This is a genomic window from Verrucomicrobium sp. BvORR106, from assembly GCF_000739655.1.
GTDB lineage: Bacteria > Verrucomicrobiota > Verrucomicrobiia > Verrucomicrobiales > Verrucomicrobiaceae > Verrucomicrobium.
On record NZ_BATR01000181.1, the window covers coordinates 57,672 to 115,342 of the forward strand.

Here is a 57,671-nt window from a genome sequence, read left to right on the forward strand (position 1 = left end):
CTTATGTCATCGGAATCAGAATCCCAGTTCAGGGGGCTCGTAGACGTCAGATGGATCTCATCTCCATCACTGATCCCGTCCATGTCCGTGTCGTATTTGAAGGGATTACTCCCCGCTACCGACTCTTCATTATTCGTGGCTCCGTCCCCATCAGCGTCAGCGCCGGCGATATTCATGTCCGCCAACGTCGTTACGACACTCGTAGTAGGATCCGTCCAAGTGTCGTTCTGACTGTCGGAATCTGTGTCACTCCAATTTCCCAACACCACGAAAGTTGGCCCCAATATAGTCAACAATCCGGCTCCTAGCAACAGGATCCGACCTATACGGCTTCGGCGCATTTTGTACAGCGTCGTAGATGCCACATGCGCGTGGCTTCGCGAGGGGTTCATTCTTTTTATTATTTGTCTTTAGCTATCATTACAAATTTTCCAACCTCCACTGCAAGATCATTTTCGCCATGGAACATCTACTTAGATCCACAAGCAGACTAGCCCATTGACCAGTCTCTGCGCTTGACCTTCCACACCATTCCCAAGATTAAGATCAGATCACCACTCTCTACAACGCGAGTCGCATTGATGCGAAAATCTGCTTCGCATGGCTCTGTTTTCAAATTCAGTCACGATTGGATTTTCATGGAAATCCGATCACAGACTCATGGATTGATCGGTATTTTGAGACATTAGGAGATCTAAAAAAGACAAGTTCCCATGTAGCCTCCATCTATCATGATCAGCGCATCGGAGGACTCGCACTTAGCGACTTAATCATGTTATGAGATGTTCTTCCATTTTGACATAGCTCAACTCGCAACGCCACTTCTACCCGAGCTTCGATTTTCGGCATGGTGCAGGCAGCTGCAATTGCGCCTATGCAACGCCCGCATTCAAAATCAAATGCGCCGCGTAAACGCGGCACTTCGACTCCGTGACGGGAGCTCTGCCCCGGAAAAATGTTCTATTCCGATCATCGCGCTACCCTGATGCGGCCATTCCCTCTTCCCGTCAGCATCCGGTCTTGGCATTGCCCACCCTGTCCTTCAGGAATAGGCCATGCGCTTCCCCTTCAACTTTTCCCTCCGAGCCCTTTTTCCACGGGCAGGGTGGGCATTCCTTGCCGGATTGGCGTTGCACGCCACGGCGACGTCTGCCTCGGCCATTCTGGTGGCCTATGACTCGTTTGACTACACAGTCGGCTCCAGTCTGGCCACTCTGAATGGCGGGGCGGGCTTCTCCTCGGCCTGGAGCATTCAGCAGACGACAACGGGAGGCGATGGCACGGTGCTGGTGTCTACCAGCGGTATCACCTCAACGCCGAGCCACCCGACCACCAGCACGGCGGGCAATGGCATCTATGGGGTGAGATCATTTGACCGGATCAGCAGCGGCACGGTCTACTTCAGTTTTCTCGTGGACAACGTCAATGATGGATCCCGGTTCATCGCCATCTCCCTCATGGATGGGAGCTCAGAGAAAGCTTACCTTGGGCAGTCTGGAGCCGGCTCCTTGTGGGGGGCGTTTGGCGCGCTGAATCTCAACTCCACGACTGCGTCCCGGCCGACAGTTTCTGGAATGACGCAACTCGTCCTGAAGGTGGAGTTTGACCAGAGCGGCATCAATGACCGCGCCACGTTGTTCGTGAATCCGGACCTGTTTGGCGCAGAGCCCACGTCAGGATATTTCACATCAACCGGAGACTACTTTGCCAACGGCTTCAACGGCATCCGCATGGGCTCTGGATTTGCCAATGGCAGCCAGACCACGACGGTTGCAAGTTTTGATGAAGTGCGGATTGCGACGGATTGGGTGAGTCTGGCGCAGACGCCGGAGCCGGGTCGCATGTTATTGGTGGTATGCGGGCTCGCGGGAGTGGTCATGAGGCGGAGGCGGAGGCGGAAGTGACCAGCAAGAGACAGACCGCCGCAACTCCTTCGGAGCAGCATTTCCTCATCCCGTAACCCAAAGTAGACTCGCTGGAAGCTTGACAAACATCTACCCCCTAACCCTTCGCTAATTCTTCACACACCTGAAACCCGTGTGATCCGCGCTGCTGTCGGGGTCATTGAACATCCTCGATCCAGGCCGGTAGCCGGTGCAGTAAAGAGGGCTGCACAGGAAGGATCCGCCTTTGATCACCTTCTTGGGGAGATCTGGCTCATTGGGATCATACCCTGCGGTAGGACCAGGAGGGTTGAGCTTCGGGCTGTTGCGGAAGTAGTCCGGGTGGAACCAGTCAGCGACGAATTCCCAGACGTTCCCGGCCATGTCGTAGAGGCCAAATTCATTGGGCGGGAAACTCTTCACCGGAGCGGTTCCTTTGAAGCCATCCACGGCACGATCCTCCACGGGGAAGGAGCCCGTCCAGGTGTTGGCCATCTTCACCCGCTGCTCGCCATTTTCACCCCAGGTGAAGGTGTTCCGCTTGGTCGGCCCCACTCCACCACGCGCCGCATACTCCCACTCAGCCTCGGTGGGCAGACGTTTGCCCGCCCACTTGGCGTAGGCCTCGGCATCCTTCCATGACACACAGACCACTGGGTGGTTCATACGTTCCTTGATGCTGGAGTTGGGCCCCTCTGGATGCCTCCAGTCGGCCCCGTGAATATAGCGCCACCATTCCAGGAAATTATCGAGATTGGGCGGAGCCACAGCAGGCGGGGTGAAAACCACCGCTCCTGGCTTAAGTTGATCCGCCTTGATCATGGGCCGCAACCGTTCCGGGAAGTCCTCCACCTTTGGGACTCGCTCAGCCGTGGTGACGTACCCCGTGGCTTTCACAAATTCCTCGAACTGGGCGTTGGTCACCTCATGCGCATCCATCCAGAAGCCGTCCACGGCGATCTCATGCACGGGGCTTTCCTCCCGCCGCACGTTGTCTCCCATGAGCGCTTCGCCCCCAGGGATCCAGACCATGCCTGCCGGAGTTTCCCCAGGCGGAGTCTTGGAGGTGTTGCGCGGCCCTGTCGGCGGCTTGGAGGAGGGTGAACAATGGGTTCCCAGGGGCAGAACGCTCAATGAAAGGAGACCAAGGATGCAGCGGGACAGAGACAGGGGAACGACAGCCATGAACAAGTAATGTCAGTGTGGGGGGTCTGGGCAGCAGCAATATCTTGCCGCCCTTGGGAACGAGGCACATCAGGGATTCTGTCGCTCGTCTTTGGGCTTTGTGCCCGTCGCCTCCACCGGGGGCGGCGGTGGTGGCAGGTCCCAGGCGGTCACCCACTCATCCTTCTGCAGGGTGAACCCCATCGCCAGCAGCCGCTTTTCCATATCAGGGAGGTGGGCCGCCCCATAGAAGATGGCGAGATGCTGCTTCCCTGCCTTGATCTGTTGCTGCAAGACGCGAAGCGCCACCTTGTTCCGCTCTGAGACGATCACGGTGCCGTCGCCAGACTCCATGCCGGTCATGACCGTCTCCACACTGTCGAACGTGCGACCAAAAAGACGCTTGAGCTCCGTGGCGCTGTCCTTGCGGCAGAGGATCTCCAGAATCTTGAGCAAGCCCGGCTGATTGGCATTCAACTGCGGCTGGTTCATCTGCACCTGCACGGCCTTGAGCCAGAGGGCAATGAATCCCTCATTACGCTGGTTCTGCATGGCGGCGAACTCCGCCAGACTCATGTCTGCATGGACGAAATTGGCCGCGTGGTAGTCGATGACATCGAGCTGTCCCGCGAGGGCCAGGGTGTTCTGAATGGTGGCATGCAGATTATGAAGCCAGGAGAGCTTGCCTGCTGCGGCCTCTTCTTCGGCCTCATAAGCGTCCTCCTCAGGCGTGAGCCCAGTTTTGCCCTTCATGTAGGCCTCCAGGTCAGCGACACGCTCCTCAACACTGCGGGCAGTGGAGGCCGACTTGGGGGTGGGATCTTTCTTTTCCTCAGGTGTTGGCGCGGCTTTTGGAGGTGCGGCCACCTCGGCCTCAGGCTTCTTTGTCAGATTCTGCGGCTTCTGCCGGGCCTTTTCCGCAGCCAGCTCACGACGCTCTCTCTGGCTGATGGGACCTCCCACCATCTCATAGAGAACGACCTCGTACCCCTTGAACGCCTCATTGAGCTTCTTGAAGTAGGCTTCGTCCGCCACATGGATGGCCCCAATCAGGTCCACCACCACGCCTTCTTTGTTCCGATAGGAAGCGATGCCCGTCTGCAAGCGAGCTCCGGCATCGTCTTCCACGAAACGGACGAAGTCCGTCCCAACTGGCTCCGGGACCGCCGGTTTCACCTGGGCTGCGGGTGGCGCCCCGGCCGCAGGAGCCGACTTCGCCGCAGGTTCTGCCGTCAGCAGCGCCGGAAGCAAGGGGATGGCGGCAGCAGCAACCGCAAAGAGGCGTCGGGGGATCATGGCAGACATGCTAGCATGAGACCCGACGCCTTCGCAAAACTTCAAAATTCAAACCTCAAACTTCGCCCCCACGGGCGGAGGTCACTGAGTCGGCATCTTCTTGCGGTTCACGAAGTAGGCCCAAGCGATGAATGCCGCCCCAATCAGAATCATGAACGTGGAATAGAACTGCCCCTTGGTGATGCCCATGATGAGGCTGGAGTCTGGCTCCCGGAAGTTCTCACAAACGATGCGGGCCACCGCGTAGAGGATGAAGAAGATGCCGGTCAGCACGCCGAAGGGAAGATTCTTCACCCGGGTGCGGATCAGGAACAGCACCGTGAAGAGGAAAGCACCTTCTGCGAAACCTTCATACAACTGGGATGGGTGGACCGGATGCAGGGCGGCTTCCAGCTTTTGCATCCCATCGGGCACCTGCTTCACCAGGGCGATGATGTCCGGGCTGTGCTGGGGAAACACGTCTCCCGGAGCCTGGATGCCCCAGTCGGAGGGGCGGATGTCCATCTGATGAAGCTCGGTGGGGAATTTCATGGCCCAGGCCACGTCCGTGGGCCGACCGTAGAGCTCGCCGTTGATGAAGTTCGCGATGCGGCCGAACAGGATACCCAGCGGAGCACCGACCACGAGGTTGTCCCCCAGGCCGGTCCAGGAGATCTTGTGTCGCCACGACCAGTAGAGGGTGAACAAAGCCAGTCCCGCAATGCCACCATGGCTGGCCATGCCGCCGTCCCACAGCTTGAAAATGATCAGGGGGTTGCGGATGAACTCGCCGAAATTGTAGAGCAGCATGTACCCCAGACGCCCCCCCAGCACGACGCCGAACAGCGCCGCATAGGTGATGAAGTCCCCCACCTGCTCCGCCTTCAGCTTCCCATACCCCCGGCGGACCAGCCGCACCATCACCAGGTAGCAGCAGTAGAACCCCAGCACGTACGCCAGCCCGTACCAATGGATGGCCAGGCTCTTGCTGAAGCGGATGACTTCTGGATTAAGATCGTGAAGGTAGTAGGCGAGCGTCGCGGGCATTCGGAAAGCGGTTGAAACAAACGCCGGGCCGGGTGCAGCCCGGCTTAGGCGGTCAGACACCCATTAGTCACCCAGCCGGGGAAGGCAAGCTACATCGCAGGCACGGCCGCCAGCTCCTCCGGGGATGGGGCGGCCTCGGTGGGAGCGGTGAGCAGGTCATAGAGGGTGAGCATACCCACCAGCTTCTGATCCGCATCACACACCACGGCCTTGCTCGCCCCCGTGCGAATCATGAGCTCAAACACTTCCGGCAGCGGCATGTGAGTGGCGATCACCATGGCCCGCTTGATCGGCAGATCCTTCACGAGCGTGCCCGGATCCATGGCATTGTGCTTCAGCCATTCGTAGCAGTCGGCCCGGCGCAACAGCCCACGCACCCGTCCCTCCGCATCCAGCACCGGATAGGTGCTGTGCCGCTCCCGGTGAAAGAGGTCCAACGCTTTGTCCAGGCGATCATCCTCATTCAGGGAGGCCAGCTGACGCACCATCAGATCCCCGGCCGTGCCGCTGCGTGCCCGCTGGGGCAGCTTGGCCATGACGTGCTCAATCTCCTGCGCACTGTCATAGGTCTCTGCCGTGCGGCGGAAGAGCGTGCTGAGGGAGCCGATCGAACTGACCAGCTTCTGGAAGGTGCGTTCATCAATGGCCACCAGCGTGCTCGGTTCCTTGGCCGTCGCCGTGTAGCGCCAGATGTGATCTTCCAACAAGGCCCGCTCGCCAAAGTGATCACCCGCCACCGCAGACTTCACGACCTCGCCATTCTCATCGGTGATGTCCACCCTCCCATTCTTCACCGCGTAAAAGGAGAAGGCCGGTTCTCCCCGATGGAACAAGGGGTCCCCGGTCTCCAGGTGCATTTCCTCCATGGGCGAGGAGTACTGCGGAGTGAGAAGGTTGATATCGCGCGGGAAGAAGAGGTCAAAGGTCCACTCCGACATCACCCTGAGCTTGCGATCCAGCCCTGGGAGTTTCATCAGATAGATGGTCCGCCACATGAACCAGGCAATGATTCCGGAGAAGTGCCAGCCGAAAATCTCCGCCACCGCCTTCTGGTGACCAATGGAAGCCAGTTCCCCCAGCCCAGTAAAAGCGAACGGGGTGAGCGCCCGCCCTTGCAGGCTGGCCACGATGTTGTCCCCTACCAAAAGGCCCTGACGATAGGCAAACTGTGCCGTCTCCGGGCACTTGCCGCCGCCGGCTTTGGGGAAGGAGGCGCAATCTCCCGCTGCCCACACATGCGTTTTCCCCTTCACCTGGCCGGTGGCCTCCACCACGACATGGCCTTTTTCCAGAGGCAGGTCCCCCGTTGCCCCGAGGGCCAGAATCTGCGGGTGAGGGGCATTCCCCACGGTGCAGACCACCGTGTAGGCATCTATCTTCCTCCCATCGTCCAAGATGACCGTGCGCGCCGTGGCCGCCTTCACCCGGGCTTTGAAGAGGATCTTCACCCCCATGTTCTGGAGCTGGGTGCCGGTGTAGTCCGCCAGCTTCGCCGAGAGCATGGGCAACACTTTCTCCCCGCTGTGCACCAGCGTGACACTGTAGTCCTCTGGCGTTACCTGCTCATAAAACCGGCACATGGAGCGCAGCAGGTCGATCATCTGTCCGGCCGTCTCCACCCCAGAATATCCGCCACCCACCACAATAAAGCTCAGCAGTCGGCGGCGTACTGCGGCATCCGAGATCAAGTTGGCCTCCTCCATCCGGCTGATGATGGTCGCCCGCAGCTTCATGGCATCACCACAGTTCCGCACCAGATAAGCGTGCTCGCTCATCCCGGGGATGCGAGACAGATCCACCTCCGCCCCCAGGGAAAAGACAATGTGGTCAAACGTGAACTCCACCGTGCCGGCGGTGACGCCACCGTCCAAGGTGAGCCGTTTTCCCGCCAGATTCACGGATTTCACCAGGCCACGGAAGACATCGGCTCCCTTGCAGATGAGGCGGATGGGGTTCACCACGTGCCGGGGGGCCAGCGAGCCACCCACCACCTCAGGCAGCATCGGCTGGAAGACCATGTGGTTCTCCCGTGCGATGACTCCCACGGTTTTACCCGTCCCCTTTAGCTTTTTGACGAGCCGCTGGGCGCAGTACACCCCCGCGAAGCCGCCGCCAAGAATCAGAACGTCATAGTGCCGTGGGGTAGGAGAACTCATGCGCAGAACACGATAGCAAGAAAGGGGGCAAGGCGAGTGATGTTTTTGTCGCGTTGGGATGCGGCGGTGCCTTCCCCCCGCTCCTTAACATACGGGTGCCGGGGACGGCTCACGCTGCCACAACCATGCCAATCACTCCCGCCACGGCGATGACCGCGCCGAGGACGCCGCGCCATCCAGGACGATCCTGCTCTAACCAATAAGAAAGGGGCATCACCAACAACGGGGTCGTGGCAGTGATGGACAGCACCACTCCGCTGCGCAACTCACCCAGCGCCCACTGAAAACAACTGACTCCACCAATGGGGCCGCAGCTGGCGGCGGCAAAAAGCCAGAGCCACACGGTCCATTTTCTAACCTTGTTTGCACCTCGAATAAATTTTTGTTCATCTTCCCCTTTTCGCGCACCTAGCCAAGTGGGTAGTTTCATCGAGAAGTACCAGGTCAGCATGGCAAAGCCCATCCCGGGCAGCACCCGTAGAAAAGCCTGCCCAATGCCGGTGATGACCAAACCTTCATGCACGGCTTCTGCTTGTGCCAAGCGACTTAACGCAGCCCCAAAACCCTGCCCGCATCCCGCCAACAAAGCCGACAATACGCCCCAACGCACGGCTGAAGCATGCCCCGCACCGCGCAATGCTGGAGGCAATCTGAGCCCCGCGCTCAAGGCCACGGCCACTCCACATAAAATAACCACTCCCATCAAGGCCTGTTGCCGCGTCAGAAAAGTACCAACCAGCCAAATATCCCCTATGGTTCCGAACAACGGGGCACTGCACAAATACAGGAGCAGGGTAAGGCGAGCCCCCAGTCTCGGATAGGCAAGAAAAAGCGCGACATCACCCACCCCAAATCCTACAACGCCACTGTAGAACAATCGTTGCGCCGTACCCGTAGTGAGATCCACCGGACCTGTCCAACCCGCCAAACATCCCAATGCCAAGGTCGCCAGCAACAGCCTCAGGGCGTTGGCTTTCAGCGGCCCCAGACCCACTGCGGCCCGCTGCCCGCATATGCCTGAACCGGCAAACAAGAAGGCGGTAAGGATGGCGGGGAGCATGTGCCCATGCGTTAGCAGTGACGCGGGCACAAGCAAGCTGCATCACCCCTCCCCTCTCATGGGCAGAAAGGCCCTGCCATTTTCTCCGACCGGACCTCGCTCGGCCTAATCCAGTTTTTCCGTCCACTACTCCACCACCCTAATGCATGATAGGTTTGATCCACCCAGTTTTTCCGTGAACGATGGTTTCGTGCTCCAGTCATAATTTCATGAAGTCATCTGCTGAACCTCTTGTTTGGATTCGAGGCAAGGTGGTGCCGCAAAGCGAAGCTCGCGTGTCGCCACAGGATCAAGGGTTCTCAGTGGGTGACGGCGTGTTTGAAACCCTAAAGGCCTATAAGGGAAAACCTTTTTCCCTGATGCGTCATTGGAATAGGCTGGTGAATTCCTGCCAAAAAATATACGTCCAATCTCCTGTTTTCATCGCATTTAAAGACATGATCGAGCAAACCATCGCTGCCAACCATCTGGAGGATACGGATGCACGTGTGCGTGTGACCGTGACCGCAGGTGAAGGGTCGATGGGAGCGCCGCGAGGCTCAGTGGAGCCCACGGTGATCTGCACTGCCACACCTGCGGTGGAACGTGCGGTAGCCGAGCGTGTCGCCATCGTCCCCTGGACCCGCAACGAACGCGGAGCACTGGCCGGGGTGAAATCCACCTCATACGGCGAGAATGTTATCGCCCTGAACCACGCCCGCGCCCACGGAGCGGGCGAACCCATTTTTGCGAACACGGCTGGTCATCTTTGCGAAGGGGCCACGACGAATGTTTTTCTCGTTCGCCAGGGCAGCTTGCACACGCCACCACTGAGCTCTGGGTGCCTCCCCGGCATCACCCGTGAACTGGTGCTGGAGCTCTGCCGGGAGCACCACATCCCCGTGTTTGAAGACAACCTTCCCGTCTCCGCCCTGCGCGAGGCAGACGAAGCATTTTTGACGTCATCCATCCGCGAAATCCATACCATTTCGCATGTGGACGACATTCCCCTTTCCCTATGCCCTGGCCCAAAAAGCCTCCAATTGAGGGGCTTGTTCAGGAAGCTCATCAGCGCTCACACTGACCCGTGAAACGCTCGTTCCAAAAACAGGCCCATCTGCCAAACCAAGGCATTGTGGAGAACCCCAGTAAAACAACCAAGAACCCCTAACCCACCAACTAACTATGGCCAAAGATCCAAACAACCGTAACATCACCCGGATTGAAAACACCGGTGGTGAAGGCAAGCGCCCCGTGCGCGGCTTCGAAGTCCGCATCTATCGTCGCGGACAACGCTTCAACCAGTTCTTCTCTGACTCCGCCCATGGCGGCAAGAAGGGCGCCCTGGAGCAGGCTCGCACCGTTCGCGACAAGATGGAGAAGAAACTCAAGCCCTATACCCGTCGTGAGCTCGCGGAAAAAATCTCCGCCCGCAACACCTCCGGCTACCGTGGCGTCCGCCTCCGCAAGACCATCGTGACCAAAGACGACAAGAAGTATGTCTATGAGCACGTGGAGGCTTCCTGGAGCCCGGAACCCGGCAAAGTGGTGAAAAAGTCCTTCTCCGTCGCCAAGCTCGGCCTCGACAAGGCCTGGGAACTTGCCGTCGAATGCCGTAAAAAGGCAGTCTCCAAGATCAAAGGCTAACCTGCTGCGGGCCAGCGCCTGCGTGCTGGCCTGCCGTGAGTGATCCAGCCGCGATCTGATCGCTGGGATTCCCTCCAAACGCCCTGTGCAAGGGCACCCCCATTGGGGGGAATCCCGCATTCAAACAGAAATCTCTCCAGGCACCTGTCCTGAAGCAAACCCCATCCTCCTCCGCCGCCATCGAGCGACGTCTGGAATGGGGTTTTTCATTTTTGGGAGCCCCCCAACACATCGCTCGGCTTCAGCCCGGCCAGATATAGCGCCTACACCTCCTGAAGCCTCTCCTGAGCCGTTGCAGGCACCTGCAGGAGTTTGGTACGACTGGTATCCCCTCGCAACAAGCTAACCTCGCCCTTCGCGCAACCCAGCCACTCTGCCAGGAAACGGACCAGCTCCTTGTTGGCCTTCCCTTCCAGCGCTGGAGCCGCCAGTTTGACCAGCAACACGCGCCTCCCCTGCTCGTCCGCTCCCCAGCCAATGATCTCACTGCGCCGCGCATTTGGCGTCACCTTGCATGCCACATTCACTGAGTCATCTCCCATCGGAGGCTGACAGTAGAACGGCCTCCCCCAAGTCTCCAGACCGAATATCGCGCTGAAAGACTGGCCCCGATGAATGAGCGGCCGATCCGCACTCGGCCACCACTTCTTTCCCCATCTTGTAAATCCTTCAAAAATCTTGTTAATCCTGTCTCCAGTTGCACCCAGCCACGCCTGTCTCACCGAATTTGGGTGACAACCACCAGCGCTCGTGCAAAATCCGCGTCCGATGAAAACCACGTTTCTCACCCTCCTCAGCGTCGTCGCCATGAGCGCCGTCGCCCTCGCCGAAGACGGCTGGACCAGCATGTTCAACGGCAAGGACCTCTCCGGCTGGAAGTCCAACGAAGAAGTCCCCGGCTCCTTCACCGTGGAAGACGGCAAGCTCAAGGTCTCCGGTGGCCGCGCCCACATCTTCTTCGTCGGTGCCGATGGCAACGCCAAGTTCAAGAACTTCGAGTTCAAGGCCAAGTTCATGACCACCCCCGGTGCCAACGGTGGCATCTACATCCACACCACCTACCAGGACAAAGGCTGGCCTGAAAAAGGCTACGAGTGCCAGGTGAACGCCACCCACACCGACCGCAAGAAGACGGGCGGCCTCTACGCCGTGCAGGACGTGCTCGACAACGCCCCCAACAAGGACAACGTCTGGTCGGACTACTACATCAAGGTCGAAGGCAAGCACATCACGATCAAGATCGACGGCAAAACCACCGTGGACTGGACCCAGCCCGATGACTGGGATCCCGCCAAAACCCTCAAAGGCATGCCCGGCCGCAGCCTGAGCGAAGGCACCATCGCCATCCAGGGTCACGACCCCAAGAGCGTCGCCTTCTACAAGGACCTCGAGATCAAGCCCCTCCCCTGATCGATCATCGGCTATGAACAAAAAAGGCAGCCCTTACCGGCTGCCTTTTTTATTGCACGTGTCCCGCCGTTCACCGCGCCCGTTTCACAAAAATCGCATCCACCTGCCGCAGCTGATTATCCCGGGTGAGCGAGGCGTTGTAGAAGTTGTGCAGTTCAAAACCCAGCTCGTAGTAGAACTTCAGCGCTTCATCCAGCCGCTTCTGCCCCTGATAGGTCGGCCGGGTGATGATCTCAGCATAGAGCACCTCGATATTGCCCAGTTCACAGGCTGCCCTGCCACCTGCCATGACCAGATGCTCAGCCCCCTGCACATCCAACTTGAGCAGATGGATGCGCGGCACTCCCAGCTCGTGCATCGCCGAATCCAGCGTTCGAATCTCCACCGTCATTGTCCGGGCCGTATTCAGGAGGCCCTCCCCCCAAGTCCTTGCCCCCTCGCCATCCGTGGGCAGAAGGGAGTTTGTCGCCGCATGCGCATTCACATGAAACGTCTGTGGTCCATTCTCCTCCCCAAGACCGTAGGGAAGCGCCCGCACCCTGGCATCGTCAGCCACCGCGGCCTTCAGCACTTCAAACGAATCATGGAAGGGTTCAAACGAATAAACTCGGCTGCCTGGCAGCAGTTCGCGAAATGCGTTGGCCATGAGACCGTGATGCCCGCCCACATCAAAGACCACGGGCTCCGCCACGTCCTTCATCAGGCGTTTGAGCTCCGCCATCGCTGATTTCCCTCCTGCTTCTGTCTTGCGGGCCTTCGCAATGGAGTAGCCAAAGCGACCCGCCAGCGCCTTAATCACAACTTTCAACATGCGCTCCCATTGCATAGGAGTGCCCGCCTTACAACCGGCGGCTGCAAAGCCATCGCTCACGCCTTCGTTGCACCAACTTCCCACGAACCGACCCTCAAAGGTACTGCCGGGCTCGCCAAGTTCACCGAAGCACCGCTTCCGCCGGCCGCTCTCGAGCCAGGATCTCCAGAAGATTGGACAGGTCCACCCGCTGTTCAGCCGTCAAGGCCTGATCCGCTTTGCCAGAGGGAGCGAGGATTTGATCTTCCTTGTCATAACCCTTCTCCGGACCCAGCACATAACTCGATACCGTCTTGAGAGACGGCTCCTTCCCCGCCAGGAGATCCGGCAGTTGCTCCCTGACGCCCTTGAGGTGCGACACCCTCACGGTGCCGCCTTTCATCACATACTCCGTCACGGTGGGATCATTCTGCGCGCCTCCGTTCCAAACCCATCTCACCCGCTGCACCATATCCCCCACACAGTACAAGAAGTAGTAGTGCGTACTCGTCGCGTCTTCGCCCTCCTCCAACAGGTAGACCTTGTCACCATCGGCCGCTCGGGCCACGGACACCTCTGTCAGAGCCATGAACAGCGCTACGACAACCCATTTCATGACGCTCAGCCTACCAGCCAGCCCCCTCTGGAGCACGCCTTTTCGAACTCGATCCGGAGTCAGCCCGCCATCAGCCATCACCGGCGACTGCATCATCGTGATCCCTCACACCTATGGCGCGGGTGACACACGTTACCCTCCCTCAAACGGGTCTCAATGCGCCTCAGCCCCTCTTACCTTATCCCTTTCCCCTCTACCCTCCTATTCATCATACTCACCCGGTTCGAACCGGATGGCGTGAAGCGCGGTCACTGGACGGGGCTCATCGCTCTGGCCGATGAACAGGTCGTAGGTTTCACCGTTGTCCGTGGAAATGGAGTCATCCTGCAGCACATCATGCCTTGGCTGGCCCTTGCCAATGCCCTCGGCATGCGCTGCAGGAAGAGCTTCTGAAAGGAATTCCGCCACCGCATTGGCCACGCCACGGTCACCCTTGGCGCTGAACATGAAGTAGGTCTCCGGCATCGTCTCCTGCGGCTGCTCCCACGTGAAGTAGTGATTCAGCGTCTCTGCCAGGGCTTCCCGGACATCGGTATCGGTGAGCTCCTCATGATCTTGGGCCAGATCTTCAAGGGCTTGATACAAATGGCCGACGGCGTCTCTGAGCGAGGTCATGGAGGGATTTTTTGATGAAACTATTTGGGGCGATCGCAATAATACCGGGCTGAGCCCGCTGCTCCTGCCCCGACCGCCCCGCCATATCACCCGAACTCCCTGTTGTCCACCCCCTCGCGACACTTTTGCCCTTCGGATCCTCCCAAAGGTGGCGTTTTTTCCTTTGCCGTCGTGTTGCCGGCCCCATGGCGGGGCCCTTTCTGAAAAAAACTACATCGATGGCTGCCGTCGGTTCATGACCTAACTCCCTCATTCAGGCAAGGCATGGGCTGGCGAAAAGATGTTCAACCATCATCCGCGTCACGTCCGCCATCGCGTCGTAGTTCAAAGTCTCCGGCAAGTCAGTAGGGAGATGATAGTGTGAATTGCGGAAATTGGAGGTATCCGTCCACATGAGAGCCGGCAGGCCCGCTTTCCAGAAGGGAGTATGATCGCTCCGCAGCAGGTCGCCAAAGAGTTTTTCCAGACCGAACAACACCTTCAAGGATACCATGGGCGTCTGGGTACCGCCTCGGCGCACCGCACGAAGCACCCTGCTGGCGATGGAGTTTGACTTTGAGTTGCTCACCAATCCGATGAAGTTCCCTTGATCGGGTAGAGCGACCGGCAATCCCTTTGGCTTGGACTGCGACCCCGGACGATTTGTGAAATAACCCACCATCTCAAAAATGTGAGTCTCCCTCAGACGCTTCCGCGCTGCGGCATCCAGAGAAGCCACGAACTCAGTACTCCCCATCAACCCATCCTCTTCACGATTGAAAATGGCTATGTCCGGCACCCCAGCCCATGAGCCCGCCTTCCAGGCCTCGGCAGCCAGGACGCGGGCCACCTCCAGACAAACCGCGATGGCACTGTTGTTGTCATCTGCTCCTGGCGTGGTGCTGACCGTGTCATAGTGCGCCCCCAGCAGCACACGCGATCCTGCTGCGGCGCCAGCCTCTCCGGGCGCTTCCGCAATCACATTGTCGTACGCCCCTTGCAACCGCACAACGAATCCCAGACTTCGCAACTCTTCCACGAGCCAGTCCCGGGCCCGTTCATTGTCCCTGCGTTGCGCGACATAGTGCCGGGGATAATTCAATGCCTCAACCGTGGCGCGCAATCGCGCCGCAGACACCGCGGCCACTGCCGGATGGGCGATCGGGAGACTGGCAGAGTCTGCCTTTGCGTGAGTGACCAGCATGGTATCTAGAAATCGAAATTCGCTGACTGCTCCAGCCCAATTTGTTCAGGGTCTCAATTCCACGGGCGTGCCGTCAGCCACCGCATCCCAAAGCAAGTCCATCTCCGCGTTGGTCACCGCCACACACCCCGCCGTCCAGTCCCACCAGCGATGGCACCGTCCCAGCCATCCCCAGCCATTCTTCAGACCATGAATCATGATGTTGCCACCAGGAGCGCGTCCAGCGGCTTTGGCGGCGGCCTGCTGCTCTGGTGAAGGATAGGAAATCCGCAGTGCCCGATAGCAGGTGCTGTCCACCTTATGCTGGGAGATGCGGTACACCCCTTCCGGTGTGCGCATGTCGCCCTCACTCGCCTTTGCCCCGACCGGCTGCCGCCCCAAGGATGCCGGGTAGCTCGCCACGACTTTCCCACCCTGCATAAGGTCAAGCCTCCTTTGGGACTTGCTGACCACCAGACGATCCAAGCGGGTCCCGGCTGGCAATGCCGATGTCGGCCAATGAGCCCAGCACAACAAGGCGGCACCAGAGATCAAGGTCGCCCCGACCACCAGCCTCCACCGTCTTCTTCTCCCTCGTCTGTTTCCCATGTCTACCGCTCCATGCGTTCCGGTGATTCGATGCCCCACCTCATCAAGGTTTCATCAGCACCTGCCACCGATGCAGCGAGACCTTGGACTCGAACCAGTAGTTTGAGTCGTTTCTGCCATCCAAAGTAGCCACCTTTCCCAATCCAGGATCAGCCTGAATCCAACGTCCATCTCCCAGGTAGCATAACACGTGTGCGCCGCCCTTGGTCACGGCAAGATCACCTGCCTCAAGTCCCGCATAGTCCATGGCTTTCACTGTACCCGTACGCCCCAGTGAATGAGTCCAGTCACGATAGCCTTCACCCAGGGCTTTTGCACTGGAATCATGCCACCACTGCTCCAGAGCCAGCCGTAGCGCCCGCCCATCCGCATGGAGAAGGCCATATGAAATCAAGGCGTTCCTCAGTGCGCGACGCGGCAGTCCAGAACAATCAATGCCTCGACGGTCCTCCCCGCCCCAATGGTAAGGAGAACCATCGAATCCGGACAGCTCCTTGAGGTAACGGCTCACGAGGTCATCCTGATTGAGTTCTCTTGCAGGCAGCAGGAGCGGCGTAACGATCAAGATTGGTAGAATCACCAACAGGCACCGAACCCAGACACGTCTCCAAGCGAGAAACAGCAGGCCCGCCCAGCTCAACCCCAATGCGGCCAGCCAGCCCAGACGCAATCCTCCGCTGCTGACTGGGTTCAAATAGATCAAGACCACCGCCCCCAGCGCACCAACCGTCATCAAAGTGACAAGTCTTCTCATCATCGCTTAAAGTAATGTCTCCGACGTACAGAACTCATTCTCACTGCCCGGCCGCAGCAGGCTTCTTCTGAGGATCATCTCGGATCACCTTGTTCTTGTCGAGCAGGCGGTTCATCACCTGCTCAACCACCGGGCTGAACATCGGGCTGGCCTGGACATCCAATTTAACCGAACCGGGCAGCGATAGTTCACTGCACTTGAAGCAAATCAAAATATCCACCTGGCCGGTTGGCAACACGAAACTCAATCCGTGACGCGGTTCGAAATCACAAAGGAAACTGGGTCCCGGAATGATCTGGCTCTTCAAGAAGTCACTCCAACGTCCGGCTTCGCCGTCGGCCTCCATATTTACAGAACCCAACACGGGATAGCCGTGAAACTTGGGCAACTTTTCATACTCCTGGACTCGCTCAGGGTAACGCTTCCGTAATGCTTCCCCTTGCGCTGGCACCAAAGAATAAAGCACGATCTTTGTCGCTACAGGGATGCGGGGTGAAAGCTCCCGGTGAGCCCGGCTAAAAGAAATCGTCTGCTCCATCCCCCACCCTAGCAATACTTTGGCGACCTTATCACTCCATGGGCCAAAATCCTTCGCCACCTCCTCCTTGGTCAGTGATGGTAAGAGGTCCGGAATCCTCGTCAACAAACCCAGACCACCCTCCGGCAATTCCGCCGCAGACATCAGACCGCTCAACACGAACGCGAACCACAGTGCATAAAATCTCTTCCTCATACCATTCTTGATCTCAATTATTCGACCCATCCACAAAATCGTCACTCCATACAACCTCTCATCTTTTTTAGCTCCATCCCCACCTAATTCCTATCTTGTAAATCCTTAAAAAATCTTGTTAATCCTGTCTCAAGAAGACGCCCTCCCCATACACCGCCACCTCCACCAGGTTCAAATCCGGATCCCTGAAATAAACTGACGTGATCGCCCCTACGGCCCCCGTCCTCGGCACTGGCCCCTCCGTGACAAACACCCCTTGCTCTTCCAGGTGCGCCAACACCTCCTCCATGGTTGAGGTCGTGATCAAACACAGATCCGCCGAGCCCGGCGTGGGATGCATCGCATGCGGAGCCACGGGAGCTTCTGCTGGATGCAGATTGATCTTCTGCTGACCAAACTTCAACGCCCGGCGCCCGCCTGCAAAGGTTACCACCTCCATACCCAACACACGAGTGTAGAATTCACAGGATGCGTCAACATCACGCACTGTGAGGACGATGTGATCAAGACGGTCGATGGTCATGGCAAATGCGGAGAATCGAGAGGCGTTCTCTTACTCTCTGTAGATCGGAGTGGGGAAAGTGCCGCTGGCGAGATGAATGGCCACTTTGGCGAAACCTTGCGCCTTCAGCCGCGCTTCCAGATCATCTATCGCCGCCTTGAACTTGTCGTCGGGCCACATCCTGGTGACCTTGCTCATGATAACCACGGCGAGTTTCCGCTCCTTGGTAGCCTTGGCCACCTTGGCGGTGAAGACCTCCAGTGTGAAGGCTTCGCGCTGCCCTTCAGGGCGCTCGATTTGAATCGCATCTGGGCCATCGAAGTACAACACCACGTCTGCCTTCAGATACTGTTCTTCTGCGCGCCCAGAGGGAATGAGTTTGTCCTCTGCCCGCAGCGTCGCAGTGCACCCCACGATCAACATCAAACACCAGGCAACAATCTTCGTTCTCATGGCTCGAAATCGATTACTGGGCTGCTTTCAGCGCTGCTCCTGAAACGCCACTTCTCACTAACACCAGCTCTTTGTGCCGGGGTTGAATGGTGATGCGCGTGGCCATCGTCGTCGCCTTCGCCTCATGCTTGCTTACCAGCGCCAACTCTCCGCCTCCTTGCGGAAACAAACTGATGCTGAACTCCTTTCCTGAGGCCGGATTCTTTCCTTCCTCAAACTGGGGCAGATACGCCACCAGTCCGCGGATCAGAGGCTGCTCATAGGTCACGACAAGGGCAAACTGCGGGGCGGGTGCGGCCCCCAGAATGAAGCGGCACTGCGCAAGCCTCATCCCCTCAGGCAATGAGGCATCTTCAGTAAATTGAACTCCCTTGGGGCGATGGACGATTCCCTCGAGCTCCAGGCGGGGATCTACCTCCCGGATCACCTGATCCGGGTCTTGTGCAAGTGCCTTCGGCCAGATCACAGGGACCGAGAAAAATAGCGGATCCTGCAACGGACCCTTTGCCACGTACCCCACGGCACAAGAAACGGTCGCCGTCTCCGCGCCCACACCGATCAGGCAACGCTCCCAAGTCTTCTCGACAAGTGCCACTGCAAGGGGATTCGCACGGGCCAGAACGACAGCACCCCATGTGGCGACAGACAGGGTGCTAGTTTTAAGGAAGGTTCGCCGCATCATAGCTCACACAGGGCTCCAAGGAGGATGGATTGACGAGAATCAACAAGCCTATCAAACAGAGAAAAAGACCACAATCCTGATTCATCCCATACGCAGCGATTCGGAATCGCTCCGTTCAAGCTCAAGGTCCCTTGCTCAAGTTTCGCTGCCCTTGAGGATGAGATCGGTGATAGTTGTGAAAATTGTTTACGAACCACCAGCGCCCCGTTCCGTCCCGAAAACAGGCTTCCGTTTTCCAGACAAGGAGTCTCCCAGTCCTGTAGCGTTTCTTTTCCGCAGCAAGTTGCTTCTGATAGTCCTGGTTGAACTCGATGAGACACTCCATCTCCGGCACGCCTACACCCTGTGACCAGATCTGGAACGAATAGCACTCGCTGTGTTCACTCGCCAGGATACTGGCCAAATACGCCTTCACCTTCTGGTGATCTGCCTCCGGCCAAACTTTGGCATCAACATAGCGTACTTGCACCTTCTCAATGGCATTCCCAAAAAGCTCCGCCAAAGTGGTCCCTGGCTCCACCTTCACCATCGGCTGATCATGTGCCTCTGGCGGAATGCCCCACTCCGGACGTGGATCAAACTCAATCGCCGGCTCTGCGGCTCTGAACGAACCACTACAAATCAGCCCCATCAGAGCTGCAGCAAACAATGATTTCATTCTTAAACGAAACACCAGTTACCCCGTCTGTTTGTAAGAAGATTGTCTATCATTTGTGCAGATGATTCAGAAGACCTTCATCCTGCATCGGCTTCAACGTAACCGCACCGATCTCAGCATCTCCATGGTCTGCGCGACCATTGTGACACCATCCACTCCCGCAGGCCATCGCGCCTGAATTCTTGTGTAGTGCTTGGGCTTCAATTGACACAACGTCTCTAGAACGGTCCCACCACCGGCCCCGGCCCGGTCTTCCCTCGACGGGATCTGCATTTGCGCAGCTGGAAGACCGCTGACGAGCAAAATCTCAGTCCTTTCAGGTTCGAAGGGCGCAGTCCTCAAACACATCCCATACCACATCTGTCGCCACGCCTCGCTGGTGACCGCCCATGATTGAGCCACCTCCGGTTCCATCACATCATCCATGAGCAGAATCTGAAAACCCCGGATCTCGACATGCTCCAGCAACACCTGTTCAGGGGATGGCGTTGCGATCCTCCAACTGCCGGGCGGAAAGTTCATCATGGAGTCTACGGGCTTCCAATAATAAGGTTTCCCCCCTTCGATCACATCAAGTTGTTCAGATCCACTCATCATGCCCCTCGTGGAATAGAGTGCCGGACTTTGCGTTTGCCCCCCTCTCACCATGGCGTTCAGAGGTGACACCGCAAACATTCCAACGGCGACAAATACTCCGAGCAGTGCATGTAGCTGAAGGGCTCGGATGCTCCGTGGCCGACAGAAGCAGGCGGTCAACGCACCAGCCAATCCGCCGCCTGCCAGGGCGAAGCCCAGGTTGTTCGTCTCCCTCATCAAATTCGAAGGGAAAGGATCAAACCACGCGATCCAGGCAGAAAGGGCAGTCACTGAAACGGTCAAGCCGACAGAAACTGTGATGCGCTGGTTCATACTCAACTCTCGCGAGCCCATGACAAACTGGTCAACCGCGACTCGCCATGACACCGACTTCACTATTCTTCAACCATTCGTCCCAACCGAATTTTCCCCACGGTTTGACTCGCTCCTTCAGGAAACGGTCTGACCTTGCAAGGCGCTTTGATCGCACGGACCTCGGCCGACCATTTGTTTTGGATACGGCCCCACATCAGCGAGTTGACATACCAACCCTCGTAGGGAATGGCCAAGTTCACTTCCAGTCGCAAGGTGCGCCCACGGGTCTCCAGAACTCTCACCGTGCCAGCCCGTCCCCCGGGCTTAACCGCCGATTCCACTGCCAGTTCATATCGCCCGAGAGCGACCACATTTCCAGGTAGCAGCGCACCTGGCGAGGCACGATCTGCCCACCTCAGCTCATAGGTGCTGCCAACACTGAGGGGTGCCGGCAACACCATTACCACCGCCTCAAACTGCAGAAAATTCACGGTTCGAGACTCTGACCATCCTCTAGTCAGAAAGGCCACCGTCCCCGCCCCTCTCTCGGGGATCAACTCAAAAAAGTACATCCCCCCCTTTGCGGTCAACCTCGCTTGGGAATCTTCAAAAGCGAACCCCTTATTCCATGATGCCAGTGTGCCGGGCCCGGACGTCACCGTTCTCGCCTTCCTCACCGGCGTCCGGCATGCGCACATACTCAAGAGCAGCAGAACCACCACCTGACGGGCCATCCACCCGTTTGATTTCATTGCATCCCTCATAAGAACATCCAGGGCAACCACTCAGTTTTCGCCAACTCTCACTACCAGCTTCCCGTCATCTCTCATCTCCACCCCCGCGCAATTTTCAAATGCTTCCGAAACGGCTCCGACGTCTTGCACCATGAGTTCAAGGAAACTTCCCGCCTGCATTCACTTCCGAATTCAGAAGATTCCCCCTCTCTCTTACTTGCCACCGCACAAGCTTCACCCAAAAGCTCCATCACAGTATCTTGTTAATCCTTCAAAAATCTTGTCAATCCTGTCAAATTCAGGCTCCACCCGTGCCCACGCAACACAAGCGCAAGCTGCCGCCATCGGTTGCGCTGCCCAGAGGGTCGCAATCGCAAGAGCCCCAACACAGGGCGACTGTGGTTCTACAGATGCACATCACAACTGGCCCGAACCTCGTGAGGGGTTGATCCAGGACGCTGCGAGAATTTGGTGAAATTCGCCTTGAGACTACCTGACCTCCAGGAATCACGCAATTGAATCCACCAAAAGCCCATCAAAGACCAAGCAGTCAATCTCTCAGGAACCCGGCCAATCCCGTCTCCAAGAACTTCCCCCTCCACTCGGCCCGGGAGAATTTGCCCCGGGCGTTGGGCACCAGGTCCTGGCGCAACCAGTAGCGACGTGGCCTCTGCCAACCCGGGAGACGTTCCCCCATCCAGCGTACCAGATCCTCCTGCCGCACGCCGACGGAGGTGTCCACATTCACACAGGCCACCGTTTCCTCGCACCGCACTTCATCCGCGCTGGGCACGCCGAAGACTACGCAGTGGCGAACCCCCTCGCATGAGAGCAGAGCGGCCTCTACTTCCGCAGGGTTGAGCTTCCTGCCTGCTACGTTGATGGTGTCACTCAGGCGCCCGCGCATGGTCACCCTGCCGGTCTCGCGGTCGAGGTCCACCACGTCGCTGGTGCGGAAACTTCCGCCGCCCAGGATCGTCCGGTCTTCGGTTTCGGCGGGCCAGTAGCCCTCTCCCACCGCCTTACTGTGCACGCACAGACACCCATCCCCACCCAGCGTGAGGCTCACGCCTTGCATGGCCTGTCCGGCAAAATTGGCATCGGCGCGAGGAGCATTGCTGCCGTCATAGGCAATGCCACCGCACTCGCTGGAGCCATAGAAGTTGTGAATTTTGATCCCGGCCTGCGCAAAGACCTCCTCCTCCAGCTGGAGGGGCAGCGGAGCGCCTGCTGAGATGGCCAGGGCAATGGGTGCATCCTTCAACAACCCCGCCTGGTGCCAGGCCCGCCACATGGCAGGGACGGCAGGTACCGTGTAGCGAATGCCCAGGGTGTGTGCCTGCCGCTTGGAAGACGGCATGGGATCCGGCACCAACACCATGGGGTGCCCCTGAAGCAGCAATGGGAGAATGAGGTTGGAGAACCCGTAGCTGTGCGCCAGGGAGATCACAGCCAGATTGGGGCACGAAGCATCGAGCCCCATGGTCTGCCGAATGTTCTCCGCATCCGCCGCGAGCTGGTCGCCACGGAAAAACACGCCTCTCGGCTGCCCCGTGGAACCAGAGGTGAACTTCATGTGGCAGATCTCCGGAGCAAACTGGGTACCCCGGGCCACCGCATCCGCCAGGAGCGGCGGCGTCTCCACCTCCACTGGGCAAAGGACAGCGTCATCCCGCCAGGCCCGCAGACATTCCAATACAAACTGTTGAGCTCCACCTGCCCCGCGCATGGAGGCCACATGGACCTGCCTGGGTGCCAGCGGGGCGAGCAGGGCCACCTCCTCCTGCAAGGCCGAGAAGGTCCACTGCTCACCTGTGGCCGCGTCTCGCACCGCCACGGCATCGGCATGCCGGTTCAGCGTTTGCAGCCAGAGTTCGTGGAGAATGGGCATCAGTGGGGCGGGAAGAAAGAACAGCACCAGTACCGGGCAACCAGAATAGGTGCGCTCAGAACCAAAGCTTTAACTAGGCCCATCCGCTCCGTTCCGCAAGCAGTCGCCACCGGGAAGCGGCCCTCACAAGTGCGTCTGCCAGGCCAGGCATTGATCAAGAAGGGCGCCCCATCTGAATTCCCCACTTCTCCCGTCACCAAGCCTTCACACTCAACAAACACCTCATGGACGAAACATCCTCTGGAACCTGCCCGCTCCACGGCGCCATGCGAACCTCGAACTCCAACCAAGATCCCCTTGAGCGCCCCGTGCACCCTCGCTAGAGGTGGAGGTTCATTTCACCCGTCATTCCTCCATGCCGTATCCCTCCTCCCCCGCCCCCGGTGCGCCCTTTCGCGTGGTGGTCACCGGCGTGGGCATCATTACCTCCATGGGCATCGGCTGGAGACAGAATGCCGACGGCTTCCGCGAGGGCCGGCAGGCCCTGCGCCCCATCACCCTTTTTGATGCCTCCAGCCAGCGCGTGCAGCAGGCGGGCGAGGTGATCTTTGACCAACCCTTGCCTCAAACGCGGCTGGGGCGCCGGCAGCTCGCCCGACTGGATCGCGCCTCGCGCCTGCTGATTCATGCCGGAGCAGAGGCATTCACCCAGAGCGGCTGGCAGGCAACGGCAGACGCAGGCAGCACGATCGCGGAAGACATCCCCATCGTGCTCGGCACCAGTGCCGGGGCCATGGCCGTGGGTGAGAGCTACTATCGCCAGAAGGTGGAGACCCCGGGCGAGGCCCACACCCTGCCGCACAAGGTGGTGCTGTACCAACCGCATACTCAAGCGCAGTTCCTGGCCGATGCCCTGGGTGTCCAGGGTCCGGTCACGATGATCTCCAACGCCTGCGCCTCCGGAGCGAATGCCATCGGCCATGCCTTCCGGCTCATCAAGACCGGCCGTGCCTCCCGCGCCATCGCGGGTGGTTACGATGCCCTGGCCCAGATGGTGTTCGCTGGCTTCGACTCTCTCCAAGCCCTCAGCACCACCTCCCCACGCCCGTTCGACGCCCAGCGCGACGGGCTCGCCTTGGGAGAAGGAGCGGCCGTCTTCACTCTGGAGCGGTATGAGGATGCCGTCAGCCGCGGAGCTAACATCCTGGCGGAAGTCACCGGATACGGCGCGGCGACCGATCTCCATCACCTGACCCAGCCGCACCCGCAGGGGGACGCCGCGCTCATCAGCATGACGCGTGCCTGCGCGGAGGCCACTGTCGAGCCCAAGCAGGTGCAGTACATCAACTCTCACGGCACGGGCACACCGCTCAATGACGTGGCAGAAGGCATGGCCATCCAGCGCTGGGCGGGCCCCCACACTCCTGGCATCATGGTCAGCAGCACCAAGGGAGCCATCGGTCACCTTCTGGGCGGCGCTGGGGCCGTCGAGGCCGCCATTTGCGTGATCGCACTGAGTGAAGGCTTCGTGCCACCGAACGCCCCTGTATCCACCCCAGACCCGGTCTGCACCTTCGACCTGGTGTGCGAGCCCCGCCAGGCACAGCTCGACTGCGTGCTGACCAATTCCTTCGGCTTCGGCGGAGCCAATGCCACCCTGGTCCTCCAGCACCCCACCTCCAGAGCGTGACACCGCCGACCTCTCCCATGCCCCCTTCTTCAGGCTCATCCGCCACGATCCACCTCACTGGCTGGGGGGCCGTGTCTCCCGCCGGCTGGAGCGCCACCGCGCTGGCAGACGCTGTGCTGGCTGACTCGCCCCTACCTCATACCTCTGAGCGCCGTGTCCCGGAGGCCCCGGAACGGATGTTCCGGCGCGTGCCGCCCATGCCCGCTACGCCGGACTGGATGAAACAACCCCGCCTGCGCCGCACCACCGCGGCCGCCCGCCACGCCGTGCACGCGGCGGTACAGGCCCTGGGCGAGAGCCACCTTGAGGCGGTCCGCAGCAGCGGTCGCCGTATCGGCACCATCTTCTGCACCATGAGCGGGTGCGTGCAGTTCAGCCGCCGGTTCTACGCGGAGGTTCTGGCCAATCCCCTCCTGGCCAGCCCTATTCTCTTCCCTGAGACGGTTTACAATGCCCCGGCCAGCCATGTTTCCTCGCTCCTCGGTTCCCCGGAGATGAACTACACGCTCGTGGGTGACTCCGCCCAATTCCTCGCTGGCCTGGATCTGGCCGCCCAGTGGCTGGATGACGGCTTGGTGGACGCCTGCCTCGTCATCGCGGCGGAGGAGCTGGACTGGATCTCAGACGAGGCGCTCCTGCTCTTTGCTCCGCAGGCAGTTTCCGCGGAGGGTGCCGCAGCCGTGCTGCTGGAGAAAGGCGGCACGTCCCCATCAACGGATTCTGCAATCACCCTGCGCGCGGTGACTGAGGCCTTCACCTACGGTCAGGAGCGCGACCGCCCCCAGGCCGCCACGGCCGTTCGGCGGGCCCTGGAACGCCACCGCGCTCCAGGAACCGTGTTGTGTGATGGCTCGAACCCCCAAGCCCTGGCCTCCGATGGTACCCGCACGCGGGGCGACACCACTGAGCAACAGCTCTGGCAGGACTGGGATGCCCCTTCCTATGGCGTCCGGCCCGTTCTAGGGGAGGGATTTGCCATCACCTCAGGCTGGCAGACGGTCCTCGCGTGCGAACTGCTTCAGCGCGGCCTCGCCAGCCAGGCCTTCATCAGCGCGGTGGGCCTCACCCAACAAGCTGTGGGCGCCGTGTTGCAGGGGCCCGCACCGATTCCCAGCCAGCCCTGACGCCCGCCCTCCCCGCATCCATCTTCGTTTTACCTCGTTCCCACCTTTTTTCTCCCGCATCTTTTTAATGCCCACAGTCACTCTCATCACCGGCGGCAATGGCGGCCTGGGCATCGCCCTCGCCACTGCGTTCCTTGAGGCCGCCCCAGACAACGTCGTCTGGCTGGGCGTTCGCCAGCGCCGGAACAAAGCTGAGGCTCTCGCCGAAACACACCCCAAGCGTTGCCACCTCATTCCGCTGAACGTGACAGTGGATGTCGAGTGGACCGCGGCCATTGCCGAGATCGTCGGCGCGTCGGGCAAGCTGGACGTCCTGGTGAACAATGCCGGGCACCATGAAGATGCCCTGCTGGCCACCATGTCTGATTCCATCTGGCAAGATGTCCTACAGAGCAACTTGACCGGCACCTTCCTGGGCTGCCGCGCGGTGGTGAAGCATATGATGGGGCAGCGCTTCGGCCGCATCATCAACATCTCCTCCCTCAGCGCTCTCATGGCCCCTGCCGGCCAGACCAACTATGCCGCCGCCAAGGCCGGCATCATTGGCCTGACCCAGAGCTTTGCCAAGGAAGTGGCCCGCGCTGGCATCACGGTAAATGCAGTTTGCCCCGGCTTTATTGAGACCGATGCCTTGATTCAGATGTCTCCCGAGGAACGCCGGGCCGCCGCCATGCGGGTGCCCATGCGCCGCCTGGGCAAGCCGGAAGAAGTGGCTGCCGCCGTCCTTTTCCTTGCATCCCAGCCCGCTGCCTATATCACAGGAGCCGCCCTCAAGATCGACGGTGGCATCCTCTGAGCCCGCCACCTCCGATCTCTCAGCAAAGCCCCCCACCTGCTTCAGTTTTCCCGTCCAACTCCGATCCGACCCCAGCAAAATGGCAGACCTCGACCTCGACGCCCTTCGGCAGCAAATCAAAGAAGCCATGGTGGAAGAGCTCATGCTCCCCCAAGGTGCCGACGAAATCGCCAACGATGCCGCCATCTTCAGCCCGGAAGGCCTCGGCCTCGACAGCGTGGACGCCCTGCAGCTCGCCGTCGCCCTGGAGAAGCGCTTCGGCCTGAAGCTCGCCGATGCCGCCGCCGCCCGCGAGGTCCTGCGCTCCGTGGACACCATCGCAGCCGCCATCCAGGCGAAGTAGCTTCCCAGTGCATCAGCGGGCGGTGCGTCAGCGCGTCATGCCCCCAGCCCCTAAAGGTTGGAGGAGCCAAAAGATTCTTATCCCGCTCCGTCGCACTTTCTGAGTTCTCCGCCTCCCGAGATAGGCGGGCTGCATCGGAATGCATCACTCCCGGACCGACCTGTGGCCCCGATGCCGAAGGCATCATACCCCCGGGGATCGGCGAAAACGGCCCCATCCTGAAAGGATGGCAGCAAGGTGCAGCCTCGGCGTCAACTCCGCCAATCTGGCCCCAACCAGCGCAGCGTCTCAACGATCCCGCCCTAAGCGGGATCTACTGAGCCATCTTCGGCACCCGCTCGCGGAACGCCTCACGGCCCCCGTCACGACCGTTGAGGCCGCCTTGTGCCACGAGGTCATAGCCGCGCCAGTCGGAAATTGTCACCTCCGCGAACTCGCCCACTGGGAGTGCCGGATCGACAAATACGACGCCGTCGATGTCGATGGAGTCCATGTAGGAGCGGCCTTCTCCGGGGTTCTCCACCAGCACGCGGTAGGTCTTGCCCAGCTGGCTGGCGTTGAACTCCTCTGCCCGATGCTGCAAGACGCGCATGGCCTCGTTCCACCGGCGCTTGCGGGTGGAGTGGTGCAGATGGCCCTCCATCTTGTCGGCACGCGTGCCCTCCTCACGGGAGTAGTTGAACACGCCCGCGCGCTCGAATTTGGTCTCCTCGATGAACTGCACGAGCTCCTCGAAGTCCTCCTCTGTCTCACCGGGGAAGCCGACGATGAACGTGGTGCGGATGGCGATATCAGGGATGCCGGCGCGCATGCGCTGGATGAGCTCACGGATGTACGCACCATTCGTCTCACGCTTCATCAGCGTCAGCATGTTGTCGCTGATGTGCTGGAGCGGGATATCCACGTACTTCACCACCTTCTCGCTCTCTGCCACGGCCTGGATGAGCTCATCGCTCCAGTGAGCCGGGTGGGTGTAGAGCAGGCGGATCCAGAAGTCGCCCTCCAGGGCATTCAGTTCGCGGATCAGGGTGGCCAAGCTCTCGCCACGGCTGCTGTCCACGCCGCTGCGCGGGTTCGGGCGCTGCCCTTCCCACTTGTCCATGCCAAAGTAGGTCGTGTCTTGGGAGATCAGGTTGATCTCCTTCACCCCGCTCTTGATGAGCGCCTTGGCCTCGAAGACCACGCTCTCCTGCGTGCGGCTGCGGTGCTTGCCGCGGATTTTCGGGATGATGCAGAAGGAGCAGGGATGGTTGCACCCCTCAGCGATCTTGATGTAGGCGGTGTGCTTCGGCGTGAGGCGGAAGCGCGGGGTGTCGTAGTCCGGGATGTACTGCGGCTTCTCCGTGACGTGGTTTTCCGGGGCCTCGTCTTCCTCCCGCTTCTTGCCCATGAGCCCCTCGATGATGGGGGCCACCTTGGTGAGTTGGTCCAGACCGATGAAGGCATCCACCTCAGGCATGAGGTTCGGCAGTTCCTGGGCAAAGCGCTGGGCCATGCACCCCGCCACGATGATCTTCTGCTTGGCCCGGGTTTTCCCGCCCTCCGCACGGCCGTCCACGGCCTCGTGCACGCTGGCGATGCTCTCCTTCTTGGCCATGTCGATGAAGGAGCAGGTATTGATGATCAGCACATCTGCCTCCTCCGCCTGCGGGGTCATGGCCATCCCTGCCTGCTGCAGGTGCCCAATCATGATCTCAGAATCGATGAGATTCTTCGCACATCCGAGGGAAACGAGGCCGACTTTGGTCATGGGGCGCAAAGTCTAGCACAAATGGCAAGGGAAGAAAGAAATTACAGCAACCCGGGACCATTCGCCCGCATATAAGGAGAATCCCGATGTCTTTGGATAGACGTCTTCAGAGCTTTTTGGCATAACCCAATATCGCCCAAAAACCTCTCCCGAAGGGTGCCCCCCCTATGACGTCCGTGCCACCCGATTCCTCTCCATTCGACCCCGACTTGGACAAGCGGCAGATTCAAAAGCAAACTCGCCGCGCCTTGTTGCTGATCTTGGGCTTCATTTTGGCACTGATGATCACCTTCATCGGTCTGCTGCTTTTTTACGACGTCCCAATGCCGGACGACTCCTCCCTCTCGGTGACAACCCAGGAGCTACAACTGCCTGCCGTAACATCGCAGGCGGCGAAAAACCCCTTGGCCGACCTGGTCAATGCGCTGAAAGCCGCCAAAATGGAGAGAGTGGAGGAGCTCCCTTCCCGGGCGCGCACGCTTGAGCCTGGAACCGAAGCCGAAGTTCGCACGTTCCTCGCCACTCAGGGCCAGGCCTTTGCCGCCTTCGACACTCTGCTCCACTCGCCCCAGGCTGGACAGTGGCGCTGGCCAGAGCTGGGCACGGAGCCCGCCACCAGGTGGACGGGTGAGTCCATCTCCTCAATTCAGAATATAGCCAACCTCATCCGTCTCCGCTACCGCTTGGAGCTTGCGGACGGTGAATGGGAAAAGTGCCTCTACAGCCTCACCTCCCTCATTCAGTTCGGATCAGCCCTGCAACGTCGCCCGGGCACACTCATCCATCTCCTGGTGGCCGGCAACGCCCAACGGATGGGTGAATCCGGCCTGGAAGCAGCTCTCACACTCCAGACCGTTCCTGCCGACCGTCTCGCCGTCTTACAGCAGCTGCTCACTGGCCTTGAGCAAGATCGTACCAACTACGAACTCAGCCTCCGCATTGAATATGCCATCTTCAAAGAGATGATCCCACTGATGGTCGATGCGGCCGACCTACAAGCATACCACGGCACAAAGCTCCTCGAACCCTTCGCCCCGTTGCTGCTGAAGCCAGGCATGTCCTGCACGGTTCGCGCCCAACACGACCAGGCAACCATCGCCACACTCCATCAAGGGTGGAAGGAAGGCTTGCTCCTGCAGACAACCCTGGCAAATGAGTTCGAGGCAAAAACCCAATCGCAGATCCGCCGCCTGCTCAGCGCCAACCCTGTAGGCGACTACCATCACCTCCAGTATACAGGGTCAGCCAAAAGCATTCTGGGCCGCCAACTCACCGACATCGCGCTCCACCGCCAGACCGTTCTCCAGCTCGCCCTGCGTCGCTATGAACTCGACCACGGTCAAGTACCCGATCAACTAACCATCCTCGTCCCGCAGTACCTACCCGAGGTTCCTCTCGATCCCTTCACCGACCTTCCTATGACGTGGCTCCCCGCCACTCAGGTACTCTACTCCATCGGCGAGGATTTCACGGACAACGGTGGCACCTTCACCAAGCCCGCCAGCCGCAGGGGCCCCGATCTCGCCATGCACTACTGGTGGAGCGATGCCGCGGCGAAATGGCGCGAGGAGCAGCGGCTCGAGTCGCAACGCAATAGCGCTGGTCGCAAAAGCACCAAAAAGAAGAGCGCATCTTCCAAGCCCGCTCCACCGCAAGCCGCGACGGGTCCTTAAGTCGTCTCCTTTTCGTCTGCCCACCCACTCATTTCGATTAGCCTTCCCGAGCCCCCTGATGCACTGGAACAATCACATTCAGGCCATCCATCCCGTCGCCCCTCCAAGAGTCCATACACACTCACACATGTTCCACAACTTAGCATGCCTTTGCTTCGCGTCCCTGTTGCTCTCCGGGTTGCCTCATGTGTACGGACAGGCGTGGGACCTGCCCATGCCGGATGACTCCACCTACTCCATCACGGCCAAAGAGCTTGTTTCACCAAGAGCGACAAAGAAGGCCCCCAACCCCTTGGCAGCATTCCTGGCCATTCCTGAGATCACCCAGGTGATCAGTGTGCCTGAGACACCGTCACGTGACTATGGCGACGATGCAAGGTTCGTCGTCACTTCACAGAACAGTCAGATTCTCCTGCAGGCATTTGACCACCTCGTGAATCAGACTCGACCGGAGGACTGGTATTGGGCGGAACTGGGCATCGGTCCGGCCAACGATTGGACGACAGGATCACCAGCCGCCGTCAGAAAGGCGCTGCAGGCGGTCAATCTTTGCGCCATTTCGGCGATGCTATCTGGAGATCAGGATCTGGCTTTGGCGACATTCACCAGCCTCGCCAAGTTCTCTGAGATCATTCAGCGCCAGCCATGCGGTCTGGCGCATCTGGTGATCAGCACCACCGCACTGCGCATGAGCCAGGCCCAACTGGAAAGGACCCTCGTCTTGCGTCACCTGGGACCCCACCGACTCTCGGAACTCCAGCAACAGCTCACCATTCGCGAGTTGGGCGTCAGCGACATTCAACGAGCCCTGCGAATCGACTACACGCAGTTCAGCGCATCCCTTCCTCAACTGGCCGATGCTGATGACCTTACCGAGTATCAAGGCACAACACGGCTCGACCCCTTTGCCTCGCTCCTGCTCAAGCCGGGCATTACTTGCACGATGCGACTGGAGTATGACCAGGTTCTCCTGGCAGCTCTTGGCCGAAGCTGGAAAGAAGGCCTCCAGATAGCAGCAAATACGAACAGGGAGTTTATCTTTGCCACGCGACACCTGGCCCAACGCAGGTTGAATCCAAATCCGTTGGGGGAATACCATCATCAGCAGCATTTGAGCAAGATGCCCGTCCTGCTGGATGAGTTTGCCCAGTGCATCACCGCTCATCGGCTGACACTGCTTCAGATCGCGATCAGGCGCTATGAGCTCGACCAAGACAAACTTCCAGCCCAATTGGACGAACTGGTGCCCAAGTATCTTCCAGCAGTCCCCACCGACCCCTTTGCCAACGCTCCCATGCGGTGGAACCCAAACAAACAGGCACTCTATTCCGTTGGACTCGATTTCATCGACGACGGCGGCAAATTCTGGCGTCCCGCAGCGCCCGGTGAATCAGACATGGGCATGCTCTACTGGTGGGGAGAGCCCGGTGGGAGGCGGAGACACACCGCCTCCGATACCACCGTCCTCTGCGTGCCCTTGCCGAGAAAATAGCTGCATCCCTCCTGCCATCACCTTCCCCACACCTGCCTCCAACCCGACATCACGCGCACCATGGAGTCCCGAAAACATGCCCGGAGCGTCTTCCTGACTTTCGCGGGATTGTTTCTGTTGTCGCTCGGAGTGCTCGCATGGTTGGTGTTCCGCGATGGTCCGCCACCCGACGATGCGCACTTGCTACCACAAGCGGATGAGACAACAGAGCTCCCCAATCCGCTGTCCATCTACTTGCGGACAGTTGGAATCACCGGATACCCCATAGAGTTCGATCCCCCTCACTCCCCCATCCCTCCAAAGAGCACGGAAGAGGACCTGGCAGCTTATCGAGACCTCCTGAACAGCAACAGTGCCTCCTGGCGCTGGCCGAAGAAACACCTCACGGATGGAGCTGCCTATGCCTTCCATCGCGAGATCAATCTGCCGCTCACCGACACCCTTCATCGAAGCCTCAAACACGCGCGCTCTGGCGCAAACGAAGAGGCCATCCGGCTCGCTTCGCATACTTTCCAGCTTGGCCATGGGATGACCAGGGCGGGCGGCGACACATTCCTGTTTGATGCTGGCTCGTCCATCTACACTCAGGGTCTCCACCATTTGGGCAACCTTGCCAAGCTTCAATCCTGGACGGCAACAGACCTCCGCCAATGGCTTGGCCGACTGTCAGACCTTCCTCCCCCAGGAATCCCAGAATTCATCTCAGTCCGGAAAATGGACTACCTCAAGTTCCGGCTGACACTCGATGAAGTGTTCGAGCCCGGCATAGGTCCTTTCGTCCGAAGCGACCCCTTTATTCCGAGTGGTTTCGCTTCGAACGGCGGATTCCAAAGCACTTTCAAACGCAATCAAACCCTTCAGTTGCGGTGTCTGTGGGAGAACGCCACTCTTGAACACCTGAAGCAAGGCTGGCTCGCTGCTTATCAACAAGAGGCCATGCGCTGGGAACGTTTGGATGCGAACTCAACACGAAGACAGGCGCTCTACACTTGCAACATCCTTGGCTGGCAGATCCTGCGAAATCATACACGCACCAATCGGGACAGCCTGCGCGATGCCATGTCGCTACAGGCCCTCTACGAGGCAACTCGTGTGACGCTCGCGCTGCGGATTTACGAACTCGAACAAGGGCGACTTCCCGATCAACTCTCTGATTTGGCCCCAGGGATCCTACAAGACACACCCAACGATGTCTTTGCCAATGCTCCATTGGTTTGGAACCGCGAAAAGAACGTTGTTTACTCCATCGGCCCAGATCTGATCTCCAACAACGGGGATGTCTCAGACGAGGAGGATGACTCGCGACACCCTCCAGACATCGGAGTGAAGTACTGGTGGCCCCCTTCCAGTCAGACTCAGTGACGCCTTGCTTGCCGTTTAGCCAGGGGGATCAATACCCTCCGCTCAGAACACTGATCACTCCCCCCACTGACTCACCATTCACAAAACCTGCTCAGGATGACTGTTGAGTTCAACTCATAACCGTGCCCTTCCCCATGTCAGCAATCTCAAATCCCAACACCACTCAGGCACACTCCAGTCGCCGTGCACTGATCGTCGTGGTTGCTTTGGCACTTTCGCTCGTCACCGCCCTCATCGCCTTCTTGGCGACTTATGACATCGAACCACCTGATGCCAGCGACATGGCCCCGGCCGTGTCCGCGGAATCGTCAGAATTCAATCAGACCAATCCTCTGAGGAAATTTCTCACAGTCCTCCAGCAACACCCTGTAGAAGCCTCACCTCTGCAGAAGAAAACTCCGAGAGCAGCAGGGCCTTCACCCCAGGAAACTGCGCTGAACAACCGCCCGGTGGTCCTCAAGGCGTACGAGGAGCTTTTACAAACCAACCCCGACTCCTGGCGATGGCCGACGGAACCTGGCGAGTCCCTTGAGACATCGCTGGATCATCAGTTGAAACACCTGATGCCAGTTGCCAATCTAATCCGGGTGCAAGCTGGCCTCGACGAATCCACCTCTCCGGAAGAATCCGCCCTAACCACTCTTTCTCTTGCAAAGTTCGCTCATGGGCTAAACAACGCCGGAGGTCTCTTGATTCACAACATGATGGCTTCTGCCATCCAGCGCACCGCCGTTCTCCAGTTGGAACGCCCGCTCGCTCTAAATGCCATCTCTTCGGCCAGCTTGATGAAAATCCAGAAACAGCTGGAGGATCTTGACCCTTCCCTCATCGGTTTCATCGCCACTCTTAAGGCCGAATACTTGTTTACCGCCGAGGCCTATCGAGCCACGAAGAGCGGCGTGGCCCTAGCGGTCGATCCTCGAAAACTGGACCTCAAAGGTTACCCAGAGCCCTTGAAGGGCATGCTGCTCAAGCCCAATCTCACCCTCGCCACACGCCTGGAAATGCATCGGCAGCTGATCAAGGGGCTTGAAACCAGTTGGAAGGCAGCATTCGACGCCCATCAGACAACCAAGCAGAATCTCGGCAAGATCTTCCAGTCACCCGTGCGATTCTGGCTCAATCCCAACACCACCGGCATCGCCTTCAGCGTGCTGGATGCCCAAGACCTCCAGGACTCCCTGATCCGCCAGATCGGTCACGCAACCATCCACAGACAAGTCATCCTGCAAGTCGCCCTGCGCCGCTACGAACTGGATCACCATCGGTTGCCTGATGACCTGAGTGAACTCTCGCCTGCCTATCTATCCTCAATCCCCCAGGATCCCTTCACCGACCTCCCCATGCGTTGGAACCCCAGCACGCAAGTCATCTATTCCGTTGGCGTGAATGGCTCCGATGACAGTGGATTCTTCCGCATTCCCGCCACCATTGATGAGCCTGACATCGGTCAATACTACTGGTGGAGCAAGCCAGCCTTCAAGGCGCGGGATGCCCAGCGGCTGGCACCGCCAGAGGCAAGAGGGCGGTGATCAGCTTAATTCGTAATCGCAACGGACTACTGGCCCTCCCCTCATGCTCTGGAGCCCCCATCAGCTCTACCGGAACCCACTTCTCCTAGGCGCAGGCTTTTTCCTTCTCCTGTCAGGATCAACAGCATGGCTGTTCATCTTCCACGATGCGCCCGATCCCGATGATGCGCACATGTTGCCTGCACCCACTCTGATTCACGTCGAATCCAATGCCCTGGCGCAGTATGTCGCCGCAACAAATCACATGCCGATAAAGGGCATGGAAGCCGTGGTCAGCTCTCCTGCCGATCCTTTTGCCGAACCCAACCTTCATGACCCGGAGAAGCTGAAAGAACACTTTCTCCGCACTGACTTGGAGGAGGCCGGTGCCATCGCGGCATTTCGGGCGCTGTCTGACTCAGACGTTTCCACATGGGAGTGGCCTTATCCCCAATTTGACCCACCACCAGCCCGACGAATGGCCCGAATTAGCGCACTGGACGTGACTTCAGGTTATCTCCTCGCAAAGTGCCCGCTGCTGGTAGCATCAGGCAAAACAGCCGAGGCAACAGAGTTGGCGCTACTTGTCTTTCGAGTGAACCACCGCGCCGCAATCGCAAAACTTACCTCAGACCAGTATGTTTCGAGTCTGGGAACACAACATCAGTGCCTGGAAGTTCTGTCAGAAATCCTGAGCGGCTCCGAGGCCACGCCAGAATTGCTGCGCACGACGCTGGCCACCCTCACCACTCATGTTCCCGCCAATCTTGACGCATACACTCATGCTCGCAAATCAGCGTATGAGCACTTCAAACGCTTGATCAAAGATGCCGTCGCCCGCGATACTTTGGAGTACCATCTTCGTATTTCCTGGTACGCACCGCTACGTGCTCGATTCACCCCTTTGACACTGACCCTCAAGCCCAATGCCACTCTGCATCTGCGACTGGAAATAGAGGACAGGATGTCCGATGCCCTGAAGACAGGCTGGCCGAGCGCCGTCCAGAGCGCCTTGATTGAAATCCAACGGTCACGGGAGGTTCTGGGTTCGCTCGGTAACTGGCGCGCCTACATCGATGGCAATCACGGAGGGAAATGGGCCCACCATCGCTGTATTCAAGAAGACCTCGACACGCTGTTTGACCTGCTCTGTCTGCAGGATGCCTACGAAGTCACCCGCATCAATCTCGCCCTGCGACTCTTTGAGTTGCAATCGGGGACTCTCCCAAATGATATTGCAGCGCTGACACCTGACACCCTTTCTTCCACTCCCATCATTCTTTCGACCGGGGATGTACTCCGGTGGAACCGAAACAAGGGCATCATTCATCTGCCCGGAGCGGATTTACATCCAACCAAGGCAGAGATTCGAAAACTGCCGTACTCCCACCCCGACGCCTATGAAATCACATCCACGTACTGGTGGGCAAATGTCAAAGCTGAGTAACAAGCAAACCTCGTTCAAGCAGGATGTCGTCGTCTGACAATACCATTCTCGTTCACAGCGCGGAACCCAAACGCCAGACCCGTCGCGCCTGGTGGCTTGCCTCCGGCGCATTGGTGGCCGTCCTCGGCGTTGCCGTGGGAGTGCTCCTGTTCTTCGATGTGCCTCCAGTTGATGACTCGGCCCTTTCCCCTTCGGCAGAACTTCCCTCTTCCATTCCCAATCCTCTGGCAGAGTTTCTGGCGACCGTGCCTGCTGCACTCCAGGACGATTTCCTGAAACTTCCTGAAGAGTCACGCAAGCTCGTTCCAGGCCACGAGGCAACCATCCGGACCTTTCTCGACGAGCAAGCCTCAACACTGGACTCATTGGACAAGCTTCTCTCCACAGATTCTGTCGTGTGGCGCTGGCCCGGCGTACGCGATCCAGCCACGCTGGACTCTGCATGGAAAAATACTCGCGTTTTCCCCTTTCTTGCCAAATTCCTCGACCTTCGCTCGAGCTTGCGGCAGCAGGATGGAAGTGCCGTAGGCGCGCTGGATGACTGCCTTCGCATCTATCAACTGGCCGCAGGCCTGGCCCGGACGGATGGAGAAGTGGAATTTCAGATCATTTCCAACCGAATGCTCTCCTCCGCGAATGGCGTGTTGGAGCGCGTCATTGTCGCTCACGAGTACGGACCGGAGCATCTCAAGAACGTTCAGAACAAACTGACCGAATGCACCATCCGTCCCACAGATCTAATCCAGGGCATCAAGCTGGAGCATCAGCGTTTCAAGCAAGTCGTGGAGATCCCTCGAGTCCGAAACGCAGACTGGGCATGGTGCCTGAGCACCCGGCCTCTGGAGAGAGCCTTGGCACCTTATCTGTACAAGCCCAACATGACCTTGGCAACGAGACAGGCATTTGTCCTCCCCATCGTGCGGAACCTTGAGTTGGGATGGCTTCCTGCCCGTCGTGCTGCGCAAGATGCCGAGGCAGAAATGACCCGAATCAACAGGAATCCTTTTCGCAAAAGCTTCAACCCCAATGCAGGTGGCTACGTCCTGGTCAAAGGCTCCATCGGGTCAACAATCGGATGCATTGGCAGCGGGGCCTACGCTGCCGCCTTGCACCAAGTTACCATCCTGCAACTCGCCTTGCGCCGTCATCAACTTGAGACGGGGACCCTGCCAGCGAAACTCAGCCAACTCGTGCCGAAGTATCTTCCTGAGGTGCCACTTGACCCCTTGGACGGCCACCCCCTCAGATGGAGTGCTAAAAATCAGGCCATCTATTCGGTGGGACAAAACAACCTCGATGACGGAGGCAAACTAAACCCGCCCGGAAAGATCTATTCCACGGACCTCGGTCAATTTTATTGGTGGGGACAAGAGGCTCGCAAGCACCGCATAGCCCCCTGACGACACCCCTCACCATGACTACGGCTGAACAAGCGGCGGCATCCGTCTCCTCCCGTCGGGTATGGAGGATAGGGCTGGGCCTTCTGACACTCCTGCTCGCCATCGTCGGCTGGCTCATCATCTTTCTCGACGGCCCGCCACCTGACGACGCTGACATAATTCCCCAGTGGTCCACTCAGACCACGGACAGCAACCCTCTGGCGGTCTTCTGTGCTGATATCAAGAAGACTTCCGTAGAGGAAGTGTTCACGATACCCGAATCCACTCGCTACCTGCACAAGGGAAGTGAGGCCGAGGTCCAAGCTTTTCTCGACAGCCAGTCGATGGCCTTCACCCTCTTTGATCACCTGATGGCTACCGATCCCGCCACCTGGCAATGGCCAGGCGGGATTCAGGTGACCGACATCATGGCCCCACCGGACTACTTCGCAAAGATTAGAGAAATGTCGTTCACGATGCGAATGAAGGTTCAACAACTTTCCCGACAAGGCCATCACGAAGAAGCCTTGCAACATTGCCTGTCGTTGGTGGCATTCGGCCATCGGCTTCACGGATCAAAGGGGACCATCATTCACCAAATGGCGGCCAGCACCACATTTACCACCGCTCTCAGTTTGATCGAAGAGGTCATGGCAAATGGAGCCTTCACCGAAGGCCAGCTGCAACAGATCCAAATGGATCTCGAGCCGTTGATCGGATGCAGCCCGACTGACTATGCATTCGCCCTACGCGGTGAGTATCTCAGCCTCAAGCGCTGCCTTCCTGAAGCCCGCCAGAAGGGCTGGGGAGTGATGTACGATGGCTCCACGCCCTTGCCCGGTATCCTGGGGCGCATGGTGAAGACAAATCACACCATGAGCCTTGATCTCGCCCTGATGCGCCCCGTCGTCGCTGCCCTCACACGGTCCTGGCACGAAGCCCTGATCGCAAACGAACAGCTATCCCGCGATATTCAACATCTGCAAAGTCAAATCCATAAGCCCCGGTTCTATCTTGACGGAAATTACGGCGGCAAGGTCCTCGTGATTCAAACTCACACCATGACGAACTTCCTCCCTAGAATCCTTGCTACCAATTCCCAGTATCAGGAAGTGCTCACTATGCTCGCGCTCCGTCGGTTCGAGTTGCAACACGGCCGTCTGCCTGCCACCCTTGACGAACTTGTACCGACCTATCTCGCCGCCCCGCCCATCGATCCATTCAGCGATGCGCCCCTGCGGTGGGACGCCTCGCGCAAGATCCTCTATTCCGTAGGCCCCAACCTCACGGACGACGGCGGGGCCATTGACCCCGGCAAGCGCCGTCGGGGCGAAGACGCAGGGAACTTGTATTGGTGGAGCCCTGAAGCCATCAGAGAGCGCGAGGAACAATTGCAGGAGAAGAACACTTCCAGCCCAGGCAAACGGAAGACCAGATCATTGTAGCAGGCCCCGTTCCGCGCCCTCGCCCACTGAGGTTCACCTTCAGTTCTTCAAAAATACCTAACGCCCGTCAATCAACAAACCTGCCAATGGCCAAGAAGCCTGAACATGTCGTGCCGGATGCCCGGCGTCAGTCCCGAGCTGTCTGGAGCGTCGCACTCAGCCTCCTGGCCCTTACCATGATCGGCCCAGTCGTGTTCCTCGCGATATACGATGGCCCCGCCCCTGATGACACCCTCATGAAACCAGACTGGACTTCGGTCGGCAAGGGAACCGATCCATCTCCTCTCGCGAAGTTTATTGAAGCCCTCCGTATCCCGACAGACCCATCGTCTGAGCCTTTCTGGATGCTGGTGCCCCTCACCCCAGAGCAAGAGCAGTTTCAGGCTGACCATTCGTCCGCTTTCGCAGCAGTAGATGCACTTCTTGACACTGACCCGTCCACATGGATCTGGCCGGACGCCGGACTCCCGCATGATTTCAAACTCTTTTTTGGTTCACCGGTACAACTCCACCTTCTCGAGAGTTTTCTAGAGCAGCGTCTGCTTGATCATCGCAAGTCAGATCGGCTTGATCTCGGCATTGCCGACTGCCTCAAACTGATTCGGCTGGGTTGTCACCTCAGCCGCGTCAAACAAAGCCTCCAACGGATGGAACAGGCTCTTGAACTTCAAGCCTATGCTGAAAAGTCCCTTGAAAAATTACTGACTCACCCAGGCACTTCCGAATCACAGATTCAGTCTTGCTTGGAAACCTTGCTCGCACTTGAGGGACCGGATCGCGAGCACTTGAGATTTGCCATCCAAGTCCACCATGAGTGGGTCACGCAATTCATCAGCGATCATGCAAACCAGGATACATTCTTTAAAAGCAACTGGCCGGGTGACAGACCGGTACTCGCCGATGAAATCAAGGTCAATCAATGCCTCACTATGTGGCTTTCCCGGGCCAAGCCCCTGTTTGAAGGACTTGCGGTTGACTGGAACACCGGACTATCCATAGCAAATCGGCAACCTCCCCAGCCATCCGCAACATTCGCTAGGCTGACTCGGATTCGCCTCACTCTGTCCCGGAATCGCTTCGGAGCCGAAGAGACGGAACAGTTTTCCGAACGTCTTTGTACTCAGCCAAACAATGTCATGGATCACGCTGCCGTGCATGACATCATCGTCCAAATCCTTGCCCTACGTCTCTACGAGCTTCGCCAGGGTCGCCTGCCTACTCACCTGGAGGAACTGACATCCAGTATCCTTCCCTCGCTTCCCACTGACCTCTACAGTAAACTCCCCTACCGCTGGAATCAAACCACTCAGACCCTCTACTCCATAGGAGCCGATGGCACAGACAGTGACGGAAACATCAACCACGTCTCTCCGATCCCTAAGTCCAGCGAAGGCTTTCGTTTCAATCGAAAAGATGTTGGTCAATACTACTGGTGGGGCGAAGAAGCACGCAAGCATCCCATAGAACGGTGAGGGTGCATCCGGGAACAAGGAGCTGAAGCGTGCACAAGATGCCCCTTCTCTCCGATCCCACCAAGCATCGACTGACACCACGGATCCCTGGCAGACGGCGGAACCGACCCACGCAAAGCGACCCGCCCACTCGGTGATTGCCCTGCGAATTCACGCCTAATTCACATGCCCTTCCTAGATCCTTCACACGGTACAGCAAGAATGCGGAGAGTCACGTCCCACCGCGCAAGTCCGCCAACCGAACACGCCCGCCACACTCCCCCACTCGTGAAAAGGCCCTTCCTCGTTATCCTTCTCCTCGCAGTACTGCTCTTCGGGTTCGTGATCTGGCGAGCCCAGGGCATTGTTCTTGCAGAAGCAAACGCCCCTCAGGGAGTCGGCGTGGTCACCGTACGTAAAGTCTTCTGGCATCCTTGGTCGATTGGAGCCCTGCTGGGGCAAGGTGAGTCCTTCATTTGCGCCGACTATCGGCGGAATGCGGGAGGCCCCATCTTCAGCAGTTTCGGCTTCTATGGTGAAAGCTTCTATCCGAAAAACGTGGAGATCCACTGGAGTAGCGCCGGGCGCGCCAAGGTCATCATGGACGGTGTTGCCTACATGCACCTTTCTGAAGAAAACTGGTTATGGTCTGAACCTGGCAAGCCGGGCTAGGAGGTTCGCCCACAGCTATTCAACATCCAGCTCATCCTTTGTGTCGTCGATGGCACCCCACCCCTGCGCCTATGTCCGAAGAACCAGCCATCCTCAAGTCGGCAGAAGCTGATGGTTTCGATGACCGCCCTTCAAGCGCTCAGAAGGTCCGCTTCGGTTGTGCCATTCTCTTGCTACTGCTGCTATGGCTCACCGTCACACTCTATTTGGTGGATGTGCCGGCACCTCACGATCAGGATCTTAGTCCCCAGTGGTCTGAAATCTCTGAGGACAAAAATCCGCTGGTCAAGTTTGTCCTAGAGTACCGAGCCGTCAGAGTCCGACGACCTGCGCCCTACCTCACCAAAAGCAGTCATTCCGGCAGCGCCGCCGCACACGCAGCGGCAACATACAACCTTGAAATCAACCAACACGCCCTGTCGGCTTTTGACAAACTGCTCGCCAGCAGTCATTCCTCGTGGCGCTGGCGGGGCATAGGACCCGACGTCGGCTCCAACTACTTGGAGGACAAGACTCACTCTCTCCTTCCTGCCCAGAATGAAGTCATCACGATGGCGGAGATTGTGCAGATGCGAGGGATGCATCTCGCCGCCAGCGGAGAGCCAGAAAAGGCTGTCCGTCAGTTTCTGGATCTACTTCTGTATTTCCAGCGTCTGGACGCGGCCGAAGGGCAACTCCCGCAACAGATGCTCGTAATGGATTTGCGCCGCAGAGCGTTGCTCCAACTGGATGCCCTTTTGCGAAACTCCACGGTCCACCTGTCTCCGGAGACGTTCCCCCTCCTTGTCAACCGCCTTCAGACTCTGGAACCATCACGCTCCGGTCTACAGTTTATGCTTCACGCAGAGTACGAACTGTGGTCCCACAGAATGGGTCAATGGTTCACGATCCACGGTTTCCAGGCAGCGTTTTGGATCGACCACGGGCCCTGTATCCCGAAGCCCAGTTCAAACCTAACTTGACGCTCGTCGCCTACGGGTGGCGGATTCGACCTTTGCTTTTGGCACTGCAAGATGGATGGCCTTCCGTGCATCAACGTTTGCGTCATGAACCACCGCTTGCTGCGAAAACTGGGGTCACCAACTCCCTGCCCAGACTGGGCATCAACACCACTGGCGCCCAGGTCCTTCATCTCGTAGAAACGGGCTCCGAGGTCTTGGTGGAGGATCTGCTTGAACAGGTGGTCTCCCTGCGGCTCATGACTTCTCATCTCGCCCTACGTCAGTTCGAGCTCCAATTCCAACATCTCCCGAAAGAACCGGCTGAACTCTCTCCCTCCATTCTTGCCAGCCTTCCCATCGACCCTGGCACAGGCAAACCCATTCAATGGGACCCCGCATCCCGGCAGCTCTGTGTCAGGAACTTGAAGGGCGTCTTCACTTTGCACCCGTACTGGTGGAATTCTGAGACCAATTAGCCTTCAGTGGCCCAACCTATTAAGGGAGGGGATCGAGCAAGTTCACCTCAATCCCGATGGTCACGGTTCCTGCTTTCTTGAGAGGTAACCCTGTGTTTGCGGACCTGCCATGACCCGCGCAAATCCGGGAAGATGGCGGTGAAACCAACGTGGATACGCGAGATAGAGCAGGACAAAAAACGCGCAGAGCGGCACCAACACACAGAGAACGACGGAGGCCAGATCGTAGCTGATGCCCACGTGACGGAACCACTGGAGAAAATCCACCGATGCATCAAACATTCTCTCAGCAAACATCGTCCAGTTGCTCACCGTCAGATATAACACTGCTAGAAATACAGAGAACAAACTCAGGCAAACCGCCTTCCCCAGAATCTTGTCGATGAGGAGGAAAAACGCCATGGGCACGATCCCATAAAACACCACGATGTTGATCTCCTTGTAGGTGAGTCCGGTCACCGAAGCCATCCACTCCAACGCCTGATAGACGATGTAAAACGTGAAGCTCATATTGTGCGTGAGCCAGCAGCCCATTGTGGGGACCGCTCCACTCACCACAACAGTGACACTTACTCGGAGCCTTGCAACGTGGATCTCCTCGGCTCAAAGCCACTCCGCTTTCTCAGAAGAGATGGCCCACTCCCCCCCTCACAGGAAAGCTACGAAGTGGCAAGATCAAGCTGGCTCCAGAGCGAGGCAGACACTCCGTTACAACTCTTTGCCAAAGAACTCCGGCGCGCTCAGCATACAGATGGCTGTCAAAACGCCCAGCCCTGCGATGCCCCAGTAGCCTAAGTGCCAGACCCAAATGCCGGCGTGCACTAGTCCTCCCAGCAATCCCACGGCGATGGGCAGGACCCGACGCCCAGAATATAGGGACAATGCAATCGCAATTGCCCAAAGAGAATTAATTCCGTAGTACATTAGTCGTAACTAGTTCAGATCAAGACCCGACGCGGGCCACCCCAGTGTCAAAGCTCACCCTTTGACCGGCAGCATACCGAAGGCCTCCAACACCACACGGGCCGCCGCAGCGATCACCTCATTCTGCCACTTCGCATCCGCCGCCTTTTGCGTGTGATATATTGCGAGCACAATCGGCTTGCGCCCCGGTGGCCAAAGGATTGCAACGTCATTGGCCGTGCCGTAGTCCCCTGATCCTGTCTTGTCGCCCACCTTCCAGTCAGGAGGCACCGCCACCCGGATCCTTTTGTCCCCGGTGGTATTGCCTTGCAGCCACTCCACCAGCTTCGCACGCTGCGTCTCTGGCAGTCCGTCGCCCAATGCCAGCTTCCGCAAGCTGTGCCCCATCGCTGCCGGGCTCGAGGTATCACGCGGATCACCTGGCAACGCCGTGTTCAATTCTGTCTCCCATCGATCCAGGCGGAACTGCGAGTCGCCGATTGATCGCGCAAACGCCGTCACCGCGCCAGGCCCACCCAGGATCTTCATCAGAAGATTCGCCGCTGTATTGTCACTGTACTGCATGGCGGCCGCGCACAACGCCTCCACCGTCATCCCGTCTTTCACATGCTTCTCCGTGACAGGTGAATAGGTCACCAGTTCCTCTTTCGCATAGGAGATACGCCGCGTCATCAACCCTGCATCCTGCACACTCTGTTTCAGAATCGCCGAGGTCAGGATCATCTTGAAGGTGCTGCACACGGGGAACCGCTCTTCCGACCGGTGCTTTACTTCCATGCCGCTCTCGATATCAAGTGCATACACACCCAGTCGGGCGCCATCCGGGCCTTCTATTCCCTCAAGCTTGCTGATGGCAGCAGCCAGCGTCGCGACCGACTCTTGAGCAGACAAGGTTGCCATTCGGGGTGCCACCACTCCAGCCACGCCAAGCAGCCAAACGGTTCTACAAAAAGAAGAGCGAGTCATCATGCTTAAATCAGATCTTACTGTGCGGCAAACCATCCGGCAAGACCAGGCCGTTGTCCCGAGGCATTCGGAGCCATCCCGCAGTTCCACGCGCTGACGATAGTATATGTCAGTCCCTGGAAAGCGCCGGATTACCTCTCCGGTGCCACTGGCATGCCCAATACCTTGCGCAGCACCGGCTCCAGCCCCCTCGCATAGAGGAACATGCCGTAGCTGTTCGCATGGCGGGCGTCCGACAATGCATCCGCTTGCTCTGCGGAGATCAACGTCAAGCCATCCACGTAATGGATGTTCTTGTCCCCCGCCTTTTGTTTCTCTTCCACCAGCTTGGGAATGAGCAGACGTTTTGCCAGCTGATACTGCCCCATGCGACTGCCAAACACTTCTGACGGATTGTAGTACGGTCCCGTCACCACGATGGGGGTATCAGGAAACTTCACCCGGATGATGGCGATGAACTCGGGAAAGGTCTTCTCATACACCTCCGGTGCGGGATTGGCCCAGTAGTCGATGACAAACACCGCTGCGGGAATCTCCGCCACCGCCCGGGCCAGGGCCGGCTCCCCCATCCCGTTGCCCGAGAACCCCAGGTTCACGAAGTCCGTGTCCAGCCAACGTCCCAGCAGACAGGGAAATGTTCCTCCGGGATTCGTGGCCTGAGCCCCCTGGGTGATACTGGACCCGTAGTACACGACCGGCTTGTCTCGCGAATACGGCTTGCCCGCTTCCAGCCTGGCCCCTTGATCCAAGACAAGACTCTCCACTGTGGCCGGGCTGCCCATGGGCAGATAAATTTCCACGTCCCGCATCACGCGCTCTGTCCCCAGGGTCCACTCCTTCTTGAGGACCGCATTTTCATCCGGCAAAGCACTGCCCAGATAGCGCCCCTCGCTGTACAGATCCATGCCGATCAGAGCCATGGGTGGTGAAGGGGCCAGCTTGTACTTTCCCGTCACCGCATGGATCCCCACGTTCAGAGAATCCGTTCGAAACCGGAGCCTGGCCCCCGCAGGACTTTGGGAAAGCTGCCACACCTTGGGCGGCACGGACGCCTTCAGCCTGTCTGGTAATCGCTTCAGTTTGGCCTCCTCCTTCCACCACGCCAAACCAGACACCGTGATTCGCGGATCAGGGAACGCCATCACCTGTCTTGCTGTCGCGACCGCGCCCGACTCCGGCTGACCGGCAGGCTTCCCGGGTGTAACCTCGTTGGGTGCAGCTGCCGTCAGATTCCCCCACGCCACAAGGCCCAGCAACGAAGGAATCATCCCTGTCCAAAGGCGCCATTTGAGGAAGGACAGGTTGTGAGCGGGATCTGACGATGAAGTCACCATTCTCACAAGACGTTGCGAATCCGGCAGATGCTTCACCCGACTCACCCATGAAGGAACGACGCAGGCAGCAATCATCACTTTCTGGGTGCATGCCGCGCCCCAGCCCGTTAGTCTCACGCTCAGCCCCCAGTCCTCCCCATGGCCCACTTCCTCCTCGTTCCATTTGGCAGCGCCGGTGACGTCAATCCGTTCATCTGGATGGGCCGCCTGCTCAAGGCGCGCGGACACGATGTGGAGCTGATCACCTCCCCGCTCTTCGACGATGCGGCCCGTCGGGCGGATCTCCGCTTCACCGGCGTGGGCAACAAAGAAGAATACGAGAAGATCCTGAGCCACCCCGATCTCTGGAAGCCCTACAAGGGCACGGCACTGGTCTTTGAGATGGCCGGCAAGCTGCTGCGCCCGTTCTATGAAACTATCGCCGAACGCATCCGCCCCGGCGAGACCGTCCTGGCCGCGCCTTTCACCATGATGGCCGCTCGCGCTGCGCGGGAGAAGTTCAAGTGCCCCCTGGTCACCGTGCACCTGCAGCCCGTCTGTTTCCTGAGCGTGCACGACACCCCCATCATCATGCCAGGCACTGAGTGGATGCTGAAGCTGCCGGTGTGGGCCAAGAAGATCCTCTTCTCCCTGCCGAACCCTTCAGATTTCAAGCTCACGCCCCAGGTCAAAGCGATGTGCCGGGAGATCAACATCCCGGGACCTCGGCGCGTGGTGCCCGACTGGATGCATTCCCCCGATGCCAATCTGGCACTGTTCCCGGAGTGGTTCGCCGCCCCCCAACCCGACTGGCCGGCCAACACCCACACCGTCGGCTTCCCGCTCGCCGACCTCCGAACGCTTTTCGAGCTCCCGCCCGATCTCGCCGCCTGGCTTCAGGAAGGCACCAAACCGGTCCTCTTCACTCCAGGGACTGGCAACACTCAGGCCAGGGCTTTCTTCCGCGAAGGACTGGCGGCGTGCGAAAAGCTGGGACTGCGCGCCCTGCTGGGCACGAGCTTCCCGGAGCAGCTTCCCACCCCACTGCCTTCGTTTGCCCGGCACTTTGCCTACCTGCCATTCAGTGAGGTGCTCCCTCACGTCTCCGCGTTTGTGCACCATGGCGGCATTGGTACGCTCTCCCAGGGACTGGCCGCCGGGGTGCCCCAGCTCATCATGCCCATGGGACACGACCAACCGGACAACGTGATGCGCCTGCAGCGCCTGGGCACCGGCGATTACCTTGAACCCAAACACTTCAAGGCCGAAGCCGTGGCGGCGAAGCTCGGCCATCTGGTTCGGGACGCCACGGTCAAGGAGGCCGCAGCACGTGCCTCGACACTCTGCCGTGCCGATGAACCCGCCGCCAAGGCGGTCGCCGTGATGGAGTCCGCAGGCGCTGCGGCACGTTCAGGGCGCTACCTGTTCCAGTGCCCGTAGGTTGCCTCATTTTCAGTCACCCCGTTGGGGGCCATCCTTGGCAGGCCGTGCCCCCCAATTCATCAATTGGGTCTTGAACCCTCCCTCCTGATCCTCCTGCCACGTCATGCGCACCTGCATCTGAAGTGCTGGATTCGATTTCAAAAACGCCTCCGTCTTCTTCACTCCCATGACGCAGAAGGCCGTGGCATAAGCGTCTGCAGTGGTGGAATCAGGAGCCACCACGCTACAGGCAATGCGGTCCGTCAATCCCAGCCCGGTCTTCGGGTTCACGATATGCGAGTACCGCCTGCCGCCGAGTTCAAGGATTTGATGCAGGTCCCCGGAAGTGGAGCACCCACAGTTGCTCAGCGTCACGTGCTCAAACCGGTCGGCATCCTCCGCGTTTTCAAAAGTGCGCAACGCCACATCCCAGCCGGGTTTCCCAGGGGGCGGATCCCCAAAGGCGAGATCCCCGCTTGCAGCCACGACCGCCCGGGTGAAGCCATGCTCTCGCAGCACCTTCAGTGCAGCGTCCGCAGCGTACCCTTTGCCGATGCCGCCCAGGTCGATCAGCACCTTCCCGGCCAACTTCGTGACACTCCTTTGCTCCTCATTCATCTGCACCTTGCGCCAGTCGGCCATGGCCACCGCCTTTTGCGTCTCCGCTTCATCCGGCAGTTGTTTCCTCCGTTTCGCCCGGCGCCACTGCTGCACCGCGTACGCCGCCGTTATGTCGAAGGCTCCTTCGGTCAGACGCGAGGCCTCCGCTGATCTGGCCAGCAAAGCGAACAGATCATCGCTCACCTTCACCGCCTGGCCTGCCGGGGCCCGATTCAGACGGCTCAGTTCACTCTCTGGCAGATAGTCCGAGACAGCGGCATTGATCGCCTCCACTCTCTTGTAGGCAGCCTCCACCGCCACCCCAGCCTTTGCCTCATCTTCAGCGTACAGCGTAATGTAGAAGACAGAGCCCATCTGGGGGCGTGAGTACTGGTACCGCTTCAGCGCAGCATCCTCTTCAGCATGCGCCTTGCAGCCCAAGCTCCATGCCAGGAGCCCAACAACCAAGAAAGCAATCCTCCTGTGCATACGCATCCTCATGAGCCAAAGTAAAAGAGGCGACGCTTCCGCAGGAAACGCCGCCGCCTTCATCAACTCACAAATCTAAAATCCAAGCTGCCTCTTACTCTTTTTCCACGCCGTTGTTCCAGTAGTGGAACATTTCTTCGGCACTGGGAATCTCCAGAGGACGCACAATACGGAAGCCGAGGAACTTGGCGTCCGTGAGGTACCAGATGCTCTTGGGGAGCTGGGGATCCTGCTGCTTCCAGTCGGGGTTGGAGCCACGACGCACCGCGGCGCGGAGGCCGACAGCGTCATCGTCATAGGAGCCACCACGAGCCGTCTGGGGATAGGGCTTCTTGGACTTCACATAGAAGCCCACGGACTTGTCACCCAGAGTAGCGAGGTTCTTGTAGTAGTCGGGCTCGTACTGGTCGATCGTCCACTCGCACACGTTGCCGAGGATGTCATACAGACCCCAAGGGTTGGCCTTCTTCTTGCCCACCTGGGAGTATTGGAAGTTCGGTGCGTTGTCGTAGTACCACTCGTACTCCTTGGCCTGGCTCGCCTCATTGCCCCAATAATAGGCGGTCGTCGTACCAGCGCGAGCGGCATACTCCCACTCCTGCTCGGTCGGCAGGCGGTAGAAGTGGCCCGTCTGAGCGCTCAGCCACTGGCAATACTTGTTGGCCGCGTGCTGCGTCATGCAAATGGCGGGATAGCCATCCGTACCCATGCCGAAGCTCATCTCGGTATAGGGGGTCGTGGGCTGGGAAATAACATCCGCAATCCCGTCCGCCGGGTTTGGCTTCTGTTTGGAGCCGTTCTTGTTGCGGCCCACATCCGTGATCATGAAGGGGAGGTACTCATCCCAGGTCACTTCGTGCACCCCCATCCAGAAGGGTTTCACTTTCGCCTTCACCTGGGGCCCCTCGTCATCCTTTCGACCCTGCTCGGACTCCGGGCTGCCCATGAGAAACTCACCACCTTTGATCGCGGCCATTTTGTAGCCGATGCCCGTCTTGGGCACCTTGCTGTCATAGGCCTTCATCTCCCCTTCGGCTTTCTCCTTGGAAGTCTGCACGATGAAATCGTGGATCTTCTTCGCCAGCTCCATGTTGTCGAGGCTCTCGGTGGTCGGGCCTTTCTTTTCCTTGGCCTTCAGCGTCACCCCTTCAGGCCACACCGCCCCTTGGTCGATCCAGCCCCGCAGCAGATCAAGCTGCTCTTTCTTCAGAGGGCCACCACTCTTGGCGGGCGGCATGAGGTCATCGTGGTCCGCCGGCAGAGATGCCAGGGAGTACACGGAACTCTTGGCAGAGTTGAAAGCAATGATCGTCGGCGCATTCTCACCCGTGGTGAAGGCGTCCTTCTTCGTCGCGAGATTCAGGTCGCCCTTGGCCTTGTCGGCATTGTGGCAGGAGAGGCAGTTCTCCTCCAGGATGGGCTGGATGTGCTTCTCGAAGCTGACGCGCACGGTCTGCTCCAGCTTCACCTCTTTGGGCCAGTTGGCTCCCTGCTGCACCCAGAGCTTCAGGATCTCTGCCTGCTCCGGAGCCAGCAGCCCTTCCTTCTTGGGAGGCATGACCGCATCTTCATCCGCCGCCAGCACCGTTGTGGTATACAGGGGACTCTTGGCGGGATCACCCGGCACCAAGGCCGTCCCATTGTCGCCGCCTTTCACCGTCAGATCCAGCGTCGTCACATTCAGGCCGCCTTTGTCGGACTTGTCGTTGTGACAGTGCACACAGGCCGCCTCAAGGATCGGCTTCACATGTTGCTTGAAATCTGGTTTCTCGATCTTGGGGGGCCGCTTCAGCAAACACTGAAGCCCCGCCCAGAGGAAGAATGGAAGCGATGGCAAGTAGGGATGTCGGTCGCATGGGAACCAATGGCTTAGCACAGGGCGGGAGGGAGGAAACCCGAAAGTTCAGAGATCGAGTCTCAACTACGGACCTTCTCCCCCACCGTCAGTTTTTACGATGAGTGTTGAAAGAATGACGTTCTGATGACGGGTGCCGAAAGGCGGTTCACACCACCTCCCGACTCCCCATGAGGTTGTTCTCAGCAGGAGAGAACAGCACACAGCCTCAGGCCTTGATCAGACCTGGGCGCGCGATCGGGCCTGGATCAAACTTGTCCCCCCACTTCAGCGTGGCCTCAGGGGCCAGGTCTTCGTCGCTGGCAATGGCTTCCTGCCAGGTGATCTTCTTGCCTGAGTAGGCAGACATGCGGCCCATGATGCCCACCATCGTGCTGTGCAGCATCCAGGTGCCGTCGTTGAGCATCTCGCCCTTGCGAATCGCGGCGAAAAGCTCGTCGTGCTCCACCTGATACATGTTTTTCTCTTCACCACGGAAACGCCAGCGGTCCTCACCGTCGATGAAGGGCTTGTCCCCACGGCCGATGATCAGGGCACCTTTGGTGCCCCGGATGTAGTCCGCATTCTCGTTGTAGCAGCCTTTGATCTGGCGGCAGCCGAGGTGGGCCATCACATTGTTCGGGAATTCGTAAGCCACGTGGAAGTGGTCAAAGATGTTGCCGCCCTCATTCGGCAGCTGACGGCCGCCCGTCGCCACGCAGGAGATCGGGTCCGCGTCCTTGAGCGCCCAGCAGAGCTTGTCCACGCTGTGGATCGCCTGCTCCACCAGACCATCGCCACTCAGCCATGCGAAGTTGTACCAGTTGCGCACCTGCCACTCCACATCGCTCCACTCCGGCTTGCGGGCAGAGGCTTCTGGCATGGGCTTCACTGGGCCGGTGTAGTAGGTGGAAAAGACGGAGGTCAGGTCACCAACCTGGCCATCGTGCAGCCGCTTGAAGGCTTCCACACGGGAGGCACTGCGACGCCAGCAATAACCGGCCACCACGCTGAGCTTCTTCTCCTGGGATTTCTTGATGGCATCCAGTGCCACGCGATAGCCAGCCGGATCCACCGCCATGGGCTTCTCGCAGAAGATATGCTTGCCCGCTTCCACCGCAGCCGCCAGATGAGCCGGACGGAATCCGGGAGGGCTCGCGAGAATCACCACGTCACAGATCTCGATCAGCTTCTGGTAAGCATCGAGCCCGATGAACTGACGCTCTTTAGGCACGTCCACCCGGTTGGCAAAGCTGTCACCCAGCATCTTCACGCTGGCCTCAGCTTTCTCAGCAAAGGCATCCGCCACTGCGTAGAGGCTGGTGTTGTAGTCTGCACTCAGCGCCTGCTGGGCCGCACCCGTGCCACGGCCGCCGCAACCAACCAGACCGATTTTCAACGTATCCGCGTTCTTCGCGTCAGCGCCCGTCGCCCCCTTCAGGACGAAAGGAAACAACACCGGGGTGAAGGCGGCGGTGCGGCCCAGGAACGAACGGCGGTTGAGCGCTTGCAGTGTAGTGGGATTCATACGAAGGAAGTTTGACGATGCACAACGAAGTTCGCGCCAGCGACGCTACTTCTTTCCGTCAAATGGCCACGCCCTAAAAGGTGTGACACGCTTCCTGCAAAAATCCCCCCCTCTTCCCGGCGCAGCCTTCAATGGGCCGCCCGGGCCATCCCGCCTCCAGAACCCCCACTCACGGGCGGCTCAGGACACTACGTTTGTCAGATTGGGATCCAGACGCGGCGGCTGGGGCAGCCAGTTCTCCTCGTCATCTCCCCCGACCGTTTCGCCATTGCTTGGGCTCAGTGCCGCCGCGACCAGCAGCTGGGCATCATTGAGGAAAGTCTTTACCACGCCGGTGAGGAAGTCAGCCTCCTCCTGGCGAGTGTGCAGCAACACCACGCTGATATCGCCAGCGAAGACCACCAGGGCATGCACATCCGGGAACCCCAGCCAGAGGGAGTCCACCAGACGGGTCCCGCCACTTTGGAAATGATCCCGCCCATCGTTGAGCACCTGCACGAGTTGCTCTACCCGGAAATCCTCATACGGCATGAGGCTCACCAGGATCTGGCGACGCCATGAAAGACAGAGCCCGTTGACGGAGCCCGCGTGCTTGAGGCGCTCAAGGCTCGCGCGGAGGGAAGGAGTGATGGGATTGGCCATGGAGGTAGGATTGCGGGAGGAAGTTGTGATCAGAGCCAGTAGGCATCGAAGTGCCTGAAGGCCTTTCAGTCATCTGGGTGGGAGAAGAGGGTCACACTCCCTGCTGCCGCAGGGTCACCAGCAGCTCATTGTTGGAGACATTGGCATCCACCATGGCACCCACGGCTTGCGTGGAAGGTTTGTCCGTGCCCACTGGGAGCAAAAACATCATGGAAAACTCAGGCTCATGGATCGCGGCATACAGCGAGCCTCCCAGTTCCAGCGCACCGCCCACGCGATCTGCGAAGTGGCGCAGCCCCTGATAGTCCGCGGCAAAGTCATCCGCATCCTGTTGGCCGGATTCACTGATCACCAGGCCATTCTGAATCTCTAAAACCCGCAGTGAGGGCGCCGTCGCAGGAGAGGAGTCGTACATGATGGCAGATGTAATTTGTTGCTATCCTCTTTCCTCTCAAAAAAGACCCAGCGAGGCAAGAACAAAGCACTGGAGGGGACAGAAAGTGAGCGGGTTGCTGGATTTTAGAATCTTCATTAACATCGCATCTCCTCACTCCCAGCAGCATTACTTTTTCGTGGTTTCCGCATCATCAAGAAGGGAAAGCACTGGCCCGAGATGACTGACGGATTGCGGCCTCATCTCACGTATGCCCTCCCCATGAAGATCTGTTGCACCGCCCTTCTTCTATTGTTCGCCCTAACACCCGGCACTCAGGCCCAAGTCGCGTCCTCTGCTGAAGCGAGACCGGCCTCAGTCCCGACGCCAGTCCTATCCCCAGAGATCAAGGATGACCACAGTGTCACCTTTCGCCTGAAGGCCCCCAATGCCAAGACTGTCACTCTGCGTGGTCAGTGGGACAAGAACCCGCTCCCCCTCACCCGTGCGGAAGACGGCATCTGGTCAGGCACCTTTCCAACGGTGCCCCCGGGAGTCTGGGAATACAGCTTCGATGTCGACGGACTTTATCTCCTGGACCCTGGCAACCCTGCCATCAAACCCTCTCGGGAACCCAGGTCCAGCATCCTTCACATCCCCTCCAGCCCACCTGCCGCATGGGACTTCCAGGACGTGCCACACGGCACCGTGCATCAGCACACGTATTTCTCCAAGGCGCTGGGCCGCCCGCGCGAACTCGTCGTCTATACGCCCTCCCGCCACATCCCCAACACAGCGGGCCCGCTGCCCCTACTGGTTCTCCAGCATGGTTCAGGTGATAACCAGCAGACCTGGGTCACCCACGGGAAGGCTCACTGGATCCTCGACAACCTCATCGCTTCTGGAAAGGCCCGCCCCATGATCGTGGTCATGCTCGATGGCCATCCTCTGGGGAGAACCAGCCCTCAAGATCCCAACCGTCGAGCCGCCGCTCTTGACGCCTTCCGCCGTGAACTCTTTGAAGACGCCCTGCCGCTGGTGGAGACAGAATATCCAGTTTCCAAGGAACCCTCCAGCCGCGCCATCGCCGGTCTGAGCATGGGCGGAGGGCAGGCTCTGAGCATCGGCTTGAGCCATCTCGACCGCTTTGCCTGGGTGGGAGCCTTCAGCGCCGGCCCAGCCGATGAGAAAGTCACCGCCACGCTCCTGGCGGATGTTGCCTCCACGAATGCGAAACTGCGCCTGCTCTGGATCGGATGCGGCGTGGATGACAGGGCGCTGCTCAGAAACGAAGCCTTTGTCACCCAACTGAAAGCTGGTGGGATTGAGCATGAATGGCACGCCACTCCGGGAGCACACACCTGGCCACTCTGGCGCACCTACCTGGCGGATTTTCTGCCCAGGCTTTTTCAGTGACCAGCTAGCCCGCCTTACGAGCGTGATACAGGGACGCGATGCCGAAGCTCAGCGCAGCGGCGTCGCTTTTCTCAAAACCATTCTCGCAGATCATCGCGTTCATCTTCTCCCCGCTGGGGAAGGCCTCGATGGTGCCACACAGGTACTCATACGCAGCACGTTCTCCGGTGAGCCAGCCCGCCACGCGAGGCATCACATGACGGAGATAAAAAAGGTGTCCCGCCCGGATCAGCCCTGACTTGGGCAACGAGAAATCCAACACGAAAAGGTGCCCACCTGGTCGCAGGATGCGCGACATCTCTCTCAACGCATCGGGCCAGGAAGCCATGTTGCGAAGACCGAAGGCCACGGTGACCACATCAGCGCAGGCATCCTGCAGAGGCAGATTCATCCCATCCCCCACGACCAACTGGGTCAACCCTCGTTTCCGGGCCTCCATCAGCATGGGCTGGGAGAAATCCACCCCAAGAACCGCGGCGTCGGGACACCGACGCTGAATCTCCGCAGCTAGATCCCCACTGCCTGTGGCCAGATCAACCACCTGCTGCGGCTGGCACGCGGCGACTTCCCGCCCGGTGCGCCAACGCCAGATCACATCAATGCCCAGGCTCAACACATGGTTCGTCAGCACATAGCGACTGGCGATGGAGGCGAAGGCCTTCCGTACGAAGCTGGCGTCTTGCCCTTTCTTTGTGCCGCTGTCACTTGCTACTGTCTGCATGCCACCGCTTTCGATTTAAAAAATAGAATAGTGATGGTGCTCACGAGAGGACTCGAACCTCCACAGGTCTCCCTACAAGATCCTGAATCTTGCGCGTCTACCAATTCCGCCACGTGAGCATTTTCATTGCGGCCGGGTCGTGAACATGGACGGGGCACCAAACTTCTCAACTAGAATTTTACACTTTTCACATCTTCTTTGTTCGGTCGTCTTCACTCCATGGGAAACAACCAGGGAACCACGAGTACCGTTACCAGAAGCACCAGCACGGTGAAGGGCACCCCCACCCGCACGAAGTCTCCAAACCGATAGCGTCCCGGAGCCATGATCAATGTGTTCACCGGGGAGGAGACCGGCGTCATGAAGGCTGCGGAAGCCGCAATCGCAACCGTCATACCGAACGCATGGGGTGCCACATGCAGCCGTTCTGCGAGCCCCAGCGCAATGGGTGTCATCAGGACGGCCGTTGCAGTGTTGGAAATAAAGAGCCCTATCATCGCCGTGAGGGCGAACACTCCCGCCAGGATCGCCCGGGGACCCGCATCTCCAAGAGCAGCCGTCAGCCCATTCACCGCCATTTCCACCCCACCTGTGGATTCCAGCGCTCTGGCAAAGGGCATCATCCCCGCAATGAGCACCAGACTCTGCCAGTGGATGGAACGGTAAGCGCTCTTGAAGTCAACACAGTGAAACGCCCCCATCACCAGGCAGGCGATCAATGCCGCAGTCACATTCGGCACCGCCCCAGTAATCATGAGCGCCATCATGATTCCCAGCGCCATCAGGGCATAGGGAGCCCGGCTGGCCGCCGGGGCCACTTCGTCCATCTCTGCAGGCAGGCTGAGGACCAGGAAGTTCTGAATCTGACCACGGAGCCGACGAATGGCCTTCCATGGGCCCGCGACCAGCAACACATCCCCATCTTCAGTTTTCTTCCAACACCCCACCCGCCAAGGCGGCACCGTTCCGCCGCAAACCCACGACGCTCACCCCATGCTGCGTCCGGAACCGTTGTTCCAGAACCGTCTTCCCAATCAAGGATGACTCCGGCGGGACTGCCACTTCCGCCATCCCGACTTCATTAAACCGCTCCATGAAATAGTGACCGCGCAGCGCCAGCCTCTTCAGTCCCATTTTCTCACCAAAATCCGCAGCATTGTCAGCGGCAAAGAAGTCCACGAGCAACACGTCCCCCTCCATCAACACCGTCTTGCCTACGGGCTGAAGCAATTCCGAACGCAATCGACCGGGCCTCTCGACAGAGATCAAGTTGGCCCCATGCGTCTGGCGGAGATTCAAGGTCTCCAGCTTTGCGCCCACCAAAGGGGAACCCGCTGCCACCCTGAAGCGGCAGCCACGGTTTTGGAGTTTGTACTCCTCAATGAAGTGGGACAGGCCGCGCCGACTGACACCCGTAGCCCCTCCGCTCGGGTCAGTTACCAGCCAACGCCGGACCAGCAGCATGTACCCCAGGCCCAGGCCCAGCACCGATAGCCCCAGCGGAGTGAACGAGAAAAAGGAGAATCCTCCGTACCCCCTCTGCTTCAGCGCCGCATCCACCACCAGGTTCGGTGGCGTCCCCACCAACGTCATCATCCCGCTCGTCAGCCCGGCAAAACACAGAGGCATCATCAAGCGACCAGGGTGAATCTTGAGCTTTCGGCTCACGCCCAGCACTACCGGGATGAAGACTGCCACCACACCGGTGGAGCTCATCACTGATCCCAGCCCCGCCACCACCATCATCAGCAAGATCAGCAGTCGTGTCTCGCTGCTTTCCGCCTTCTTCAGCAGCCACTCACCCACTTGATAGGTGACACCAGTCCGCACCAACCCCTCACCGACCACAAAAAGTGCCGCGATGAGAATGACGCTGGGGTCTCCAAATCCTGCGAACGCCTCCGGCACCGACATCAGCCCCATCATGGGCAAAGCCATCATCGCCAGGAGCGCCACCACATCCATCCGGGGCTTGTCGCGCACCAGCATCACCACGCATGCAGCCAGTGCGAGAAGAACCTTGATCAGATCAGCATTCATAGGGGAGCGCCCGACTATCCCGAGCTAAAACCCCTTCATCAACCTTAGGGTGAACCTTTGAGGCCACCAGCCTGATCAATCCCCCACGCGACCGGAGGCCCCAGTTGAGAGCCTGAAAAGATAATTCGTCACGGGCACCTCCGGCGCCGTCAGCGAGGCGGTCACAGTCTCCCCTGCCCGCCCCTTCCTCGAGTTGGTGAAGAAGTACAACTTCCCATCCGTGCCAAAACACAATCCATCCGGCCAGGACACCCGGGAGTCCGTCGCAAGCACACGATACTGCTTGGTGCCCGCAGCAATCATCCCCACCCCTTTGGCCCCCACGTCAGAAACATAGATGTTGCCTTTGGAATCGAGGCTGATGCCGTTGCACACGGGCTTGCTCGCATACTCCTCCACCAGCCCGGCCAGCTTCTCCGGGGCCAGTGCGGCATTACGAAGATGCTCCGTGCGAATGCGATATAGTCGGCGTGACCGCATGGGCCCGAAATAGAGCCACTCCCCTTTCCGATCCAGCGCCAGCGCACTCACGCCCCCTTGAGTATTGGCCACACTGCCATCGAGACGCCGGGTCTGATGACGCTGCCCGTCGATCTCGAGCTGGGTCCCCTCCTCCGGAACCACGGAAGGGTGCCCCTGGAGGACCCGCCGAGCAAGCCCGGTGCCGATGTCCACGACAATCAATGCCGCATCCGAACCATTGGCAGGGTCGCTGAGGTACGCAAAGGGGTCCTCGGGATCCAGTGCCAGATCATGCAACAGCGAGTCCGGCAGCACGGCTGGAGGAGCCAGATGGATGACGCGCTGCAGCTTGTTGTGATCAAAATCCCATGCCACCAGCTTGGGCGGCAATTCACTGCGTCGGCCATTGTCCACCATCCAGACCGTTCCGCTCTTGTCCGTATGCAGGCCCTCCACCGCATCCAGGAGCAACGGCTCATCTTTAGAGGCCTGACTGATGGTCGCGGTGGGAAAGGGGCGGGACTCCCCCTTCTTGTTTACCGCCACCACCCGGTTCTGCGGTTTCTCCTGGAAATTGATGCTCAACAGGAAGGCACCATCCGGAGCCACCGTCAGACCTGCCGGTGCCAGAGGCAGTTGAAACACCACCTCCAGCGGCGGGGCCTCAGACGCTGCCGGAAGCGATAGCGAAAGAGACGAAAGCAAGCACCCTCCCAAAGTCGCACTCCGCACGCCCGC

52 protein-coding genes, 1 tRNA gene and 1 pseudogene (1 of these 54 only partly in view) are annotated in these 57,671 nt (G+C 59.1%); 21 read left to right on the plus strand and 33 right to left on the minus strand.

Annotated features, from left to right (window positions below; genetic code table 11):
• Positions 1–176 carry the 5' end (the start) of a hypothetical protein gene (locus BV106_RS32045; protein ID WP_265596290.1) on the minus strand. Its footprint begins 1,693 nt before the window's first position, so only the first 176 of its 1,869 coding nucleotides appear in the window; it begins with the start codon at positions 174–176; its stop codon lies off the left edge, out of view.
• A gap of 879 nt (positions 177–1,055) precedes the next feature.
• Between BV106_RS32045 and BV106_RS32050 the strand changes: the two genes are divergently transcribed.
• Entirely contained in the window at positions 1,056–1,904 is an 849-nt protein-coding gene (locus tag BV106_RS32050; RefSeq protein WP_038171753.1) for a PEP-CTERM sorting domain-containing protein, read from the plus strand.
• 108 nt (positions 1,905–2,012) lie between these two features.
• Here BV106_RS32050 and BV106_RS32055 read toward each other — a convergent pair whose 3' ends face one another.
• The 5 genes from BV106_RS32055 to BV106_RS32075 all read right to left on the minus strand — a co-directional run bounded on the left by BV106_RS32055 (position 2,013) and on the right by BV106_RS32075 (position 8,585).
• The gene (locus BV106_RS32055; RefSeq protein WP_265596291.1) at positions 2,013–3,068 is read right to left on the minus strand and encodes a formylglycine-generating enzyme family protein; all 1,056 of its coding nucleotides are present in this window, start codon (positions 3,066–3,068) and stop codon (positions 2,013–2,015) included.
• Positions 3,069–3,137: 69 nt separating this feature from the next.
• Complete coding sequence (locus BV106_RS32060; protein ID WP_265596292.1) at positions 3,138–4,343, minus strand: hypothetical protein; 1,206 nt, start codon at positions 4,341–4,343, stop codon at positions 3,138–3,140.
• Positions 4,344–4,424: 81 nt separating this feature from the next.
• Entirely contained in the window at positions 4,425–5,369 is a 945-nt protein-coding gene (gene lgt / locus BV106_RS32065) for a prolipoprotein diacylglyceryl transferase (RefSeq protein WP_038171758.1), read from the minus strand.
• 89 nt (positions 5,370–5,458) lie between these two features.
• A complete protein-coding gene (locus BV106_RS32070) occupies positions 5,459–7,525 on the minus strand; it encodes an FAD-dependent oxidoreductase (protein ID WP_051946695.1) in 2,067 nt (688 codons plus the stop codon).
• 109 nt (positions 7,526–7,634) lie between these two features.
• Positions 7,635–8,585 carry a DMT family transporter gene (locus BV106_RS32075; protein WP_038171759.1) on the minus strand — a complete coding sequence of 317 codons (951 nt, stop codon included), beginning with the start codon at positions 8,583–8,585 and terminating at the stop codon, positions 7,635–7,637.
• A 251-nt stretch (positions 8,586–8,836) separates the two neighbouring features.
• Between BV106_RS32075 and BV106_RS32080 the strand changes: the two genes are divergently transcribed.
• Together BV106_RS32080 and BV106_RS32085 are read left to right on the plus strand one after the other, a co-directional pair.
• Positions 8,837–9,655, plus strand: coding sequence for an aminotransferase class IV (locus BV106_RS32080; RefSeq protein ID WP_265596293.1), 819 nt, complete (start codon positions 8,837–8,839; stop codon positions 9,653–9,655).
• 94 nt (positions 9,656–9,749) lie between these two features.
• Positions 9,750–10,211 (plus strand): AP2 domain-containing protein, encoded by a 462-nt coding sequence (locus BV106_RS32085; protein WP_009964100.1) that lies wholly within the window; start codon positions 9,750–9,752, stop codon positions 10,209–10,211.
• Positions 10,212–10,474: 263 nt separating this feature from the next.
• On the opposite strand, the gene BV106_RS32090 is transcribed toward BV106_RS32085, so the two are convergent.
• A complete protein-coding gene (locus tag BV106_RS32090) occupies positions 10,475–10,753 on the minus strand; it encodes a DUF167 domain-containing protein (protein WP_038171763.1) in 279 nt (92 codons plus the stop codon).
• Positions 10,754–10,979: 226 nt separating this feature from the next.
• Here BV106_RS32090 and BV106_RS32095 point away from each other — a divergent pair, with 226 nt between their 5' ends.
• Complete coding sequence (locus tag BV106_RS32095) at positions 10,980–11,621, plus strand: DUF1080 domain-containing protein (RefSeq protein WP_038171765.1); 642 nt, start codon at positions 10,980–10,982, stop codon at positions 11,619–11,621.
• Positions 11,622–11,691: 70 nt separating this feature from the next.
• Here the strand turns inward: BV106_RS32095 and BV106_RS32100 are convergent, their stop codons facing one another.
• The 13 genes from BV106_RS32100 to BV106_RS32165 form a co-directional block, all read right to left on the minus strand.
• Complete coding sequence (locus tag BV106_RS32100) at positions 11,692–12,432, minus strand: FkbM family methyltransferase (RefSeq protein ID WP_265596294.1); 741 nt, start codon at positions 12,430–12,432, stop codon at positions 11,692–11,694.
• Positions 12,433–12,553: 121 nt separating this feature from the next.
• Positions 12,554–13,027, minus strand: a complete 474-nt coding sequence (locus BV106_RS32105; RefSeq protein WP_038171770.1) for a hypothetical protein — start codon at positions 13,025–13,027, stop codon at positions 12,554–12,556.
• Between the two features lie 201 nt (positions 13,028–13,228).
• Entirely contained in the window at positions 13,229–13,642 is a 414-nt protein-coding gene (locus tag BV106_RS32110; RefSeq protein WP_038171771.1) for a hypothetical protein, read from the minus strand.
• Positions 13,643–13,895: 253 nt separating this feature from the next.
• Positions 13,896–14,825, minus strand: a complete 930-nt coding sequence (locus BV106_RS32115) for a M28 family peptidase (RefSeq protein ID WP_051946702.1) — start codon at positions 14,823–14,825, stop codon at positions 13,896–13,898.
• 45 nt (positions 14,826–14,870) lie between these two features.
• Positions 14,871–15,413 carry a L,D-transpeptidase family protein gene (locus BV106_RS32120; RefSeq protein ID WP_081892511.1) on the minus strand — a complete coding sequence of 181 codons (543 nt, stop codon included), beginning with the start codon at positions 15,411–15,413 and terminating at the stop codon, positions 14,871–14,873.
• A gap of 43 nt (positions 15,414–15,456) precedes the next feature.
• Complete coding sequence (locus BV106_RS32125; protein ID WP_081892512.1) at positions 15,457–16,170, minus strand: NlpC/P60 family protein; 714 nt, start codon at positions 16,168–16,170, stop codon at positions 15,457–15,459.
• A gap of 37 nt (positions 16,171–16,207) precedes the next feature.
• Positions 16,208–16,900 carry a hypothetical protein gene (locus BV106_RS32130; protein WP_265596295.1) on the minus strand — a complete coding sequence of 231 codons (693 nt, stop codon included), beginning with the start codon at positions 16,898–16,900 and terminating at the stop codon, positions 16,208–16,210.
• A 118-nt stretch (positions 16,901–17,018) separates the two neighbouring features.
• A complete protein-coding gene (locus tag BV106_RS32135; protein WP_038171776.1) occupies positions 17,019–17,423 on the minus strand; it encodes a VOC family protein in 405 nt (134 codons plus the stop codon).
• 30 nt (positions 17,424–17,453) lie between these two features.
• Positions 17,454–17,855 carry a hypothetical protein gene (locus BV106_RS32140; RefSeq protein WP_265596296.1) on the minus strand — a complete coding sequence of 134 codons (402 nt, stop codon included), beginning with the start codon at positions 17,853–17,855 and terminating at the stop codon, positions 17,454–17,456.
• 13 nt (positions 17,856–17,868) lie between these two features.
• Positions 17,869–18,186 carry a hypothetical protein gene (locus BV106_RS39100; protein WP_265596297.1) on the minus strand — a complete coding sequence of 106 codons (318 nt, stop codon included), beginning with the start codon at positions 18,184–18,186 and terminating at the stop codon, positions 17,869–17,871.
• Positions 18,187–18,658: 472 nt separating this feature from the next.
• Positions 18,659–19,195, minus strand: coding sequence for a hypothetical protein (locus BV106_RS32150; protein ID WP_265596298.1), 537 nt, complete (start codon positions 19,193–19,195; stop codon positions 18,659–18,661).
• 93 nt (positions 19,196–19,288) lie between these two features.
• Entirely contained in the window at positions 19,289–20,104 is an 816-nt protein-coding gene (locus tag BV106_RS32155; RefSeq protein ID WP_265596299.1) for a hypothetical protein, read from the minus strand.
• Positions 20,105–21,370: 1,266 nt separating this feature from the next.
• The gene (locus tag BV106_RS32165; protein ID WP_038171789.1) at positions 21,371–22,711 is read right to left on the minus strand and encodes a class I adenylate-forming enzyme family protein; all 1,341 of its coding nucleotides are present in this window, start codon (positions 22,709–22,711) and stop codon (positions 21,371–21,373) included.
• A 355-nt stretch (positions 22,712–23,066) separates the two neighbouring features.
• Between BV106_RS32165 and BV106_RS32170 the strand changes: the two genes are divergently transcribed.
• The 4 genes from BV106_RS32170 (at position 23,067) to BV106_RS32185 (ending at position 26,604) form a co-directional block, all read left to right on the plus strand.
• Positions 23,067–24,341, plus strand: coding sequence for a beta-ketoacyl-[acyl-carrier-protein] synthase family protein (locus BV106_RS32170; RefSeq protein ID WP_051946707.1), 1,275 nt, complete (start codon positions 23,067–23,069; stop codon positions 24,339–24,341).
• 17 nt (positions 24,342–24,358) lie between these two features.
• Positions 24,359–25,465 (plus strand): beta-ketoacyl synthase N-terminal-like domain-containing protein, encoded by a 1,107-nt coding sequence (locus BV106_RS32175; RefSeq protein ID WP_038171790.1) that lies wholly within the window; start codon positions 24,359–24,361, stop codon positions 25,463–25,465.
• A 67-nt stretch (positions 25,466–25,532) separates the two neighbouring features.
• Positions 25,533–26,261 (plus strand): SDR family NAD(P)-dependent oxidoreductase, encoded by a 729-nt coding sequence (locus BV106_RS32180; RefSeq protein WP_038171793.1) that lies wholly within the window; start codon positions 25,533–25,535, stop codon positions 26,259–26,261.
• A gap of 79 nt (positions 26,262–26,340) precedes the next feature.
• Entirely contained in the window at positions 26,341–26,604 is a 264-nt protein-coding gene (locus tag BV106_RS32185) for a phosphopantetheine-binding protein (RefSeq protein WP_038171794.1), read from the plus strand.
• Between the two features lie 313 nt (positions 26,605–26,917).
• Here BV106_RS32185 and rimO read toward each other — a convergent pair whose 3' ends face one another.
• On the minus strand, positions 26,918–28,354 hold the full coding sequence (gene rimO / locus BV106_RS32190; RefSeq protein ID WP_038171796.1) for a 30S ribosomal protein S12 methylthiotransferase RimO: 1,437 nt from the start codon (positions 28,352–28,354) through the stop codon (positions 26,918–26,920).
• Between the two features lie 176 nt (positions 28,355–28,530).
• Here rimO and BV106_RS32195 point away from each other — a divergent pair, with 176 nt between their 5' ends.
• The 11 genes from BV106_RS32195 (at position 28,531) to BV106_RS32245 (ending at position 42,203) form a co-directional block, all read left to right on the plus strand.
• The gene (locus BV106_RS32195; RefSeq protein WP_265596300.1) at positions 28,531–30,027 is read left to right on the plus strand and encodes a hypothetical protein; all 1,497 of its coding nucleotides are present in this window, start codon (positions 28,531–28,533) and stop codon (positions 30,025–30,027) included.
• A 127-nt stretch (positions 30,028–30,154) separates the two neighbouring features.
• Entirely contained in the window at positions 30,155–31,519 is a 1,365-nt protein-coding gene (locus BV106_RS32200) for a hypothetical protein (protein ID WP_265596301.1), read from the plus strand.
• A gap of 60 nt (positions 31,520–31,579) precedes the next feature.
• A complete protein-coding gene (locus BV106_RS32205) occupies positions 31,580–32,881 on the plus strand; it encodes a hypothetical protein (RefSeq protein WP_038171800.1) in 1,302 nt (433 codons plus the stop codon).
• A gap of 134 nt (positions 32,882–33,015) precedes the next feature.
• Positions 33,016–34,413 (plus strand): hypothetical protein, encoded by a 1,398-nt coding sequence (locus BV106_RS32210; protein ID WP_038171802.1) that lies wholly within the window; start codon positions 33,016–33,018, stop codon positions 34,411–34,413.
• A 43-nt stretch (positions 34,414–34,456) separates the two neighbouring features.
• Positions 34,457–35,839 carry a hypothetical protein gene (locus tag BV106_RS32215; RefSeq protein ID WP_038171803.1) on the plus strand — a complete coding sequence of 461 codons (1,383 nt, stop codon included), beginning with the start codon at positions 34,457–34,459 and terminating at the stop codon, positions 35,837–35,839.
• A 23-nt stretch (positions 35,840–35,862) separates the two neighbouring features.
• Entirely contained in the window at positions 35,863–37,239 is a 1,377-nt protein-coding gene (locus BV106_RS32220; RefSeq protein WP_038171804.1) for a hypothetical protein, read from the plus strand.
• 14 nt (positions 37,240–37,253) lie between these two features.
• Complete coding sequence (locus tag BV106_RS32225) at positions 37,254–38,663, plus strand: hypothetical protein (RefSeq protein WP_038171806.1); 1,410 nt, start codon at positions 37,254–37,256, stop codon at positions 38,661–38,663.
• 86 nt (positions 38,664–38,749) lie between these two features.
• A complete protein-coding gene (locus BV106_RS32230; RefSeq protein WP_038171807.1) occupies positions 38,750–40,135 on the plus strand; it encodes a hypothetical protein in 1,386 nt (461 codons plus the stop codon).
• Positions 40,136–40,402: 267 nt separating this feature from the next.
• A complete protein-coding gene (locus BV106_RS32235) occupies positions 40,403–40,786 on the plus strand; it encodes a hypothetical protein (protein ID WP_038171808.1) in 384 nt (127 codons plus the stop codon).
• A gap of 71 nt (positions 40,787–40,857) precedes the next feature.
• The gene (locus BV106_RS32240) at positions 40,858–41,748 is read left to right on the plus strand and encodes a hypothetical protein (protein ID WP_038171810.1); all 891 of its coding nucleotides are present in this window, start codon (positions 40,858–40,860) and stop codon (positions 41,746–41,748) included.
• 65 nt (positions 41,749–41,813) lie between these two features.
• A complete protein-coding gene (locus tag BV106_RS32245; RefSeq protein ID WP_265596302.1) occupies positions 41,814–42,203 on the plus strand; it encodes a hypothetical protein in 390 nt (129 codons plus the stop codon).
• Positions 42,204–42,263: 60 nt separating this feature from the next.
• Here the strand turns inward: BV106_RS32245 and BV106_RS32250 are convergent, their stop codons facing one another.
• The 3 genes from BV106_RS32250 to BV106_RS32265 all read right to left on the minus strand — a co-directional run bounded on the left by BV106_RS32250 (position 42,264) and on the right by BV106_RS32265 (position 45,361).
• Positions 42,264–42,713 carry a hypothetical protein gene (locus tag BV106_RS32250; protein ID WP_265596303.1) on the minus strand — a complete coding sequence of 150 codons (450 nt, stop codon included), beginning with the start codon at positions 42,711–42,713 and terminating at the stop codon, positions 42,264–42,266.
• A 468-nt stretch (positions 42,714–43,181) separates the two neighbouring features.
• Positions 43,182–44,093 (minus strand): class A beta-lactamase, encoded by a 912-nt coding sequence (gene bla / locus BV106_RS32260; RefSeq protein WP_038172026.1) that lies wholly within the window; start codon positions 44,091–44,093, stop codon positions 43,182–43,184.
• Between the two features lie 131 nt (positions 44,094–44,224).
• A complete protein-coding gene (locus tag BV106_RS32265; RefSeq protein ID WP_038171818.1) occupies positions 44,225–45,361 on the minus strand; it encodes an SGNH/GDSL hydrolase family protein in 1,137 nt (378 codons plus the stop codon).
• A 204-nt stretch (positions 45,362–45,565) separates the two neighbouring features.
• Here BV106_RS32265 and BV106_RS32270 point away from each other — a divergent pair, with 204 nt between their 5' ends.
• Positions 45,566–46,846, plus strand: a complete 1,281-nt coding sequence (locus BV106_RS32270; protein WP_038171820.1) for a glycosyltransferase — start codon at positions 45,566–45,568, stop codon at positions 46,844–46,846.
• 12 nt (positions 46,847–46,858) lie between these two features.
• Here BV106_RS32270 and BV106_RS32275 read toward each other — a convergent pair whose 3' ends face one another.
• The 5 genes from BV106_RS32275 to BV106_RS32295 form a co-directional block, all read right to left on the minus strand.
• Entirely contained in the window at positions 46,859–47,896 is a 1,038-nt protein-coding gene (locus BV106_RS32275; RefSeq protein ID WP_265596305.1) for an FAD:protein FMN transferase, read from the minus strand.
• A gap of 115 nt (positions 47,897–48,011) precedes the next feature.
• Positions 48,012–49,664 (minus strand): SUMF1/EgtB/PvdO family nonheme iron enzyme, encoded by a 1,653-nt coding sequence (locus BV106_RS32280; protein WP_265596306.1) that lies wholly within the window; start codon positions 49,662–49,664, stop codon positions 48,012–48,014.
• A gap of 316 nt (positions 49,665–49,980) precedes the next feature.
• Positions 49,981–51,279 (minus strand): Gfo/Idh/MocA family oxidoreductase, encoded by a 1,299-nt coding sequence (locus tag BV106_RS32285; protein WP_038171824.1) that lies wholly within the window; start codon positions 51,277–51,279, stop codon positions 49,981–49,983.
• A 180-nt stretch (positions 51,280–51,459) separates the two neighbouring features.
• Entirely contained in the window at positions 51,460–51,921 is a 462-nt protein-coding gene (locus BV106_RS32290) for a hypothetical protein (protein ID WP_038171826.1), read from the minus strand.
• Between the two features lie 91 nt (positions 51,922–52,012).
• Positions 52,013–52,336, minus strand: a complete 324-nt coding sequence (locus tag BV106_RS32295; protein ID WP_038171828.1) for a hypothetical protein — start codon at positions 52,334–52,336, stop codon at positions 52,013–52,015.
• A gap of 240 nt (positions 52,337–52,576) precedes the next feature.
• On the opposite strand from BV106_RS32295, the gene BV106_RS32300 reads away from it, so the two are divergent.
• A complete protein-coding gene (locus BV106_RS32300; protein WP_265596307.1) occupies positions 52,577–53,710 on the plus strand; it encodes an esterase in 1,134 nt (377 codons plus the stop codon).
• A 4-nt stretch (positions 53,711–53,714) separates the two neighbouring features.
• Here BV106_RS32300 and BV106_RS32305 read toward each other — a convergent pair whose 3' ends face one another.
• The 4 genes and pseudogenes from BV106_RS32305 to BV106_RS32320 form a co-directional block, all read right to left on the minus strand.
• Positions 53,715–54,431 (minus strand): ubiquinone/menaquinone biosynthesis methyltransferase, encoded by a 717-nt coding sequence (locus BV106_RS32305; protein ID WP_038171830.1) that lies wholly within the window; start codon positions 54,429–54,431, stop codon positions 53,715–53,717.
• Between the two features lie 34 nt (positions 54,432–54,465).
• A tRNA-Leu gene (locus BV106_RS32310) sits at positions 54,466–54,550 on the minus strand.
• Positions 54,551–54,643: 93 nt separating this feature from the next.
• Positions 54,644–56,471: pseudogene (locus BV106_RS39305) on the minus strand (SLC13 family permease).
• Between the two features lie 75 nt (positions 56,472–56,546).
• Positions 56,547–57,638: an L-dopachrome tautomerase-related protein gene (locus BV106_RS32320; RefSeq protein ID WP_038171832.1), complete on the minus strand. Its 1,092-nt coding sequence runs from the start codon at positions 57,636–57,638 to the stop codon at positions 56,547–56,549.
• Between the last annotated feature and the right edge of the window lie 33 nt (positions 57,639–57,671).

What these genes read in the sequence shown, in the direction of transcription:
- BV106_RS32085 (WP_009964100.1), top strand. Translation starts at nt 9,750, where the DNA reads ATGGCCAAAGATCCAAACAACCGTAACATCACCCGGATTGAAAACACC.
- BV106_RS32200 (WP_265596301.1), top strand. Translation starts at nt 30,155, where the DNA reads ATGTTCCACAACTTAGCATGCCTTTGCTTCGCGTCCCTGTTGCTCTCC.
- BV106_RS32055 (WP_265596291.1), bottom strand. Translation starts at nt 3,068, where the DNA reads ATGGCTGTCGTTCCCCTGTCTCTGTCCCGCTGCATCCTTGGTCTCCTT.
- BV106_RS32070 (WP_051946695.1), bottom strand. Translation starts at nt 7,525, where the DNA reads ATGAGTTCTCCTACCCCACGGCACTATGACGTTCTGATTCTTGGCGGC.
- BV106_RS32305 (WP_038171830.1), bottom strand. Translation starts at nt 54,431, where the DNA reads ATGCAGACAGTAGCAAGTGACAGCGGCACAAAGAAAGGGCAAGACGCC.
- BV106_RS32125 (WP_081892512.1), bottom strand. Translation starts at nt 16,170, where the DNA reads ATGATGAGAAGACTTGTCACTTTGATGACGGTTGGTGCGCTGGGGGCG.
- BV106_RS32175 (WP_038171790.1), top strand. Translation starts at nt 24,359, where the DNA reads ATGCCCCCTTCTTCAGGCTCATCCGCCACGATCCACCTCACTGGCTGG.
- BV106_RS32165 (WP_038171789.1), bottom strand. Translation starts at nt 22,711, where the DNA reads ATGCCCATTCTCCACGAACTCTGGCTGCAAACGCTGAACCGGCATGCC.
- BV106_RS32295 (WP_038171828.1), bottom strand. Translation starts at nt 52,336, where the DNA reads ATGTACGACTCCTCTCCTGCGACGGCGCCCTCACTGCGGGTTTTAGAG.
- BV106_RS32240 (WP_038171810.1), top strand. Translation starts at nt 40,858, where the DNA reads ATGTCCGAAGAACCAGCCATCCTCAAGTCGGCAGAAGCTGATGGTTTC.
- BV106_RS32060 (WP_265596292.1), bottom strand. Translation starts at nt 4,343, where the DNA reads ATGATCCCCCGACGCCTCTTTGCGGTTGCTGCTGCCGCCATCCCCTTG.
- BV106_RS32265 (WP_038171818.1), bottom strand. Translation starts at nt 45,361, where the DNA reads ATGATTCCTTCGTTGCTGGGCCTTGTGGCGTGGGGGAATCTGACGGCA.
- BV106_RS32150 (WP_265596298.1), bottom strand. Translation starts at nt 19,195, where the DNA reads ATGAAATCATTGTTTGCTGCAGCTCTGATGGGGCTGATTTGTAGTGGT.
- BV106_RS32300 (WP_265596307.1), top strand. Translation starts at nt 52,577, where the DNA reads ATGAAGATCTGTTGCACCGCCCTTCTTCTATTGTTCGCCCTAACACCC.
- BV106_RS32225 (WP_038171806.1), top strand. Translation starts at nt 37,254, where the DNA reads ATGACTACGGCTGAACAAGCGGCGGCATCCGTCTCCTCCCGTCGGGTA.
- BV106_RS32050 (WP_038171753.1), top strand. Translation starts at nt 1,056, where the DNA reads ATGCGCTTCCCCTTCAACTTTTCCCTCCGAGCCCTTTTTCCACGGGCA.
- BV106_RS32120 (WP_081892511.1), bottom strand. Translation starts at nt 15,413, where the DNA reads ATGGGAAACAGACGAGGGAGAAGAAGACGGTGGAGGCTGGTGGTCGGG.
- BV106_RS32215 (WP_038171803.1), top strand. Translation starts at nt 34,457, where the DNA reads ATGCTCTGGAGCCCCCATCAGCTCTACCGGAACCCACTTCTCCTAGGC.
- BV106_RS32205 (WP_038171800.1), top strand. Translation starts at nt 31,580, where the DNA reads ATGGAGTCCCGAAAACATGCCCGGAGCGTCTTCCTGACTTTCGCGGGA.
- BV106_RS32110 (WP_038171771.1), bottom strand. Translation starts at nt 13,642, where the DNA reads ATGACCTCGCTCAGAGACGCCGTCGGCCATTTGTATCAAGCCCTTGAA.
- BV106_RS32095 (WP_038171765.1), top strand. Translation starts at nt 10,980, where the DNA reads ATGAAAACCACGTTTCTCACCCTCCTCAGCGTCGTCGCCATGAGCGCC.
- BV106_RS32210 (WP_038171802.1), top strand. Translation starts at nt 33,016, where the DNA reads ATGTCAGCAATCTCAAATCCCAACACCACTCAGGCACACTCCAGTCGC.
- BV106_RS32090 (WP_038171763.1), bottom strand. Translation starts at nt 10,753, where the DNA reads ATGGGAGATGACTCAGTGAATGTGGCATGCAAGGTGACGCCAAATGCG.
- BV106_RS32220 (WP_038171804.1), top strand. Translation starts at nt 35,863, where the DNA reads ATGTCGTCGTCTGACAATACCATTCTCGTTCACAGCGCGGAACCCAAA.
- BV106_RS32250 (WP_265596303.1), bottom strand. Translation starts at nt 42,713, where the DNA reads ATGAGCTTCACGTTTTACATCGTCTATCAGGCGTTGGAGTGGATGGCT.
- rimO (WP_038171796.1), bottom strand. Translation starts at nt 28,354, where the DNA reads ATGACCAAAGTCGGCCTCGTTTCCCTCGGATGTGCGAAGAATCTCATC.
- BV106_RS32140 (WP_265596296.1), bottom strand. Translation starts at nt 17,855, where the DNA reads ATGAGAACGAAGATTGTTGCCTGGTGTTTGATGTTGATCGTGGGGTGC.
- BV106_RS32130 (WP_265596295.1), bottom strand. Translation starts at nt 16,900, where the DNA reads ATGAGGAAGAGATTTTATGCACTGTGGTTCGCGTTCGTGTTGAGCGGT.
- BV106_RS32170 (WP_051946707.1), top strand. Translation starts at nt 23,067, where the DNA reads ATGCCGTATCCCTCCTCCCCCGCCCCCGGTGCGCCCTTTCGCGTGGTG.
- BV106_RS32100 (WP_265596294.1), bottom strand. Translation starts at nt 12,432, where the DNA reads ATGTTGAAAGTTGTGATTAAGGCGCTGGCGGGTCGCTTTGGCTACTCC.
- bla (WP_038172026.1), bottom strand. Translation starts at nt 44,093, where the DNA reads ATGACTCGCTCTTCTTTTTGTAGAACCGTTTGGCTGCTTGGCGTGGCT.
- lgt (WP_038171758.1), bottom strand. Translation starts at nt 5,369, where the DNA reads ATGCCCGCGACGCTCGCCTACTACCTTCACGATCTTAATCCAGAAGTC.
- BV106_RS32290 (WP_038171826.1), bottom strand. Translation starts at nt 51,921, where the DNA reads ATGGCCAATCCCATCACTCCTTCCCTCCGCGCGAGCCTTGAGCGCCTC.
- BV106_RS32155 (WP_265596299.1), bottom strand. Translation starts at nt 20,104, where the DNA reads ATGAACCAGCGCATCACAGTTTCTGTCGGCTTGACCGTTTCAGTGACT.
- BV106_RS32185 (WP_038171794.1), top strand. Translation starts at nt 26,341, where the DNA reads ATGGCAGACCTCGACCTCGACGCCCTTCGGCAGCAAATCAAAGAAGCC.
- BV106_RS32105 (WP_038171770.1), bottom strand. Translation starts at nt 13,027, where the DNA reads ATGAAATGGGTTGTCGTAGCGCTGTTCATGGCTCTGACAGAGGTGTCC.
- BV106_RS32180 (WP_038171793.1), top strand. Translation starts at nt 25,533, where the DNA reads ATGCCCACAGTCACTCTCATCACCGGCGGCAATGGCGGCCTGGGCATC.
- BV106_RS32115 (WP_051946702.1), bottom strand. Translation starts at nt 14,825, where the DNA reads ATGCTGGTCACTCACGCAAAGGCAGACTCTGCCAGTCTCCCGATCGCC.
- BV106_RS32270 (WP_038171820.1), top strand. Translation starts at nt 45,566, where the DNA reads ATGGCCCACTTCCTCCTCGTTCCATTTGGCAGCGCCGGTGACGTCAAT.
- BV106_RS32075 (WP_038171759.1), bottom strand. Translation starts at nt 8,585, where the DNA reads ATGCTCCCCGCCATCCTTACCGCCTTCTTGTTTGCCGGTTCAGGCATA.
- BV106_RS39100 (WP_265596297.1), bottom strand. Translation starts at nt 18,186, where the DNA reads ATGAGGCTTGCGCAGTGCCGCTTCATTCTGGGGGCCGCACCCGCCCCG.
- BV106_RS32285 (WP_038171824.1), bottom strand. Translation starts at nt 51,279, where the DNA reads ATGAATCCCACTACACTGCAAGCGCTCAACCGCCGTTCGTTCCTGGGC.
- BV106_RS32135 (WP_038171776.1), bottom strand. Translation starts at nt 17,423, where the DNA reads ATGACCATCGACCGTCTTGATCACATCGTCCTCACAGTGCGTGATGTT.
- BV106_RS32230 (WP_038171807.1), top strand. Translation starts at nt 38,750, where the DNA reads ATGGCCAAGAAGCCTGAACATGTCGTGCCGGATGCCCGGCGTCAGTCC.